The sequence below is a fragment of the Shewanella sp. NKUCC05_KAH genome (assembly GCF_019345585.1).
Taxonomy (GTDB): Bacteria; Pseudomonadota; Gammaproteobacteria; order Enterobacterales; family Shewanellaceae; genus Shewanella; species Shewanella oncorhynchi.
The window spans coordinates 115,344-173,014 of sequence record NZ_JAHKQZ010000010.1 but is presented as its reverse complement, the minus strand read 5'-3'; the positions used below and the strand labels follow the sequence as shown (position 1 = coordinate 173,014).

The 57,671-nt window shown below is 46.3% G+C and carries 51 protein-coding genes (2 of these 51 cut by a window edge); 27 read left to right on the top strand and 24 right to left on the bottom strand.

Annotation, left to right across the window (positions count from 1 at the left end; genetic code table 11):
* Together KO533_RS11195 and KO533_RS11190 are read right to left on the bottom strand one after the other, a co-directional pair.
* Nucleotides 1-368 carry the start of a U32 family peptidase gene (locus tag KO533_RS11195; protein ID WP_219254153.1) on the bottom strand. It extends 520 nt beyond the left edge of the window, so the window shows 368 of its 888 coding nt (coding positions 1-368); the start codon lies at nt 366-368; the stop codon falls past the left edge of the window.
* Between the two features lie 37 nt (nt 369-405).
* Nucleotides 406-1,416 carry a peptidase U32 family protein gene (locus KO533_RS11190; protein ID WP_219254151.1) on the bottom strand — a complete coding sequence of 337 codons (1,011 nt, stop codon included), beginning with the start codon at nt 1,414-1,416 and terminating at the stop codon, nt 406-408.
* A gap of 138 nt (nt 1,417-1,554) precedes the next feature.
* On the opposite strand from KO533_RS11190, the gene KO533_RS11185 reads away from it, so the two are divergent.
* Nucleotides 1,555-2,088 carry an SCP2 sterol-binding domain-containing protein gene (locus KO533_RS11185; protein ID WP_105251724.1) on the top strand — a complete coding sequence of 178 codons (534 nt, stop codon included), beginning with the start codon at nt 1,555-1,557 and terminating at the stop codon, nt 2,086-2,088.
* A 109-nt stretch (nt 2,089-2,197) separates the two neighbouring features.
* On the opposite strand, the gene KO533_RS11180 is transcribed toward KO533_RS11185, so the two are convergent.
* The 3 genes from KO533_RS11180 to yegQ all read right to left on the bottom strand — a co-directional run bounded on the left by KO533_RS11180 (nt 2,198) and on the right by yegQ (nt 6,232).
* Entirely contained in the window at nt 2,198-4,087 is a 1,890-nt protein-coding gene (locus KO533_RS11180) for a S8 family peptidase (RefSeq protein WP_219254149.1), read from the bottom strand.
* A 521-nt stretch (nt 4,088-4,608) separates the two neighbouring features.
* Nucleotides 4,609-4,860, bottom strand: a complete 252-nt coding sequence (locus KO533_RS11175) for a YfhL family 4Fe-4S dicluster ferredoxin (protein WP_105251726.1) — start codon at nt 4,858-4,860, stop codon at nt 4,609-4,611.
* Between the two features lie 4 nt (nt 4,861-4,864).
* Nucleotides 4,865-6,232 (bottom strand): tRNA 5-hydroxyuridine modification protein YegQ, encoded by a 1,368-nt coding sequence (gene yegQ / locus KO533_RS11170; RefSeq protein ID WP_105251727.1) that lies wholly within the window; start codon nt 6,230-6,232, stop codon nt 4,865-4,867.
* Between the two features lie 328 nt (nt 6,233-6,560).
* On the opposite strand from yegQ, the gene KO533_RS11165 reads away from it, so the two are divergent.
* Nucleotides 6,561-7,403 (top strand): HDOD domain-containing protein, encoded by an 843-nt coding sequence (locus KO533_RS11165; RefSeq protein ID WP_028761421.1) that lies wholly within the window; start codon nt 6,561-6,563, stop codon nt 7,401-7,403.
* Between the two features lie 90 nt (nt 7,404-7,493).
* The gene (locus tag KO533_RS11160) at nt 7,494-8,987 is read left to right on the top strand and encodes a bifunctional diguanylate cyclase/phosphodiesterase (protein ID WP_168823074.1); all 1,494 of its coding nucleotides are present in this window, start codon (nt 7,494-7,496) and stop codon (nt 8,985-8,987) included.
* Nucleotides 8,988-9,192: 205 nt separating this feature from the next.
* On the opposite strand, the gene KO533_RS11155 is transcribed toward KO533_RS11160, so the two are convergent.
* The gene (locus KO533_RS11155) at nt 9,193-9,624 is read right to left on the bottom strand and encodes a thioesterase family protein (RefSeq protein ID WP_168822859.1); all 432 of its coding nucleotides are present in this window, start codon (nt 9,622-9,624) and stop codon (nt 9,193-9,195) included.
* 352 nt (nt 9,625-9,976) lie between these two features.
* Here KO533_RS11155 and KO533_RS11150 point away from each other — a divergent pair, with 352 nt between their 5' ends.
* Entirely contained in the window at nt 9,977-10,957 is a 981-nt protein-coding gene (locus KO533_RS11150; RefSeq protein ID WP_028761419.1) for a chemotaxis protein, read from the top strand.
* A 152-nt stretch (nt 10,958-11,109) separates the two neighbouring features.
* Here KO533_RS11150 and KO533_RS11145 read toward each other — a convergent pair whose 3' ends face one another.
* Nucleotides 11,110-12,366 carry an adenylosuccinate synthase gene (locus KO533_RS11145; RefSeq protein WP_173497522.1) on the bottom strand — a complete coding sequence of 419 codons (1,257 nt, stop codon included), beginning with the start codon at nt 12,364-12,366 and terminating at the stop codon, nt 11,110-11,112.
* Between the two features lie 140 nt (nt 12,367-12,506).
* Here KO533_RS11145 and KO533_RS11140 point away from each other — a divergent pair, with 140 nt between their 5' ends.
* Entirely contained in the window at nt 12,507-13,397 is an 891-nt protein-coding gene (locus KO533_RS11140) for a LysR family transcriptional regulator (RefSeq protein ID WP_219254147.1), read from the top strand.
* 28 nt (nt 13,398-13,425) lie between these two features.
* Here KO533_RS11140 and KO533_RS11135 read toward each other — a convergent pair whose 3' ends face one another.
* From KO533_RS11135 to KO533_RS11130, 3 genes are all read right to left on the bottom strand, one after another.
* Nucleotides 13,426-14,250, bottom strand: coding sequence for a transporter substrate-binding domain-containing protein (locus tag KO533_RS11135; protein ID WP_113939328.1), 825 nt, complete (start codon nt 14,248-14,250; stop codon nt 13,426-13,428).
* A gap of 74 nt (nt 14,251-14,324) precedes the next feature.
* Nucleotides 14,325-14,591 (bottom strand): hypothetical protein, encoded by a 267-nt coding sequence (locus KO533_RS22845; RefSeq protein WP_346014699.1) that lies wholly within the window; start codon nt 14,589-14,591, stop codon nt 14,325-14,327.
* A 221-nt stretch (nt 14,592-14,812) separates the two neighbouring features.
* Nucleotides 14,813-15,247, bottom strand: coding sequence for a PACE efflux transporter (locus tag KO533_RS11130; protein ID WP_168822865.1), 435 nt, complete (start codon nt 15,245-15,247; stop codon nt 14,813-14,815).
* A gap of 90 nt (nt 15,248-15,337) precedes the next feature.
* On the opposite strand from KO533_RS11130, the gene KO533_RS11125 reads away from it, so the two are divergent.
* Nucleotides 15,338-16,225 carry a LysR family transcriptional regulator gene (locus tag KO533_RS11125; RefSeq protein ID WP_219254145.1) on the top strand — a complete coding sequence of 296 codons (888 nt, stop codon included), beginning with the start codon at nt 15,338-15,340 and terminating at the stop codon, nt 16,223-16,225.
* 92 nt (nt 16,226-16,317) lie between these two features.
* Here KO533_RS11125 and KO533_RS11120 read toward each other — a convergent pair whose 3' ends face one another.
* Entirely contained in the window at nt 16,318-16,941 is a 624-nt protein-coding gene (locus KO533_RS11120) for a TetR/AcrR family transcriptional regulator (protein ID WP_028761413.1), read from the bottom strand.
* A gap of 418 nt (nt 16,942-17,359) precedes the next feature.
* Here KO533_RS11120 and KO533_RS11115 point away from each other — a divergent pair, with 418 nt between their 5' ends.
* The 6 genes from KO533_RS11115 to KO533_RS11090 all read left to right on the top strand — a co-directional run bounded on the left by KO533_RS11115 (nt 17,360) and on the right by KO533_RS11090 (nt 26,617).
* Nucleotides 17,360-18,598 (top strand): efflux RND transporter periplasmic adaptor subunit, encoded by a 1,239-nt coding sequence (locus tag KO533_RS11115; protein ID WP_219254142.1) that lies wholly within the window; start codon nt 17,360-17,362, stop codon nt 18,596-18,598.
* Between the two features lie 13 nt (nt 18,599-18,611).
* Entirely contained in the window at nt 18,612-21,770 is a 3,159-nt protein-coding gene (locus KO533_RS11110; protein ID WP_219254140.1) for a multidrug efflux RND transporter permease subunit, read from the top strand.
* Between the two features lie 442 nt (nt 21,771-22,212).
* Nucleotides 22,213-22,890, top strand: a complete 678-nt coding sequence (locus tag KO533_RS11105; protein ID WP_028761410.1) for a methylamine utilization protein — start codon at nt 22,213-22,215, stop codon at nt 22,888-22,890.
* On the top strand, nt 22,880-25,186 hold the full coding sequence (locus KO533_RS11100; protein WP_105251736.1) for a GGDEF domain-containing phosphodiesterase: 2,307 nt from the start codon (nt 22,880-22,882) through the stop codon (nt 25,184-25,186). The genes KO533_RS11105 and KO533_RS11100 overlap by 11 nt, the downstream gene beginning before the upstream one ends.
* Before the next feature lie 76 nt (nt 25,187-25,262).
* The gene (locus KO533_RS11095; protein WP_219254138.1) at nt 25,263-26,144 is read left to right on the top strand and encodes a DUF3034 family protein; all 882 of its coding nucleotides are present in this window, start codon (nt 25,263-25,265) and stop codon (nt 26,142-26,144) included.
* Nucleotides 26,141-26,617: a group 1 truncated hemoglobin gene (locus KO533_RS11090; protein WP_219254136.1), complete on the top strand. Its 477-nt coding sequence runs from the start codon at nt 26,141-26,143 to the stop codon at nt 26,615-26,617. The genes KO533_RS11095 and KO533_RS11090 overlap by 4 nt, the downstream gene beginning before the upstream one ends.
* A 93-nt stretch (nt 26,618-26,710) precedes the next feature.
* Here KO533_RS11090 and KO533_RS11085 read toward each other — a convergent pair whose 3' ends face one another.
* Nucleotides 26,711-27,184 (bottom strand): NYN domain-containing protein, encoded by a 474-nt coding sequence (locus KO533_RS11085; RefSeq protein WP_006082658.1) that lies wholly within the window; start codon nt 27,182-27,184, stop codon nt 26,711-26,713.
* 115 nt (nt 27,185-27,299) lie between these two features.
* Nucleotides 27,300-28,160, bottom strand: coding sequence for an AraC family transcriptional regulator (locus KO533_RS11080; RefSeq protein WP_219254134.1), 861 nt, complete (start codon nt 28,158-28,160; stop codon nt 27,300-27,302).
* Between the two features lie 193 nt (nt 28,161-28,353).
* On the opposite strand from KO533_RS11080, the gene KO533_RS11075 reads away from it, so the two are divergent.
* Nucleotides 28,354-29,265 (top strand): DMT family transporter, encoded by a 912-nt coding sequence (locus tag KO533_RS11075; protein ID WP_219254132.1) that lies wholly within the window; start codon nt 28,354-28,356, stop codon nt 29,263-29,265.
* Nucleotides 29,266-29,340: 75 nt separating this feature from the next.
* On the opposite strand, the gene KO533_RS11070 is transcribed toward KO533_RS11075, so the two are convergent.
* Nucleotides 29,341-30,108: a helix-turn-helix transcriptional regulator gene (locus tag KO533_RS11070; protein ID WP_219254130.1), complete on the bottom strand. Its 768-nt coding sequence runs from the start codon at nt 30,106-30,108 to the stop codon at nt 29,341-29,343.
* A gap of 145 nt (nt 30,109-30,253) precedes the next feature.
* On the opposite strand from KO533_RS11070, the gene KO533_RS11065 reads away from it, so the two are divergent.
* From KO533_RS11065 to KO533_RS11055, 3 genes are all read left to right on the top strand, one after another.
* Entirely contained in the window at nt 30,254-31,417 is a 1,164-nt protein-coding gene (locus KO533_RS11065; protein WP_028761402.1) for a multidrug effflux MFS transporter, read from the top strand.
* Between the two features lie 677 nt (nt 31,418-32,094).
* Nucleotides 32,095-32,898, top strand: a complete 804-nt coding sequence (locus KO533_RS11060) for a sensor domain-containing diguanylate cyclase (RefSeq protein ID WP_197018086.1) — start codon at nt 32,095-32,097, stop codon at nt 32,896-32,898.
* Nucleotides 32,899-33,009: 111 nt separating this feature from the next.
* Nucleotides 33,010-33,933, top strand: a complete 924-nt coding sequence (locus KO533_RS11055) for a sensor domain-containing diguanylate cyclase (RefSeq protein ID WP_219254128.1) — start codon at nt 33,010-33,012, stop codon at nt 33,931-33,933.
* Nucleotides 33,934-34,050: 117 nt separating this feature from the next.
* Here the strand turns inward: KO533_RS11055 and KO533_RS11050 are convergent, their stop codons facing one another.
* From KO533_RS11050 to KO533_RS11020, 7 genes are all read right to left on the bottom strand, one after another.
* Nucleotides 34,051-37,194 (bottom strand): multidrug efflux RND transporter permease subunit, encoded by a 3,144-nt coding sequence (locus KO533_RS11050; RefSeq protein WP_219254126.1) that lies wholly within the window; start codon nt 37,192-37,194, stop codon nt 34,051-34,053.
* Nucleotides 37,194-38,303: an efflux RND transporter periplasmic adaptor subunit gene (locus tag KO533_RS11045; protein ID WP_105251741.1), complete on the bottom strand. Its 1,110-nt coding sequence runs from the start codon at nt 38,301-38,303 to the stop codon at nt 37,194-37,196. Before KO533_RS11045 ends, KO533_RS11050 begins: the two co-directional genes overlap by 1 nt.
* A gap of 210 nt (nt 38,304-38,513) precedes the next feature.
* Nucleotides 38,514-39,308 (bottom strand): transporter substrate-binding domain-containing protein, encoded by a 795-nt coding sequence (locus KO533_RS11040; RefSeq protein WP_219254124.1) that lies wholly within the window; start codon nt 39,306-39,308, stop codon nt 38,514-38,516.
* A 247-nt stretch (nt 39,309-39,555) separates the two neighbouring features.
* Nucleotides 39,556-40,758 (bottom strand): metallophosphoesterase, encoded by a 1,203-nt coding sequence (locus KO533_RS11035; protein ID WP_219254122.1) that lies wholly within the window; start codon nt 40,756-40,758, stop codon nt 39,556-39,558.
* Nucleotides 40,759-41,055: 297 nt separating this feature from the next.
* On the bottom strand, nt 41,056-41,526 hold the full coding sequence (locus KO533_RS11030) for a nuclear transport factor 2 family protein (protein ID WP_219254120.1): 471 nt from the start codon (nt 41,524-41,526) through the stop codon (nt 41,056-41,058).
* 2 nt (nt 41,527-41,528) lie between these two features.
* Nucleotides 41,529-42,221 (bottom strand): DsbA family protein, encoded by a 693-nt coding sequence (locus tag KO533_RS11025; protein WP_219254118.1) that lies wholly within the window; start codon nt 42,219-42,221, stop codon nt 41,529-41,531.
* Between the two features lie 189 nt (nt 42,222-42,410).
* Nucleotides 42,411-43,334 carry an MBL fold metallo-hydrolase gene (locus KO533_RS11020; RefSeq protein ID WP_219254116.1) on the bottom strand — a complete coding sequence of 308 codons (924 nt, stop codon included), beginning with the start codon at nt 43,332-43,334 and terminating at the stop codon, nt 42,411-42,413.
* 277 nt (nt 43,335-43,611) lie between these two features.
* On the opposite strand from KO533_RS11020, the gene KO533_RS11015 reads away from it, so the two are divergent.
* On the top strand, nt 43,612-44,556 hold the full coding sequence (locus KO533_RS11015) for a LysR family transcriptional regulator (RefSeq protein ID WP_219254114.1): 945 nt from the start codon (nt 43,612-43,614) through the stop codon (nt 44,554-44,556).
* Between the two features lie 134 nt (nt 44,557-44,690).
* Here the strand turns inward: KO533_RS11015 and ettA are convergent, their stop codons facing one another.
* Nucleotides 44,691-46,358, bottom strand: a complete 1,668-nt coding sequence (ettA, locus tag KO533_RS11010; RefSeq protein ID WP_028761391.1) for an energy-dependent translational throttle protein EttA — start codon at nt 46,356-46,358, stop codon at nt 44,691-44,693.
* Nucleotides 46,359-46,547: 189 nt separating this feature from the next.
* Between ettA and glyA the strand changes: the two genes are divergently transcribed.
* The 9 genes from glyA (at nt 46,548) to KO533_RS10965 (ending at nt 54,314) form a co-directional block, all read left to right on the top strand.
* Nucleotides 46,548-47,801, top strand: coding sequence for a serine hydroxymethyltransferase (gene glyA, locus KO533_RS11005; RefSeq protein ID WP_011788583.1), 1,254 nt, complete (start codon nt 46,548-46,550; stop codon nt 47,799-47,801).
* 288 nt (nt 47,802-48,089) lie between these two features.
* Nucleotides 48,090-48,539 (top strand): transcriptional regulator NrdR, encoded by a 450-nt coding sequence (nrdR, locus tag KO533_RS11000; protein WP_006082643.1) that lies wholly within the window; start codon nt 48,090-48,092, stop codon nt 48,537-48,539.
* A 119-nt stretch (nt 48,540-48,658) separates the two neighbouring features.
* The gene (gene ribD / locus KO533_RS10995; protein WP_219254112.1) at nt 48,659-49,837 is read left to right on the top strand and encodes a bifunctional diaminohydroxyphosphoribosylaminopyrimidine deaminase/5-amino-6-(5-phosphoribosylamino)uracil reductase RibD; all 1,179 of its coding nucleotides are present in this window, start codon (nt 48,659-48,661) and stop codon (nt 49,835-49,837) included.
* A 50-nt stretch (nt 49,838-49,887) separates the two neighbouring features.
* Nucleotides 49,888-50,544: a riboflavin synthase gene (locus tag KO533_RS10990; protein ID WP_113939349.1), complete on the top strand. Its 657-nt coding sequence runs from the start codon at nt 49,888-49,890 to the stop codon at nt 50,542-50,544.
* A gap of 95 nt (nt 50,545-50,639) precedes the next feature.
* A complete protein-coding gene (ribBA, locus tag KO533_RS10985) occupies nt 50,640-51,743 on the top strand; it encodes a bifunctional 3,4-dihydroxy-2-butanone-4-phosphate synthase/GTP cyclohydrolase II (RefSeq protein ID WP_028761388.1) in 1,104 nt (367 codons plus the stop codon).
* 130 nt (nt 51,744-51,873) lie between these two features.
* Nucleotides 51,874-52,353, top strand: a complete 480-nt coding sequence (gene ribE, locus KO533_RS10980; protein WP_006082639.1) for a 6,7-dimethyl-8-ribityllumazine synthase — start codon at nt 51,874-51,876, stop codon at nt 52,351-52,353.
* An 11-nt stretch (nt 52,354-52,364) separates the two neighbouring features.
* Nucleotides 52,365-52,769: a transcription antitermination factor NusB gene (nusB, locus tag KO533_RS10975; protein ID WP_006082638.1), complete on the top strand. Its 405-nt coding sequence runs from the start codon at nt 52,365-52,367 to the stop codon at nt 52,767-52,769.
* Between the two features lie 78 nt (nt 52,770-52,847).
* Entirely contained in the window at nt 52,848-53,804 is a 957-nt protein-coding gene (thiL, locus tag KO533_RS10970; protein ID WP_037392620.1) for a thiamine-phosphate kinase, read from the top strand.
* Between the two features lie 15 nt (nt 53,805-53,819).
* Nucleotides 53,820-54,314, top strand: a complete 495-nt coding sequence (locus KO533_RS10965; RefSeq protein WP_028761385.1) for a phosphatidylglycerophosphatase A — start codon at nt 53,820-53,822, stop codon at nt 54,312-54,314.
* A 152-nt stretch (nt 54,315-54,466) separates the two neighbouring features.
* On the opposite strand, the gene recN is transcribed toward KO533_RS10965, so the two are convergent.
* Nucleotides 54,467-56,125: a DNA repair protein RecN gene (gene recN / locus KO533_RS10960; protein WP_131523581.1), complete on the bottom strand. Its 1,659-nt coding sequence runs from the start codon at nt 56,123-56,125 to the stop codon at nt 54,467-54,469.
* 128 nt (nt 56,126-56,253) lie between these two features.
* Nucleotides 56,254-57,216 carry an AEC family transporter gene (locus KO533_RS10955; RefSeq protein WP_219254110.1) on the bottom strand — a complete coding sequence of 321 codons (963 nt, stop codon included), beginning with the start codon at nt 57,214-57,216 and terminating at the stop codon, nt 56,254-56,256.
* A gap of 290 nt (nt 57,217-57,506) precedes the next feature.
* Here KO533_RS10955 and lldR point away from each other — a divergent pair, with 290 nt between their 5' ends.
* Nucleotides 57,507-57,671, top strand: the beginning of a protein-coding gene (gene lldR, locus KO533_RS10950) for a LysR family transcriptional regulator LldR (RefSeq protein WP_105251752.1). The gene runs 735 nt beyond the window's last position; the window shows 165 of its 900 coding nt (coding positions 1-165); it begins with the start codon at nt 57,507-57,509; the stop codon falls past the right edge of the window.

The window sequence follows — 57,671 nt, the reverse complement described above, 5'->3', positions numbered from 1 at the left end:
CTGGCGCGATTGTAGTTATTGATACTCGCGCCGCAGACAAAGGGCAACTTACGCTCTTTGGCAAGATACACTGCCGCCATATCGTTTGCTTCGACGATAAATTCACCGTTATCGACCTGGCGTTTCAGCTCAGTATATTCAGATGGCGCTTCTATTAAGGCCAGCGTCGAAAGCACGACTTCTTTACCCGCCTGCTTGAGCATTTGCGCCAGCTCTAGATAATCGCCCCACTTGAGTTCGCGTCTGCGGCTACAAACCGCCTCACCTAAATACACTAAGGGAATTTGACTGGCGGCGACTTGCTGGTAAAAGTCAGCGACTTGCTGTTTCTGCCAGCAATACAACAGTGGTCCTAGGGAAATCTTCATAAGGTGTCCTTTGTCAATCTTGCTCTCTATTTACCTTTTATTGCCAATCGCGCTCGTAGGCGCCAAGCGTAGTGATCTGACCCTCGGATACTTTCGCTAGGGCTTGTTTCCAATGGGGTTGATTTTGGCTTTGTGAGTACAGCGCTGGATTATTTAGATAGGTGTCTATGGCTTGACGCCATACTCGAGTGACTTGTTCAACATAGGCGGGGCTGCGTTGACGTCCTTCGATTTTCAGCGACACTATGCCCGCCTTGGCTAGCTCTGGAAGTAAGCTTAAGGTATTCAAACTGGTTGGTGATTCGAGTAAATATTGCGGCGAATCTTGATCTGCTGTGATGTAACGGCCTTTGCATACCACGGGATAACCCATTTGTTCGTCGAGGGCCGATTTATCAATTAACACATCGTTGAGCCGGGTTAATCGGTTCTGTCCTTCTTCTTGCCAGCGAACGTGTTTTGCCGGTGAACAAGATCCACCGGTGTTGGGCGATTGGCCCGTTACATAGGATGATAGCTGGCAACGCCCTTCGGCCATAATGCACAGACTACCAAAGGCGAATACTTCCAAATCCACTGGGCTGACTTTAGCAAGATCCCGTACTTGTTTCATGGATAACACCCGTGGCAATACTACTCGGGCGATGTTAAAGGCTTCTTTATAAAAGCTCAGCGCACCCAGATTGGTTGCACTGGCCTGCACCGATAAATGCAGTGGCAGGTTTGGATAGTGCCTATGGGCATAATCGAGTAAAGAAAGATCGGCGACAATTAATGCATCCATACCCAGTTTTGCCGCTAAATCGATAGCCTGATACCAACGATGCTCTTCACCGGGCTTTGGAAAAGTATTTAAGGTTAAAAAGATTTTTTTGCCGTGCTTTTGCGTCAGCTCAGTGGCTTCTTGCAATTTTGCGGGGGTGAAGTTTAATCCTGCAAACGAGCGTGCGTTGGTGTCGTCTTTTAACCCTAGATACACAGCGTCGGCTCCGGCATGTAATGCCGACTTTAGCGAGGCCAGATTTCCTGCTGGACACAACAGCTCCATAGTGATGCTCCCGATAAAATGATAGCCGCTGAGTGTAGGTAAGATTGAATGGCGATGAATTGATTTAAAACAGGTTTAAGATCATAAAATCCCGATAAACTGGGATATATCATGTTTTATTCTTGTAGGGTTCCCGCTATGTCCGCTGTTTTTTTCGCAAAATTTGCTCAGCAACTTTTAGAGTTCACCCCAAAAGCCATCGGCTTTCCCCTTGCTAAGATGCCCTTTAGCCTCAAAGCAAAAGCCATCAGCCAATTGCTTGAACTCTTACTTGCCGAGCAAGCTGCTGGCGATGAGCTTGGATTTTTGACGGATAAATGGGTCGCGATTCGAGTGGAAGATATAAACTTAGCCTTCGAAGTCAGTTTTAATGGCAAGTGGCAAGTCAGAGAGCTCACCAATGCGCAGGTGACCTTCAGTGCCAACTCTGCTGAGCTAGTGTTAGTGGCGGCGGCGAAGGAAGATCCCGACACGCTATTCTTCCAGCGTAAGCTGAGTATTCAAGGTGATACTGAATTAGGACTCGAAGTGAAAAACCTGCTGTTAAGTATCGAATTTGCCAGTATGCCAGCCCCAATTCGTCTTAGTGTTGAAAAGCTTGCCGCTGTGATTGAGCGTCTGCAAATTGAAGCGAAACCGACAATTATTCTCGCCAAATCCCCAAGCTTTTAACGTTATGTAGTGAGACTACACACTGCTAATTCCATAAAGAAGCCCGCTAAGTTGTTATCTTAGTGGGCTTATTTTTATTTAAACTTTATTGTATGGTTTGGTCAATGAGTTAGTAGCTTGCACTCAGTTGTAGTCCCGAGTAGCTCGAATAAGCGCGTAACATCACATGGTAAGTTCCCGCTTGAGTCACGGTAATCGAACAGCTTTCATTGTTCCCGTTTTTATAGGGACGGCAATCATAGCTGGTGGTCGTTGGGGTAGTGCCTGCTTTAACATACAGGTCTACATCTCCAGTTCCGCCACTGGTGGCAATGTTGAGTTGGCTATTGGCTGGAACCACTATCTTATACAGTTTCTCTGTTGCCGTTGCCCCGCTTAAATTCGTGACAGGTACGCCATTGGTTAAGCAGTTTGCATCGGTGCAGCTTCCGCCACCATTCAGGTTATAGCTGGCTGTCAGTTGGGCATTGGCGTAATTATTATAGCCTTGCACCATCACATACCACCGACCCGCCGTAGGTGTGGTGAAGTTACAGCTCTCGTTGTTGCCATTTTGATAGGGGCGGCATTGGTAGCTTGTTGTCGTCGGTTTTTGCCCTTGGCTGACATAAATATCCGCATCACCAGAACCACCCGCTAGATTGATCCCTAAACTTGCCGCATTGACTGGGACATCGATGTAGTAATACGTCGCAGAACCTGTGGCACCACTGATTGCGACACCCACATTATTTTGTAGCGGTGTTTCATCGACGGGACAATTATTGCCACAGCCACCATCATCGCCTGCGAGTGAAAAGAGTAATTTATTGGGTGAACCTGTTTTCGCGTCTGTAACTTTATTTGACGTGGCGCGCGTCGTAAGTAAGTTTGTCACCTGTGCGGGAGAGAGATTTGGATTTTCATCTAAGTATAATGCGGCAACGCCTGCCACATGTGGGGCTGCCATTGAGGTACCACTTATGGTATTAGTCGCTGAATTCGAGTTATACCAAGCGGACGTAATGCTCGAACCAGGCGCATAGATATCAAGGCAAGTCCCGAAGTTAGAAAAACTCGAGCGGGAATCGTTACTGGTGGTTGAACCAACTGTGATGGCGTTTACCGCACGGGCGGGTGAGTAGTTACAAGCGCTGCTGTTGTCGTTACCCGCCGCCACTACGAAAGTGACCCCTGCGGCAACTGCGGCATTGACTGCATCATCAGTTGCTTGGGAGGCGCCGCCTCCTAAACTCATGTTTGCGACGGCCGGGCCGGAAGCATTGTTTTTCACCCAGTTTATCCCTGCAATCACGCCTGAGTTACTGCCTGAACCTGAACAGTTGAGTACTCTGACGCCCACAAGATTGACGTTTTTAGCCACACCGTAGGTAGCGCCGCCAACAGTTCCTGCCACATGGGTACCATGGCCGTTACAGTCAGTTGCATCGTAATCATTATCCACAAAATCATAGCCACTGCTGGCGCGACCACCAAACTCATTGTGAGTATTAAGCACGCCAGTATCGATCACAAAGGCGGTTACACCAGAGCCGTCGAAATCCGTGTGATAGTTACTATCCAATGGCAAGTTTCGTTGATCGATTCTGTCTATGCCCCAGGTCGGACTCGGTTGATTGGCATTGGCTTCAACCATAGGCGTTACTGACATGATTTGATCTTGTTCTATGTATTTCACATTTGGATCTTTATGCAGTGCTTTAATCTGTTGGGCGCTGGCCTTGATGAGTACACCATTGAGCACATTGCCAAAGTTTTTCATCACAGTGACATCATATTGGTTGACTAAACTCTCGGCTTGTTTCGTCGCGAATTCAGCTATGGTGTTGTTATTACTTAGATTAAGAACGCTTGGGGTATTGAATACAACAATGTAAGTATCTTTGATGGCTTTAGATTGCGGGACACTTACCATACTCGCTTGGTATTCATTAGCGTTAACAGGGAAGTAAGCAAGTCCAGTTGCGACCGCGACTGCAATTAAATGTTTCTTATGCATGTTGAACTCCATTTTCTTTTTATGTCTCCACGGACTTCGAGACATAATTCAATGTAGAAGGTATTTTCAACCTGCCCAGTTCGATGCTTAAGGTATATCTAATTTACAAGGTTAAAATGTAACACTTGATTTACAATTTGACCGCAAGTGACTTTTTACTTAGCTAAAGAGTGAGGTGTACAAATAAGCGTCAAAATAATAACTATTAGTCTATTAAAACAACCTAGTCTGTAAAAGTGGTGATTTATCAAGCGACATTTTGTCCGAATCACAAACTGTGAAGCAGTGATAAATTCCGTCTGCTACTTTTTTGACATTCACCGCTGAAAAGAAGTCAGTCTAAAGTAGTGTTTTGACTAATGCTGAAATAAAGGCTTGGATTTAAGCGATTTAAAGGTTTTTCATACCGTTAAATGCATCTTTATTGTGATTTTTTATGCGGGTTGTTTTGCGCAGGTTATTGCAGGTATTAGAGCAGATGTGACCGAGAGGCATTATAGCCACTCGGTCAGGTGACGTGATTAAGTTTTTTGCGTTAACACGGCAAATTTCACTAACAATTCGTCGTTAGATTCGACACGGTTTGGATCTGGGTCGATGCAATCAATGGGGCAGACAGATACGCAAGTCGGTTTGTCGTAGTGACCCACACATTCGGTGCAACGGTCTGGATCGATTTCATAGATCTCTTCGCCCATAGTGATAGCCTGATTAGGACATTCAGGTTCACACATGTCGCAATTGATGCAGCTATCGTCGATCAGTAGTGCCATGATCTTAACCTAGTTCATGTGGGTTGCGAGTATCCTGACCTTGGGGCAAGTTACGCAGCAAAATACCGTGGCTCAAATCGACTTCTTTCGGCACGGGTAGATACACAGTGTGCCCCGAACCTAAGCCTGCTTCAACTGCTTCAGCTTTGCGATTTTCGAGTTGTTCAATCGTCAAACTGATATTGCCTTGCGGTGTCATCAGTTCAACACTGTCGCCAACGGAGAACTTGTTTTTTACTTCAATTTCGGCCAATCCTGCAAGATTACGTTTGCCCGTCAGTTCACCTACAAATTGTTGGGTGTCACTAACTGAGTAGCCATAGTCATAATTTTGATATTCATCATGGACATGGCGACGTAAGAAGCCTTCGGTATAACCACGGTGGGCTAGGCCTTCTAATTGATTCATTAGGCTGCGGTCGAAATCTTTACCCGATGAAGCATCTTCAATCGCGCGGCGATACAGTTGTGCGGTACGGGCAACGTAATAGAAGGACTTAGTGCGGCCTTCAATTTTGAGCGAGTCTATGCCCATTTTAGTCAGGCGCTCAACGTGCTGAATGGCCCGTAAGTCTTTAGAGTTCATGATATAAGTGCCGTGTTCATCTTCGAAGGCGGGCATGTATTCGCCGGGGCGATTGGCTTCCTGTAGTAGGTAAATTTGATCTGTGGGGGCGCCTGCGCCTAAGGTCGTTGGCGTTTCAATTTGCACCGCATTTGGCATGGCAATGATGTCACCGCTGTCATTTTGTTGCGCTTCGTGTACATCGTATTTCCAGCGACAAGCATTAGTGCAGGTGCCTTGGTTAGGATCGCGTTTATTGATATAACCTGAGAGTAAACAACGGCCTGAATACGCCATACACAGGGCGCCATGCACAAACACTTCAAGCTCGATATCGGGGCAACGCTGACGAATTTCTTCGATTTCATCTAAGGACAATTCGCGTGACAGGATCACGCGTTTGATGCCTTGGGTTTGCCAAAACTTTACCGAGGCCCAGTTGATGGCATTCGCTTGCACGGATAAATGCACCACTTGATCAGGAAACGCTTCACGCACCATCATAATTAAACCGGGATCGGACATGATCAGTGCGTCAGGCTTCATCGCCACTACGGGTTCCATGTCCTTGATATAGGTTTTTAGCTTGGCATTGTGGGGCGCGATATTGCTCACCACATACAGCTTTTTACCGAGTGCATGGGCTTCTTCAATCCCAGTGGCTAGGTTTTCCATTTTAAAGTCATTGTTACGTACCCTTAGACTATATCTTGGCTGACCGGCATACACTGCATCTGCGCCATAGGCAAAGGCGTAGCGCATGTTCTTTAAGGTTCCAGCTGGAGACAGTAGCTCAGGTTTAAACATAATCACTCTCAAATGGGTTAATAAATGACGCGGTGCGCGGGGGCGGCATTTTACACAATGAAAGTAGGGGTATGCAAATTGCCTTAGTTAACTTTAGCAGTACTTCACATTTTACGAATATAGTGAGTTTTACTTAGATCGACTGGAGCGGAATATTTCAACTTGAGTGATGATTGAGGTCGATGATCAAGACAGATAAGTAAGGCAAAATTGATAACGCAATCATACAAATTATTAACGTCTGCTGTTTTTTCTACGCATCTAATGACAGCCAACTGATATACTCCAACAATCCAATGTTGATGTTTACAGATTGATGGGAGTTAAGATGTCTACCGAACATCTACTGTTAGTCAGTTTATTAAAAAAACTAAAAGACGATGCCTTAGTACTACCGACCTTGCCTGAAGTGGCGATGCGGGTGCAAGAAGTGGTTGGACGCTCCGATGCGAGCCTTAAACAAGTGGCAGAAGTGATCGGCCAAGATGCCGCGATTTCTGCGCGTATTATTAAGGTCGCCAACAGCGCGCTATATAGCCGAGGCGTGCCGGCTGAAAGTATCAACAGTGCGGTTTCTCGTATTGGTTTAATTCAGATTAAAAGCATTGCCACTTCGGTGGCGATGGAGCAATTATTTATTTCCACCAATGAAATGGTGTGGGAAGTCATGGACGAAGTGTGGCGTACCTCAATCGATGTAACCGCTGCGTCTTGTGCCATGCTGCAGATGTACAATAAGCGTCATTCAACCAGTCGGTTAAATTTTGATACCTTAACCTTAGCTGGACTCGTGCATAACATTGGCGCTTTACCTGTATTAACAGAAGCGGAGGCGCATCCTCATTTATTCACTAGCATTGATCAATTACGCGCACTCGTACGTAAAATGCAAGGGCCTTTGGGTCGTGCTGTTTTGAAAAGTTGGGATTTCTCTACCGAAGTGATGGAAGTGGTTGAGCGTTGGGCTGATTTACCTTATCTACCCGATCATGTCACCTATCTCGACTTTATCCGTGCAGCGGCCTTTTATACCGGTGAATTGCGAGCGGGCACTGAACTAGAGCAACGTCTCGGTGTGTTTGTCGCCCGTGGATTACCTGTGACGACCGATGATTTAGCCAGTGATGAGTTTATGGAAAAATTCCATTCAATTAGAGAAAGTTACCAATAATCGTTAGGCCTAAATGGAATTCAAATGGCGCTGATATCTTTTATCGTGTCATTTGAGAACAAGCTTACGTGGTATGGCAGAGGCCAAGGTATGTTCGTAATCGGGTTAGTTGTCGCTTCTCTCGCTTTATTGATATTTTCATTGTATATCCTGCAGTCAAAATACAGATCTTTACGGTCGCAGCAAAATTTTTTAGCACAGCTTTGTACCCAGCTAGAGCTGCAAAAGGTTGAACGCCAAGCTTTAGACATTGGTATCGTCCCCCAAGCGTTTGTTCCTCTCTACCATACTTTAAATGAATTATTAAAGGCGTTACCGGCAAGTGTGGGTAAGGATAAGCTAACAGGACTTGTTAATCGTGTCGGCTTGAAACGTACTCTTACTGGCATGATGCCGCTGACTCAAGGGACATTAGTACTAATTGATATTTATCGATTTCGCTATGTGAATGATCTCTTTGGTTTTGTATTTGGCGATATCCTGCTGAAGCAATTTGCCGAACGCTTAAACAGCTTAAGTTTATCCCCGAGATTAATCGCACGCCTCAATGGTGATGAATTTTGTTTGTATTACGAGCAAGCGTTGACTGAGGAGCAATTAGTCCACTTAAGAGGGCGGTTGCAAGTGCCTTTTAACATTAAGAACACGCCAGTCAGCGTTAAGCTTCAAATCGGTTGTCTGCATTTACAAGAACACCACGCCGACACGAGTCAGATGCTACGTCGAGTCGATTTGGCGCTGAAGAAAGCCCGCCATTCTCGTAGTGCGATTGCTTACTATGCCCAAAATGATGATATTCGTCAGTTAAGGGAACTGAAAATTATCGATAGTTTGCCTAAAGGTTTGCAACGTAATCAAGTATATATGGTGTATCAAGCTAAACAGGATATTGCCACGGGTCGATGTTTTCAGGTTGAAGCCTTGATGCGTTGGGAGCATGACGAACTCGGGATTATTTCTCCTGGAGAATTTATTCCCTTAGCCGAATATGCTGGCATGATTGATTTAGTCAGCCAATGGGCACTCGATCAGGTTTTAGCACAGCAGGCAAAATGGCGCGCGGCGGGGATACAATTGTGTGTTGCAGTTAACCTGTCGACACGGGACCTTGACAGTGAAACCTTACCCCAAGAAATTGCTGCAAGATTAGCCTATTACCAGCTCCCACCCGAATCCTTGATGATCGAAATTACTGAAAGCACTTTAATGGCGGATTTAACTAAGGCGGTCGAGACGTTAGGAAAGATACGTGCCTTAGGGGTTAGACTTGCAATTGATGATTTTGGTACGGGTCATTCTTCCTTAGCTTATTTAAAGCATTTACCCGTTAATGAAGTCAAAATTGATAAAGCCTTTTTAAAGGATCTGGAGCAGGATAAACCATCGGAATACATCCTCGAAGCCAGTATTAATATTGCCAAAAAACTCGGTTATGAGGTAACTGTTGAAGGAATTGAAACGCTTGAGATTAGAGATAGGTTAGTGGCTATGGGGGTTGATACTATACAAGGTATGTATTACGCGAAGCCCATGAGTGCCGCCGAACTCGAAATGAACTGGGCCCAACTACATAATACAATCTAAACCTTGTGCTCATTAAAGTAAGCGCTCGTTAAATCAAATGCTCGTTAAATCAAATGCTCGTTAAATCAAGAGTATTAAGGCTTGCAGTCGAGCCTTAATACTGTCCAGTTATCGCTATTTGAGTTGTACTCCTTGAGTGATTTTTGTTGCCTTTGCTGATGTCAAAATAAGCTCAGGAAATCGCGCGTACTTGTATGTAAGAGTATTAGCTTTGTTCGCTTGATGTGAAACCAAGACTTAATATGGCGATTAACTCTGCCGGCATAGGCGCTAATTGGCGGGCTTGATTCATACACACCATTTCAATGGTTGCAGTGACAGCAGGCTTTTTACCCTGCGGGCGCCAAATTTCCTGTAGCCACACAGTGCGATACTTGCTCTCAAAGTAAAATTTAGTCCGTACATCGATAATATCGGCAAATTCCACCCCCTCATGGCACAGCATATCGCTACGATACACAGCAAAACCCAGTTGGTTTTGTTGCCATAATGCACTTAAACGCTCAGCACCAATCACATGCTCACGGGCTCGCTCGAAGTATTTCAAAAAGTTGGGGTGATACACCACGCCAGAAAAATCAGTATCTTCATAGTAGATTTGCACTGGGAAAGAAAAGGTCGGGCTAAATTGCGGCATGGGGTACGGCTATTCTAGATAGTTTTATTGCGCAATAGTTTAGCGGCTTATCTCTTAAAACAAAACCTCTAATGCGGAGAGACAAAAGCGCTGTTAAGGGAAATGTGCAGGCTACTTTAGGTCGGCAACGGCGATGCTTAATCTGGACATGATTGACAATGTGACGACTGAAATCGTCATTAGATTCGATTATGTGACGTTTTTCTGCTTATAGATAAAATGCTTGTTACCCAAAAAATATCACGCTAATCAGGCAGTAAAATCACACTATCGTGCCTAATTCATTAATCCCTTCCTATACTGATAACTGCAATCCCTTTCTTACGTTGATTTGCTAGGTTGAGAGCTTTATATGAGCGAAATTAAAAAATCAGAAATATTGACAGAGAGTGGCACAAATGAACTCGAAATTATTGAGTTTCATCTACATAAGACACTTCCCAATGGTGGCCATAAAGTGTGCCATTACGGTATTAATGTCGCCAAAGTGAGAGAAGTCATTAGGGTGCCAGAAACGTCAGATTATCCCAATGCCCAGCGGCACATGGTTGGGGTGTTCTCGCTGCGAGAAAAGTTGATCCCTTTGGTCGATCTTGCCGGTTGGCTTGGAATATCGACACCTGAGGATTTAACCCACAAAGTGGTCATAGTGACTGATTTTAATAAGATGATTAATGGGTTCTTAATCGATAGTGTTCGTAGCATCCATAGAGTGTCGTGGGAGCAAGTTGAATCGCCGAGTCAATTTTTAGAAGCGGGTGAAAATGATTGTGTCGTTGCCGTAGTACGCCGTGATGGCATGCTCATTATGATATTGGATTTTGAGAAAATTATTGCTGACATTAATCCTGAACTGAGTATGGATAAGTACGATGTCACGCTCGATAGAAGTGTACTGATCAATGATAAAATGCTGGCGAAACGTGAAGCGAAAACGATTTTAATTGTCGATGATTCCGCTTTTATTCGTAAGATGATCGAAAATACCCTTCGCAGCGCAGGTTACAACATTATCACAGCCAAAGATGGTGGTGATGCCCTTGAAATGCTGATGGAATTTGAGAATCTTGCTGACCAAGATAATGCTTCTATCTCTGATTTTGTCAGCGCCATTATTACGGATGTTGAGATGCCTCGCATGGATGGCATGCATTTGGTGAAACGCTTAAGAGAATCCAAGGCGTATCGACAAATGCCAATTGTGATGTTTTCCTCTTTAATGAGTGAAGATAACCGCGCAAAGGCGATGGCATTAGGTGCTAACGATACCATTACTAAACCAGAAATTGGTCGTATGGTCGGTATGATAGATAAATACGTATTCGAAGAGTAATGCTATTTCACTTAGCGACGATATTTGAATATGGGGTATTCGAGTCATTGCTATCAACGTCTTGAGTGATTCTTCAATGACAAACCATATCAAAGTAAAAAGCCATATTCACCGAGGCGAATATGGCTTTTTTGTAGGGTAAACGTTGTTTACTAGCGAATGATCATTTGATCGCGCTCTGGTCCAACAGAAACCATGCTAACGCGTACACCCATTAGGGCTTCAATACGTTCAACATATTGTTGTGCGGCGACAGGCAGGCTTTCGAAGGTGCGACAACCAGTAATATCTTCGCTCCAGCTTGGCATTTGCTCATACACTGGGCTTAACGCAGCAGTTTGTGGCCAAATTGGGTTCTCAGTGTGTTCACCAGCATAGGCAACACAGATTTTCAGATCTTTCATGCCAGAAAGACAATCAATCTTAGTCAGGGCAATTTCGGTTGCTGCTTGTAGCTCAACACCATTACGGGTGGCAACAGCATCAAAATATCCCATGTCACGTGGACGGCCTGTCGTTGCACCAAACTCGTTGGCATTTTCGCGGAAGGCGTCTTGCTCTTCCATTGCGGTCACTAACGTGCCTGTGCCGACTGATGAGCTAAAGGCTTTCGCGACAGCAATTACGCGCTCTGGACGCAGGGCAGGTAAACCGCTGCCGATACCCGCGTAAGCCGCAGTCACGTTTGAAGATGTGGTATAAGGATATTCGCCGTAGACTAAGTCGCGGCCAGCACCTAATTGCGCTTCAAACAGTAAGCTCGCATCTTGTTTTTGTAATGCTTTTAATGGCTCTGTCACGTTACAAATAAACGGACGCCAAGGTGCCGTCACTTCTAATAACCATGCGGTCATTTCGGCGGCGGTTTGATTAAAATCGCAACTTGGATAAAGTGCTTTTAACTGCGGTAATTTCCAGTCGAGCATAAATTGAATGCGCTCTTGCAGCACTTCAGGTTGGTTTAACCAACCGACTAAAATGCCTTTTTTCATCACGCGATCGCCATAGGCTGGCGCAATCCCTTGACGGGTTGAACCATAGGCGAGGTCGCCAAGACGTTGTTCTTCTAAGGTATCTTCTAATGCATGTAGAGGTAAGCACAGGGTAGCACGGTCAGAAATGCATAATTTGACTTCAATGCCAGCCGCTTGCACTTCAGCAATTTCTACACTGAGTTTTTCAGGGCTGATCACCATGCCAGGGCCTAAAACTGCAACGCAGTTAGGGTTGAAAATGCCACTCGGTAATTGGTGTAATTTAAAGGTGCCATAGTCGTTGACGACGGTATGGCCAGCGTTGTTACCACCTTGAAAGCGAATACTGGCAGCGGCATCCGCGGCTAAATAATCTACGATGCGGCCTTTGCCTTCATCACCCCAATTTGCACCCACAACCACGATCGACGGCATAACAACATCTCCTCATTGATTAAGACGCTATGCTAGACCCGTCATTTGAATAAGAGAAATTAATTATGGTTATCATCCCAATAAGAATTTCATATATCATTGGCTATCATTAACTCTAATACTTTGCAAAAGGTGGCGTTATGCTCGATATCCATTGGTTAAAGACCTTCGTGACTTTGGCTGAATACAAGCATTTTGGGAAAGCGGCCACAGCGCTGCACATGACGCAGCCCAATGTTAGCTTGCATATTAAGCAGTTAGAGCAAAGCACTCGAGTTAAGCTGATTGACCGTAATCCCTTTCGATTAACGCAAGCGGGATTTCGCCTGTTAGAGAGCAGTCAGAAGACGTTAATGGAGCTACAAATTTGTCAGGCGGATCTCAATGCGATTAATGACCTTAGCCAAGGCACCTTGACCATTGCCGCCAGCGATATTATCTCGCGGTTATTATTGATCCAGCCGTTTCAGCTCTTTAAGGCGGAGTTTCCGGGAATAGATTTCTCACTGCTCAACACTACCTCATCACAAGCCTCTGAATTGGTGAAAAATGCCGAGGCCGATTTAGGGTTTGTGATTGCGCAGAAGGAAAGTCAGCCACTGCATTTTACTGAGCTACAACAGATTAAATGGTGTGCAATCGGAGATAATTTACAGCAATGGCAGCAGGCAAAACCCTCTGTGGATACGCCCTTAGCCGAGCAACCGACGTTGATTTTATTAGGACACGATACGCGAACCCGCGAATTGCTCGATCCCGCATTGCCGTCGCTGAACTTATCGAATTACAGAATAATGGAAGTCGGCAGTGTTGACGCGCAAATCGATTGGGCTGAGGCGGGATTTGGTGTGGCTATCGTACCGGAGTTTTCGGTTTACACTAAGGCGAATCTCACCACTAAAGTCACTCCTCTACCGCAATTCCCTACAACGAGTTTAGGTTATATTGTGCGCCAGAATCAGATCCTGTCGAAGGCTATTAAGCTGCTGTTATATTGGGTGAATCAAGAGATCATTCGCTCGCAGCGGTAATCTATCATTCGCTTGTAGCGATAGTGGATTAGTCAGCGACTAAGAGCAGTTTGTCGTATTGGCCTGTGGCTTTTAGCTGTGACAAGCCTGCGTCGAGTTGGGTCGCTAAGGTTTGTGCTTGCGGATTTCCTTTCGAGAAGGCCAAAAAAATATCGCTGCTGTGGTTAGCAAATGCAGGAATAATCTCATCATCTACCCCCATTTTTTTCAGGTTTTCCTTGGCGACTAAGTCGAACATCAAGGCAGCATCTATGCGACCAATCAATAATAAATTGATGAGCTGTTGTTGGTTGGCGACGGTGACGATATTGAGCTGTTGCTGTTTAACTAATTTGGGAAACTCATCGCCATATTCATAGCTTTTAATCACGCCGATAACGGTGCCTTTAGGTAGCGCCCATTTATTGTCTGCCAGAATAGGTTTTTGTTTCTTTTGATAAAAAGAAGCCGTGGCGATAAATAATGGGGTGTTTCCAAAGATGAAGCGTTGCTCAGTACTGTTCTCGCGGGTGACGTTAAACACTCCATCAACTGCACCTTTTTCTGCCATCATTAAGGCACGGGAGTAGGGTACAACTAAGCTATTCACTTCAATATGCGACTGTCTAAATGCGGCTTGGATTAAACGATGGGAAATACCTTGACCAAACTGATTGGCGAAAGGTGGCCAACTGTCTTCTGCGGCTAAGGTTATGGCTTGAGGTTGCGATTCTGCTGGTATTGCATTACTTTCTTTAGCGAGTGCCATGTTGCAAATAATGGATACGAGCAATAAAACGATGCTAAGTATCAATGCTGACGGCAAATTTAATGCCTGCTGCATCCTGAGCCTCATTCTGTTCCCTGCACGCATTTTGCTTCCATCTCCCCGCTTAGTATATGGCTTTTATAGCATAAAGAATTATATCTAGACTAATGATTTGAATATTAATTACTGATAGTTAGTCCTTTTGTGATGTTTATAGGATATTTCAACAACCTCAGTTTACTGTGTGCGGGTCTATTATTTTTATGTACTGTGTTTAAGGGGAATTTTATGCTGGGCAACACATGAACTGGCTTAGCTTTCTTGCTAATACCAATCGTACTAAATATCTGTTCATTCAGCGGGAGTTCAACGCGCTTTAGACAAGGCGAAGGCTTGAAGGCATAGTGGTACTCTGTTCCGCCGCCCTTCGGGAGCCTCACAGGCATCCCACTCCCGTGTTGCATTGACTTAAAAGGGAATAACCATTTCTGCGTCAATGCGCCTTGGATTGAGATGCCTGTGAGGCTCTGAACTGATTAGATATTTAATGTGATTGGTAATAAGTAGAAGAAATTGAAATGGATAAGTTTCAATGCTGCCATCAAACGAATCGCTAAATTGTTTAGTGAGGTTCGTTTGATGGTGACGTGTGTTGATCTTAGCTGCGCTATTTGACCTTAGTGGCTTGCATAGTAATCCAAGTCTTATAGGGCTGATACTTGTCATAACACCAATGGAATAGGGTGCTGTAGAAGAAGAAAAAGATCAAAAAAACCGCTTCTAAGCCCATGGCTGCCAACCAACCTATCTGTAGAAACCAGGCGATGGTCGGTATGCTAATGAAAATAAGTCCCCCTTCAAATCCAAAGGTATGCAGTATTCTGGTTTTCAAAGTACGTTGCTCTCGATTTGCCCCAAATACCCTGTCGAATCCTAGGTTGTAGAAGTAGTTCCATACCACGGTATAAAGACTCAAAGCGATACCTACTATGACAAGTTCACTGGTTCCCTTGCCTGATATTAGGGCAGAAACGGGGATAATAATAGCGAGTGCAATCGCTTCAAAGAGTAAGGCGTTAAAGATACGTTCTGTCGTTTTCATGGCTATTTCCCATTCATTTAATGTGACTATGGCCATAATTTTATCTAGTATAGGGATAAGTTATAGTTAGATAGTATCGGTAAAAGCGATATGTTTAGTCTCGAACAACTCGAAGCCTTTATAGAAACCGTAGAATCTGGTTCATTTTCGAATGCTGCAAGGCAACTTAAGAAAGCACAATCCGTGATTAGCCAGCATGTGATGAATCTTGAAATTGACTGTGGGGTTGAGTTATTTGGCCGTTCGGGTCGTTATCCAGTATTAACGGCCGAAGGTAGTAAATTACTGCCCTACGCAAGAGCGACGATTCTTCAACATCGTAGGCTCAAACATACCGCCTTATCGCTCTTCAGTAGTCAATCTTCAGAAGTGTGCCTTGCGATGGATGAAGGCATTCCGATACAGAGAATATCTGAAATTATTCGGTTGTTAGAGGGTGATTTTCCTAATATCGAACTCGAGTTTCTCAGTGCCTCAAGTATAGACATTATCGACATGGTGCATTCGGGAAGAGCATCTACAGGATTGATTTTTAGTGAATTATCTATGCCAAGTAGTATAGATTTTGAGAGTATTGGGGTGATTCAATTCGATCTTTATGTGGCGAGTTCGCATCCCTTAGCAAAATCAGTTGCACCGAACATGGACTCATTGCGACTGTATCGACAATTACTCATCCGCTCACGGAATACTAAAACCAGTAGTTTTCAGCAGGCGTTCAGTCCTGATGTTTGGTATGCCGATAACTATTACGTGTTATTGGAGCTCGCATTACAGGGCCATGGTTGGTGTCTATTGCCCGAGCATATGGCGTCCAATTTAGTTTCATCGGGTAACTTAACTCGCGTCCCCATAGAATTTGAGCAGATAGGCTGGCATGCAAACGTCGATGTGATCCAGCATCAAGATAAAAGCAGCCTGCCATTATTGAAACGACTCAGACAACTGTTTAGAGAACTCTTGGTTGGACAGAAATAAATGGTTGGACAGAAATAAAGCAAAGCATAAATAAAACCCTGTTAAGTGAGTACTCTACTGGGGTTTAGTTTTTGTGGATCAGGATTGGTGAATCAGGATTCATCATTACGCGGAAAGTTAGCCAGCACTAGCTCGGCCACTTTGCGCAGTTCATTCGGGCAAATTCCACTGGTCGCTTGTACGGCCATACCTTGCAATACAGTGCCTATATAACGGGCAAGCAGCAAGGGATCGGCGTCAGCGGGCAAATCACCTTCATCTTTGGCGCGTTGCAGTCGTTCGCACAGGGCTATTTCACCGTCGCGGCGACGATTAATCAAAGTGTCTTTAATCGCTTGCCCTGCTTCACTACAGGTGAGTGCCCCTTGAACAATCAAACATCCCTGTGGATGGCTTTTATCCACCAAAGAGCTTGCCGCACCGAGTAGCATTGACTCGATAACCTGATAGGCGGTTTTTTGTTCCAGTGCCGGGTAGAAAAACGCACAGGGGCGCTGTTCATACAATTCTATCGCTTTGAGAAATAACTGTTCTTTATTACCGAAAGCGGCATAAAGGCTAGGTTTATTAATGCCCATAGCTTGGGTGAGATCGGTTAACGATGTACCTTCAAAACCTTTGAGCCAGAAGACTTCTAAGGCTTTTGCTAATGCATCGTCAGTGTCAAAAGCTCGTGGGCGACCAACACAGGGCGTCTGGGTGACGGTTGACATCATTAGGCTCCTCAATTCTCAATTGCCCCTAGGATAGACATGGGTTTAGTCCCTGTCCAGCCACACTTGCCACTGATGACGGACTTAGGGGGGATATGTCTACTTAGTCATTCAAGGTGTCACCTAAGTTCAGCATGTTATCTGCGTTAGTCAGTGTTTGCTTCAATATTCATCAAAATGCTTTGCAGTTCAAACTCGTAGCCTTTTGCCTCTGGACGCATTCCTGCCTAGGGTAAGTGCACACTTTTAATTAAATACCGTTCGGTACATAAATTTGTTGACAGCATCATTTTACGCTATATATTACCGTCCAGTACAGAATATTTTTTACCAGTCGGTATTTAATTGGTTTGGTTTGTAACACAGCTGCATGTGTGTGGTTCGAACAGCGTGAAATGCCCGCCACTTTGAGGATAGTAATATGATGAGTAACAAACCTTTACGAATAATGATGTTAACGGCTGTGGCTACTTTCGTCCTTTCAGCTTGTGGTGAGCAAACAGCGCAGCAGGGACCTGCACCGAGTGCGCCTAAGGTGGATGTCGCTCAGGTATTACATGAGCGAGTCACCGAATGGGATGAGTTTACCGGTCGTTTACAGGCGCCAGAAAGTGTCACCCTTATCCCGCGGGTGTCGGGCTATATCGACTCAGTAAATTTTAAAGAAGGCGCCTTAGTGAAAAAAGGCGAAGTGTTATTTCGCATCGATCCAAGCGTGTTTGAAGTGGAAGTGGCCCGGTTAAAAGCAGATCTTGCTAGCGCACTCTCTGCAGAGCAACTGGCCACTAATGATTTTGAACGGGCACATAAGTTATTTGACCAAAAGGCGGTCTCGGCCGAATTACTCGATACCCGTGAGTCGAATAAACGTCAGACTGCAGCCGCAGTCGCTTCGGTGAAAGCAGCACTCATGCGCGCCGAGCTTGATTTAGCTTATACCCAAGTACAAGCGCCGATTGATGGCCGAGTATCCTACGCCAATGTCACCGCGGGTAACTATGTCACCGCAGGGCAGAGTGTGCTGACCAGCTTAGTCTCTACCGCCAGCATGTATGCCTATTTCGATGTGGACGAGCAAACCTACCTTAAATACGTGAAGTTAACTGCACAGAACAAACGTAACGATCCCCGTGCTGGCGATAATCCTGTGTACATGGCTTTAGCCAATGAGCGCGATTATCACCATATTGGCATGGTCGACTTTGTGGATAATGCGATGGATAAGCAGACGGGTACTATTCGAGTGAGGGCCACTTTTGACAATGAAGACAATAACCTATTGCCAGGCTTGTTTGCGCGTCTTCGTACTGCGGGCAGTGGCGCCTATGAGGGGATCTTGATTGACGATAAAGCGGTTGGCACAGATCTCAATAATAAGTTTGTGCTGATCGTCGGTCATGATGGCACGGTCGAATATCGCGGTGTGACCTTAGGCGAAAAAGTCCAAGGACTGCGCATTGTAACCCAAGGCTTGATGGCCGAAGACAAGATCGTCGTCAACGGTATGCAACGCGTTCGTCCTAAGATGCAAATTGAGCCAAACATAGTGGACATGGTCGACAGCGACAAGCTCGAGGCGCTACGCCAAGCCCAGTTAATACTCGATAAAAACCAAGAGCATTTGACGGCGCAAGCGGTCGAAACGGCGAGCCGCGGTTAAGGAATAACACACTATGTTGTCGCAATTTTTCATTAAAAGACCGATATTTGCAGCCGTGCTGTCATTGCTGTTTCTTATCACAGGGGCGATTGCCGTTTGGCAGTTGCCTATTACCGAATATCCAGAGGTGGTACCGCCAACGGTAGTGGTCACTGCTAATTATCCTGGCGCAAATCCTAAAGTGATTGCCGAAACAGTGGCTTCACCGCTGGAGCAGGAAATCAACGGCGTCGAAGACATGTTGTACATGTCATCGCAGGCGACGTCCGATGGACGCATGACCTTGACTATCACCTTTGCGATTGGCACGGATGTGGATAAGGCACAAACCCAAGTGCAGAGCCGAGTCGATCGCGCTATGCCCCGTCTGCCGCAGGAAGTGCAACGCTTAGGTATAGTCACCGAAAAATCATCGCCAGACTTGACTATGGTGGTGCATTTGTTATCGCCGGATAACCGTTACGACATGTTGTATCTGTCTAACTATGCGGCGCTAAACGTCAAAGACGAGTTAGCGCGGATTAACGGTGTGGGTGCGGTACGTTTGTTTGGCGCCGGCGAATACAGCCTGAGAATTTGGCTCGATCCGAATAAAGTTTCGGCGCTGGGTTTATCACCTGCGGACATTATTGCTGCCGTGCGTGAGCAAAACCAACAGGCGGCAGCGGGCAGTTTAGGTGCTCAGCCCAGTGGCAATGCTGATTTCCAACTCTTGATTAACGTGAAAGGCCGTTTAACTGAACTGTCTGAATTTGAAGATATTATTGTCAAAGTTGGCCAAAACGGTGAAGTGAATCGTTTGAAGGATGTGGCTCGTATCGAGCTGGGCGCGACCAGTTATGCGCTGCGCTCACTGCTGGATAATAAAGATGCCGTGGCGATCCCAGTGTTTCAAGCATCGGGGTCGAATGCGATTCAGATTTCCGATGATGTGCGCGCCAAAATGGCGGAATTGTCACAGTCTTTCCCTGAAGGACTCGAATACGAAATCGTTTACGACCCAACAGTGTTCGTGCGTGGCTCGATTGAAGCTGTGGTAAAAACCCTGCTTGAAGCCGTGTTGCTGGTGGTGTTAGTGGTGGTGCTATTTCTGCAAACTTGGCGCGCATCGATTATTCCGCTGGTGGCCGTGCCTGTGTCTTTGGTCGGTACCTTTGCCTTTATGCATCTGCTCGGTTTCTCGTTAAACGCCTTGTCGCTATTTGGGCTGGTGCTCGCCATCGGTATCGTGGTTGACGATGCCATCGTCGTGGTCGAAAACGTCGAGCGTAATATTGCCGCAGGATTAAGCCCAGTAGAGGCAACGCAAAAGGCGATGAAGGAAGTGACTGGCCCGATTGTGGCAACCACCTTAGTGCTGGCGGCGGTGTTTATTCCAACGGCCTTTATGAGCGGTTTAACCGGGCAGTTCTATAAACAGTTTGCCTTGACTATTACTATCTCGACCTTTATCTCGGCGATTAACTCACTCACTTTGAGTCCGGCATTATCGGCGCTGTTACTCAAGAGCCATGATGCACCTAAGGACGGCTTAACGCGTCTAATGGATAAGTTGTTTGGTGCTTGGTTATTTGTGCCTTTTAATCGTTTATTTAACCGTGCATCCGATGGTTATGGCTGGTTAGTGCGTAAGGTGATCCGTTTTGGCGGCATTATCGGCCTAGTGTATTTAGGCATGGTGGCGTTAACGGGTGTGCAATTTGCCAATACACCAACGGGTTATGTGCCCGGCCAAGATAAACAGTATTTAGTGGCCTTTGCTCAGTTGCCCGATGCGGCATCCCTTGAACGTACGGATAGTGTGATCAAGAAGATGTCTGAGATTGCGCTAAATCACCCCGGAGTCGCGCACTCGATTGCCTTCCCTGGCCTTAGCATCAACGGTTTTACCAATAGTCCTAACTCAGGCGTGGTGTTTGTTGCGCTCGATGATTTTGACTCGCGTACCAGTCCTGAGCTGTCGGCGAATGCCATTGCAGGACAATTGAATCAGCAATTTGCTGCTATTCAAGACGCATTTATTGCCATCTTCCCGCCGCCACCTGTGCAAGGCCTCGGCACTATAGGAGGGTTCCGTCTGCAAATTCAAGACAGAGCCAACCTTGGTTATGAGGCCTTGTATCAGGTGACCCAACAAGTGATGTACAAGGCGTGGGCCGATCCTCAGTTAGCTGGTGTTTTCTCTAGCTATCAAGTGAATGTGCCCCAACTTGAACTGGATATTGATCGAACTAAAGCGAAACAGCAGGCAGTGTCGCTCGATCAAATCTTCCAGACATTACAAACCTATATGGGCTCGACTTATGTCAATGACTTCAATCGTTTCGGTCGAACCTATCAGGTGAATATGCAAGCCGACGAGGCGTTCCGCCAAAGTCCGCAACAGATAAGCCAGCTAAAGGTGCCGAATCTGAATGGTGACATGATCCCGCTAGGTTCGTTCATCAACGTCAGCCAAAGTTCAGGCCCAGACAGAGTGATGCACTATAACGGTTTCACGACCGCTGAAATCAACGGTGGTCCAGCGCTCGGAGTGAGTACAGGCCAAGCGCAGGCGGCGATTGAGAAAATTTTGGCTGAAACCTTACCTAATGGTATGACTTATGAGTGGACCGAGCTGACCTATCAGCAAATTCTCGCGGGCAATACGGGTCTTTTGGTTTTCCCGCTGGTGATCATCTTAGTGTTTATGGTGCTAGCCGCCCAGTACGAGAGCTTAAGCTTGCCATTGGCGATTATCTTAATCATCCCAATGACCTTACTTTCAGCCCTCAGTGGTGTGCTGATTTACGGTGGGGATAATAATATCTTCACCCAAATTGGCCTGATAGTGCTGGTGGGGCTGGCGACTAAGAACGCTATTTTGATTGTCGAGTTTGCAAAGGAGAAACAAGACCATGGTATGGCACCTATGGAGGCGATATTAGAGGCAGCAAGATTACGTTTACGTCCTATCTTGATGACATCTATCGCCTTTATCATGGGAGTGGTGCCTATGGTGTTCTCCACTGGCGCGGGCGCCGAGATGCGCCAAGCCATGGGCGTGGCAGTATTCGCCGGTATGATAGGGGTGACAGTTTTTGGTCTTATCCTAACGCCGCTGTTTTACTATGCCTTAGCAAAGAGAGGCGGTAAAAAAGCCGATGAGTATAAAGAGATAACAGTCGGTTAAGCTTGTTTTCTAGTTGAAAACACATGAAAGGTCTACATTGAGTAGGCCTTTTTTGTTTATTCACGGCGAGAGCGATTAGATTTGACTATCTTTAGCTGGGGTTAATTAACATTAGGTCAATTGATGTTTAGTGATGGTATTGCTCGCCAGATTAAAACTAAAACCAGAAATGAGGAATATCGTTGGTATTTTCTGGATCATCAATAAGAAACAATGAATAACTATTACCAGACCATTCTGTTAGCTTATAACTTATTGCCACTTGAGCGCGTCATTATCACAGTATGATTAGAATGGTTACTGTTTTACGACTTTTCTATATAATTTGATGATTATTCAATGTATTAGTAATGTACAATGCTAGATGAATCTAGATCGTTTTTTTACGCAGAACTCAGCTAAGGTACTTGTTGGCCTTGCATCACTATGCCCGAGGTAACGGATGATCCTATATCGCGTTTTATATGCGTTAGTACTTTGCGTTTTGATCTATTTCACGCCTCAAGTCATGGCTGCTGAACTCAATATTAATGTAGTAGATCTGCAACAACAGGCCATTGCCGATACTGTCGTGGAGCTGATCCCAGCAGTGATGCCCGATAATGCAATACCTATCGAGCATTATGAAATGTCGCAAAAAAATCGAACCTTTATCCCCTTTGTGCTGGCGGTGCCTAAAGGTGCAAAGGTGGATTTTCCCAACTTAGATCGTACTCGCCACCATGTGTATTCTTTTTCAGAAGCTAAACCTTTCGAACTTAAATTGTATGTGGGTCAGGCCGAAGCGCCGATTCAGTTCGATAAACCCGGTTTGGTCGCGCTTGGCTGTAATATTCACGATTATATGCAGGCATTTATCTATGTGGCAGATAGCCCTATTGTCGCGGTGACGGACGAAAAAGGTGAGATCCAGTTTAAGGGACTTACCGCCGGTCAATATAAAGTTAAGCGCTGGCATCCATGGCAGAAGGCGGCATCAGAGCCAACGGATTTACTGATCGCTAATGGTCCTAATCAACTCAGTCTGTCCTTAGACATTGAGCGTCAAGCTAAACCGTCGTCGCCGCCGTCGGGATTTGGTCACTACGATTCTGAAGGTAAGCCATTACATGCTAAATAGTTTTCGCGCTCGGCTGATTTTAGTTTTCTTTATTGTGCTGACGTTAGTGCAATTTGCCACGGCATTTTCCGTGTTGACAGCGACCGAAAAAGATAACTTTTTACAGCAACAGAAAAGCCTCGATATTGGCGCGAATGTGTTTCTCGAAGTGTTATCGAATCGCGGTATTCAGCTCAGTCAAAGTTTGTCCGTACTCAGTGCCGATTTTGGTTTTAAGCGCGCGATTGCTACTGGTGAGCAAGAAACCATTGAGTCAGTGTTATCTAATCACGGCTCTCGTATTGGTGCCGACGCCGCTGTATTGTTATCACCTAAAGGGGAGCTCTTGACCTCGAGTTTGCCCGGACTCACTCAGGATGATATTCAATCCTTATTTAATATGACCACCAGCAATCATAATGCGTTAGCTATCCTTAATTTTGATCATGCTAGCTATCAGTTTGTGCTGCAGCCGGTGAAGGCGCCGACCTTAATCGCTTGGGTTGGCATGGGTTTTTTATTGGATGAGAAGGTCGCCCAACAAGCTAAAGCTATTACGGGCATCGATGTGAGTTTTGTCAATCAGGCAACGGGCCGCACTGAAATCGCTTCAACCTTATCAGATAATGAAAAGTTAAGCGTAATTGAGCAGGCGAGCTTATTGCCTAGCTTGCTGAAAATGCCTAGTGAAAGTATTCCCGTAGATCATCTGTCTATGGGCATCAAACTTTATGATCACAACGGCAGCCAATTAGCGCTACTACATCAATCAAACCTTAAGTGGCAGCAAAGTTATCAGCAACTACGCAATAATATGCTGCTAATTTTTGCTTTGACCTTAGCACTGGCGATTGCGATTGCGATTTGGTTGTCGGGCAGTTTGACTGAACCCGTGCATCAACTTGTGAATTATGCCCGTAAAATCGGTCAAGGTAAGCAGCCTGCCAATATTCAAGGTGCGCCAGCAGAGCTGAGGGTGTTGGCTAAGAGTTTATCCTTAATGCGCGATGATATTGAAGCGCGGGAAAAGGATTTAGTCTACCAATCTCGCCACGATAGCTTGACAGGTTTACTCAATCGTTTTGCCGCAAAACAGCATTTGGCGGATCTTAACGATAAATTATCCGGTGCTATGGTGTTGTTAGATATTAAACATTTCCGCCATATCAACGATATTATTGGTTTTGCCAACGCCGATACTTTGTTACTGCTTTTTGCTCGTCGCCTAGAGCAATTAGCACCGACACCGGATTTATTGGCACGATTAGACGGTGACTCATTTTTACTTCTTTATAGCCAAGGTATTCGCCCTGAACATTTACTGAAATCATTGGATATGCTGGAGTCACCCTTTCCAATCCAAGGCTCAAATATTTCTCTTACCGTGCGTGCGGGATTACTCGAAATCGATGGTAATGGTGCTGATATCGATGTGTTAGTGCGCCGCGCCGAAATTGCCCTCAATCAAGCCTGTCTCGAAGAGCAACGTATTGTCAGTTATCGTCAAGGCGCCGATGAAAAGTATCAGCGTGAGCTGACGATTATCCGTGATTTGCCTATAGGTTTAGCGCAAAACCAATTGTATTTAGTGTTCCAACCTAAAGTGGATTTACGCCTAAATCAGTGCACTGGCGCCGAGGCATTGATCCGCTGGCAGCATCCTACGCTAGGGTTTATTCCGCCCGATGAATTTATTCAACTGGCTGAAAATTCTGGCAACATTGATATTGTTAGCCAGTGGGTATTGAAGCAGGCAATTCAGCAATTAGTGACATGGCAGCGGCGGGGTATAGTGCTAAAACTGGCTATTAACCTGTCGGCCCATGATTTAGTCGATACTCGCTTACCGAATCAAATCGCCATTTTACTAAAAGATAATAATCTGCCAAGCGGCGCACTCTGCATTGAAGTCACCGAAGGCGCTGTGATGAAAGATGCACAGACTGTGGTGAGTGTGTTGCAGCGATTCCGTGACATGGGCGTGTCGGTTGCCATCGATGACTTTGGCACGGGGCATTCATCCTTAGCTTATTTGAAAATTTTGCCCGTCAATGAAGTGAAGATTGATCGTAGTTTTATCAAAGACATGCTCACGGATAGCCAAGATGTGATGATAGTCGATACGAGTATTAAATTGATCCATGGCTTAGGTTTTACCGTAGTAGCCGAAGGCGTTGAAGAACAAGAAGGTGTTGATATATTGCGCAATCTTGATTGCGATATCATTCAAGGTTATGTGTTTTCGAAACCCTTAAAAGCGGCTGAATTTGATCTGTGGTTCGAGGCGTTTAACCATCCAAATACTTCTGATGCATAAGCGCGTTTACTCAAGTCAATATGCAAAGACGCTAGGCTAAAGATTCATCGTCGACAGAATTAGAGCGGAGCATCAAGTGAACATTTCCATAAATGCATTGAAGTTGAATTCATTAACTTGGACTTATGTTAAGGCTTTGTCTTGCCTATTTTTACTATTGGGCACTGTTCCTACGTTTGCTGAAGGTAGCCGTGTGGTCGCGACTGGCGGCGGGACGATGATTGAAGGCAGTGCTGGCGGTGGCATAGTGCCATGGGCTGTGATCAACGGTTATGGTAGTAGCGGTGAATGGTCCACTACGGCGATGGCGACGGGTGTCTATGTCGATGATTTTACGCTGAAAGTGATCGGCGCTTCTTTGAGTTTTGATAATCGATTCGAGCTCAGTGTTGCTCGGCAAACCTTTGATTTGGATACTATGGGCGGCGAGTTAGGCCAAGATATTTTCGGCGTAAAATACAAGCTTGCCGGAGAGCTGCTTTATACGGCTATGCCGCAAATTACCTTAGGTGCCCAGTATAAAAGAGTCGATGACTTTGCGATTCCTCAGGCAGTTGGGGCGCGGGATGATTGGGGTTTAGATGTGTATATTGCTGCCAGCAAAGTATTTTTTGATGCGGTAGCGGGACGAAATGTATTACTCAATGGGACCGTGCGCGCGACCAAGGCGAATCAAACGGGTTTATTGGGTTTTGGTACTCAAGCCAATTATGATTACCAGTTTGTGCTCGAAGCCTCTGCCGCGGTATTGCTGACGGATAATGTGGCACTGGGTATCGAATATCGTCAGAAACCCGATGAGTTAGCTTTTGCCCGTGAGGATGATTGGCAAGATGTGTTTTTAGCTTGGTTTATCAATAAGCATCTTTCCGTGGTGACGGCCTATGCGAATTTGGGCAGCATTGCGGGGTTTGAAGAGCAACGGGGTTGGTACCTGTCGGTGGAGGGGGCGTTATGAGGCGTTTACGGGTGAAGCTAATACCTTTGGTCGCAGTGTTTTTTTTCACTGGCTGTGGGGTGCAAGCGACCGAAACCTCAGCATCACTAACTCACTCTAGTCATCAAACCGCAAGCCATCAAACCTTATACCAAGATTTAGGTGGTAACGCAGGCGTATCGGCGATAGTCGATGGTTTGCTGGCACGTATTGCCACAGATCCACGCATAGTGCATCACTTTCAAGAGACAGATATTGCGTTATTTCGTGAGCGTGCCATTGAACATTTCTGTCTGGTTGCCGATGGCGGCTGCGTGTATCACGGCGAAAGTATGCAGCACAGTCATAGAGGATTGAATATTACTCAAGCGGATTTTGATGCCTTAGTCGGTCATTTGATTGAATCGATGAAAGAGCAACATATTCCGCTATCGACCCGTAATGCCTTTCTAAAACGTCTCGCCCCTATGTATACGGACATTACCTATCACTAGTGTGTTGTTTGTATTATCAAAAAGTGGCCTTTAAATATGGCGAAGGTGTTTGATGCGGTTAGTGTGATGAATCGCCTCATTTTTGTCTTGTGACTAGAGCAATAACGCCTCATCGATAGGGTGAAATTGAGAGGCTGCATCCCTTAAGGATTTAGCCGTCAGGGTAGGGACGCCATACACTTGGGTTTCAACGCCATACTTTTGATGAATTTTTTGCAGCAATAAATCGAAATCGCCATCACCAGACAATAAGATCACTGTATCCACTTCACTCGCCGCTTCCATAATATCTATGGTGATCCCCACGTCCCAATCGCCTTTGGCTGAGCCATCGCTACGCTGAATAAACGGTTTTAACTTCACCTCAAAACCTATGTGCTTTAGTGCGTCTTGAAATTTCAATTGCCCATCGTCGCCCTTATGGATGGCATAAGCCACGGCCAACGCTATATCACCTTCATAACCTAAGTGTTGCCACAGTTTACGATAATTAAATTGGCGACCATAGGCTTCACGGCAGGTGTAATAGATGTTTTGTACATCGACAAATAAAGCGATTTTTTTCAAGGCGTTTTCCAGCGGTTAGGGGAGTAAGGGCACTATAGCATATCGAGGCAATGGGGTTTTCAAGGATGTTAGAGTGTTGGGTTCAGCCGTCGAGATTGTGAACCCAAAGCGTATGTTAGCTTCTATGGTATTTTTGATATTCGCCCGGTGACATGCCGCAGAGTTTTTTAAAGTAACGCCCCATATGACTTTGATTGGCAAAGCCATTATTGAGGGCGATATCGGTCAAGGATTGCGTTGAATGGCTCAAGCTTTGTTTGACCTTTTCAATGCGCACTTGCAGCAAATACTCCTGCGGCGTCATCGCAAATTGGCATTTAAACATGCGACAAAAATGGTACTCGCTCAGTTGGGCAAGCTCGGCCAACTCAGACAAGTAAATCTGCCTATGGGAATGGCAATGAATAAACTCTTTGATCGCTTTAGCCACTTTAGGTGCGAGCCCACCCTTAATTGGCCCCACCGACAAATTAAAGCCTGAGCTTTGCAGCAAAGTCACCAGCACAGTGTCGGTTACCTGTTCCATCATCAGATGGTGATCACTCGTCTGCCAATCGAGCCCGGCAACTTGATGTCGAAACAGCGCCTCTAATCTCGGATTATCGACAAAGGTCAACTCAGGTAAACGCACTTGGCGTGGATCTTTATCAAAGACTCGCACCGCCAATTTTTTAAGATGTTCATCGCTAAAATACAAATGCATAAACTGCTGCGGTTGCCCCAGTTGCCAATGGCTTTGGCAGCCTTGGGGCATAAGACAAAACTTACTGGGCGCGCCATAGTCGGCCTTGATATCGGTTCTGTGGGTTTCGTAGCCGCCATCCAGATACATGCTCAGCGTATGTTGTGCATCGTTTTGGTAATACAGACGCTCGCTCGCATTTTGATAATGAGCCCAAGATAAATCCTCCGTAATCGCTTGTTTACGAATACAGGTTTTGGCGGATTTATCAAAACTGATGTATTTGGGCTCCATGGGTTCCTAGTGATCTCACTGGCTAAGCATTTTGTCTTTCCAAATTATCGCACTTATGGGCGTGGCTCAACGTCCGCTCGCGATTAAAACCGCAATATCGTGTTATGGCCAACAAGATGGTGACATAAGGACGAAAGCCATCGCTGTATAGTTTGCCTCATTAAGCATTTTATGAAGGTGTAGGGGACTCATTATGGCTGCTGTGATGTATTTGCTGATGATTTTTGTGTGGGGTTTTTCGTGGATTGCCATTAAGTGGCAGCACGGTGAGGTGGCGACGGAAGTCTCGATTTTCTATCGGTTTGCGATTGCGAGTCTCTTGATGTTCGCCATTGGCTTTGCCTTTAACAAGCTGCAAGCGGTAAAGCTTAGGCAGCATCCTTGGTTTGCACTACAAGGCGTGTGTCTATTTTGTTTGAACTTTATCGCGTTTTATACCGCAACCCATTATATCGCCAGCGGTTTAACGGCGGTGATTATGGCCACGGCCCCCATTTTTAATGCGATACATGGCCGTATTTTTTACGGTACGCCAACTAGTCGTAATTTTTGGTTAGGCGTCGGTGTCGGTCTGGGGGGCATTAGCTTACTCTTTGGTGCCGATTTGCTCGCGACTCAGTGGTCACAAAATTTAGTGTGGGGCTTATTGTTTTCGCTGTTAGGTACGTGGTTTTTCTCGATTGGTAACATGATCAGTATGCGCAACTCGCGCGATAATGTGTCGCCCTTTACCTCAACAGCCTATGCCATGTGCTATGGCAGTGCGGCGTTACTGCTCATCATCTGGTTTAAAGATTTAAGCTTTAGTTTACCGCTGACAACCAGCTATCTTGGCAGCTTGTTTTACTTAGCCGTTATCGCCTCTGTGATTGGCTTTACCGCTTATTTGATCTTGGTTGAGCGAATTGGCGCTAATGCCGCTGCGTATCTGTTGGTGATAACCCCTGTGGTGGCGTTAAGTGTATCGAGTGTGTTTGAGGATTATCAGTGGACTTGGTATTCAAGCGTGGGACTCTTGCTGGTCGCGCTCGGAAACATGTTAACGCGCCGTCAAAAACCGCTTGTTTGGTTTAAGTCTTCTGCCACGCCAGCGGTGAAAGCTTAACGTCGCAGCTAGCGTCATGAAAGTGCATATGAGACAAGGCTCGATTCGACGATTGTAAGTCAGTCGAGCCAGTACTTATTTGAAATATTGTGCCGGTGTGGTGCCAGTATATTGCTTAAAAAAGCTGATAAAGGCACTGTCGCTGGAAAATTGTAAATTAAAGCCCACCTGCGCCACCGAGATTCCCGTTGCTAATTGTTCTATGGCCGCAAGTAAGCGCCATTGCTGGCGCCAGGCTTGATAAGCCATGCCCGTCTGCGCGCTAAAAATGCGGCTAATTGTGCGTTCACTGGCACCGATTTCTACTGCCATATCCTTAAGATTGGCTGGCGGTTTTTGATCTTGCTGTAGTTGCGCTAGCCAGGTTGTTAAACGTTTATCCTGTGGGAGGGGTAAAGCCAGATTTTCTTCCGTGGCATTGCCCAATTCTTCGCAGAGCAGCAAAAAGGCATTGTATTGAGTGCTTCTTGGTTTGTCCCAAGGCCAAAACGACATAGTGTCGATTAAGGCTTTGAGTAGCGGATTTACATGGAAAATAGTGACTTTATCGGGCAATAAAGTGACGGTTTCTGGTTCAAAGTAGAGTGAGCGATAGGCAACCACATTACGCATGGTGACGCTGTGCTTAACGCCAGCTGGCAACCAAGCCGCACGCGTTGGCGGTAACACCATTTGAGTATCGGCTAGGGTGAATCTCATCACGCCTGTGGGGGCGTACAGCAGTTGCGCCTTCCTGTGGTGATGCATTCCCGAGTCGTGTTCGCCCATATCGGCGGCAATGCCAATAACCAGATTATCCAGCAGATCTGGATTAAATAGTTGTTCGGGTTGAATAAAGGCCATCTTGTCCTATTTTTGATGTTTTTTGTCTAAGTGTTGTTAGTTGTCACATTTGGATTTTATCTATACTGCGCCATCTTTTACAAGTATGGAGTGACATTTCGGTAAACCAACTCATTTGTTGGAGTGCTGAAATGGACTAAAAATCATGAATATAAAACTCCCTTTAGGGCTCGCTGTGCTGCTAATGATGTTTCCGCAAATTATGGAAACAATCTATAGCCCAGCGTTGCCTAATATTGCAGAACACTTTGCAGTGTCGATTGCTGGCGCATCGCAAACCTTATCTGTGTACTTTATTGCTTTTGCTATCGGCGTATTTTGCTGGGGCCGCTTAGCCGACATTATTGGTCGCCGTAAAGCTATGCTCGCGGGATTAGTATGTTATGCCATTGGCTCTGCGTTAGCCTTGATGGTGAGCGATTTTAGCCTGTTGTTGCTGGCCCGCATATTGTCGGCTTTTGGCGCGGCAGTGGGTTCTGTGATTACCCAAACTATGATGCGTGACAGTTATAGCGGCGAAGAATTAGCCAAAGTCTTTTCTGTGATGGGAATGTCACTTGGGATAAGCCCTGTCATCGGATTGCTATTGGGCAGTATCCTCAGTGCGTATTGGGGATATCAAGGTGTGTTTGCCGCACTCATGGTCTCTGCAATTGTGCTGCTGTTTTTGTCGGTAAAATCTTTACCCGAAACCAAACCCACACATACCCAGAAAATCGCGATAGGCGAGTTAGCGATTAAGATGCTTACCGACAGCGAGATTATTAAGAGCAGCTTGTTGGTGGCGGCGTTTAACCTAATGTGGTTTAGCTACTTTTCACTGGCGCCATTTATGTTTGAGGCGCAAGGCTTATCGACACTCGCGTTTGGTACTAGTGGCTTACTGTTAGGCTTTGGTGCTTTCCTTGGTAGTTATGTTAATAAAATAATGCTGGGTCGAGGCCACACCAGCGCACAACTCGTTCGCTTAGCCAGTGCTATTGCACTTGTCGGTGGACTGGGCATTTGGCTCCTTCAATCGACCTTTATTGGGCTGAATAATGTTTACTTTCTAGCCCCTATGCTATTGATTGTGATGGCTTACGGTATCGCAATTCCGAACATACTAAGCTCTGCTCTGGCAAACTACCGCACCTATGCGGGCTCTGCTGGCGCACTCTTTGGACTATTTTATTATATTCTGTTGGGATTAGGTTTAGGCGGCGCGGGAATCATCCACCATTTAGGTATTGTGATTACGTTAAGTGCACTGCTTTGCGTTGGCTTAGGTTTACTTTTAGGCTTCGCCAATAAAGCAAAAAACGCTTAAGACGCAAATGAAAAGCCAAGATACTAAGTACCTTGGCTTTTCTATGTAATTTCTACATTTTGTATAGACGTGAAAAGCTAGGTTTTAGGTGCGAGTTCCTGCTGCTTTGCTGCCTCTTGGGTGCTGTCGAAATCAATCGAGGCATGGCAGGAAGTAAAATTAACTTCATCATTGAGTAGACCACAGTCTATTCATAAGCAGAGAGTTATGAATGGTGACGTTTACGCATCTATTCTTCCGCTAAATCCCATCATCTCAAAGTTTCTATTGAATATTGTTACTACTGAGTAGTACGAAAAACGAGCATCCGAACAAAGGGAATCAATGTCTTTTCAAACAAACACTTTTCATTAGGCTTTCTTTAAGTAATTGTGATTCCATCATTTTAGATGTACTCAAAGTAACTTTCTGATTTTACGATGTGCGATTGTAGCGTTTTTATATCGACGACAGCCTAAGTGAGTTCTTGTCCTCACAAATCATATGTGGTTCTATCACACTAAATGTTATCTCTATGTTATTCGTTGTATGGGGAGATACGGATGCGTCGACTTTTTTCAGAAGATAGTGAAGTCTTATTATTCAAAAGTTTAAATTATATACCTATCCCAGTTCTATTATCTGAGGCCTTGGACGTTGAAGGACGTCGCCCAAGCACTCATAGGGTGCATAGATTTATGAATCATGCATTTATTGAGCAATTGGGTTATACCATGTCGGACATACCCGATATTGAATCTTGGTTTAATACTGTTTATCCCGAGCCAATCCTTCGAGATAAAGCGATGTTTGATTGGGATAGGGCTGTGTATGTAAGTGAAAAACAGGGGCTGAGTACCGCAGGTTTTCAAACTTACCTTCGCTGTGGCAATGGTGAATATCGTTGGTTTTTAATCACAGCTCAAATTACCACAGAAAATCAATCAAACTTAAACATAGTCACTATGAGAGATGTTCATCAGTTGCAGTTACTGATTGAGGATAACAAGCGACAGTCTAATACCGATTTACTGACGGGACTTGCCAATCGTCGTCAAGTGGAACAGCTCCTCGCTTTAGCCATAGAACACAGTGCTGATGCACAAGGTTCACTCTGTTTAGTGATGTGTGATATCGATTTTTTTAAGAGTATCAATGATAACTTTGGTCATTTGTGTGGGGATGATGTGCTTAAATTAGTAGCGGATCAGCTTAAGCGCTATGTCCCCTCTGCCTCCTGTGTCGCACGTTGGGGAGGGGAAGAGTTTCTGATCGTGCTGGAAAACACTGAACTTGAAGTCGCTATAGAGCTTGCCGAGAAGTTGCGTTGTGATATTGAATCCACGGATTACCAATCCTATGGCCAGCATATGCATTTGACCATGAGTTTTGGGTGTGTCGGGCATCAAGTTGCTGAAAGCTTGCATAGTCTATTATTTCGGGTTGATAGCGTTTTATATAAAGCTAAAAATGATGGCCGTAACCGTGTTGTATTTGATTGAATTCTGAATAAATTCAAACGTTAAATTATATTTTATCTATCATCTTTTAGCCCCAATTAGGTTTGGGATGTGATAACAGATCTTTGTCTGGAATTTGAGCGGAGAAGGTTAATGACAGCACGCAATACCAGTGAGGTAATTCTCTTTAAAAGCTTAGATTTCATTCCTATTCCAATCCTGCTTTCAGAATCACGCATGAATGAGATGTCTGGCCGTATACAGCGGATCCATCGTTTTGTTAATCATGCCTTTATCGAACAGATTGGCTACACATTAGTCGATATTCCCGATATGGATGCTTGGTTTAATACTGTGTATCCAGATCCTTTAGTGCGCCAAGCTATGGTTGAAGGATGGGCAAAAATTGTTGAAAGCAGTATCAATGCAGGAATCGATACGGCTGAAATGCAGGCTCGCATTCTTTGTCGTAACGGTGAGTACCGTTGGTTTTTGATCACGGCACAAATTACCACAGAGAATCAATCGGACTTGCATATAGTAACGATGAGAGATATCCATGATTTACAATTGCTTATTGATGAAAATCAAACTTTGTCTAATACCGATGTGTTGACTGGACTCGCTAATCGCCGTAAAGCGGAAGCAGTGTTGGAGAATGCCTTAAGTACCACAAATGGCTCTGACCTTTGCTTATTAATGTGCGATGTCGATTATTTCAAAGCCATTAATGACACGTTTGGTCATTTATGTGGGGATGATGTCTTAGTACAAGTTGCAAGGTTACTTGAAGGGCTACAGCAATCCGCTGCTTGTATTGCACGTTGGGGAGGTGAAGAATTCTTGATTGTTTTACAAGGTTACTCCTTAGATGAAACATATCAAATTGCAGAGCAATTACGTTTAGATTTAGCGTCGACGGATTTTTTCTATCAAGATAAACAACTGAATTTGACTATGAGTTTTGGCTGTATCTGTGTTCAAGATAATGAGAGTCTGCGCAGCGCACTTTTCCGGGTAGACAGTGCGTTGTATAGCGCTAAATCCGCTGGCCGAAATTGTGTTGTGATTGGATAGATAAATTCCCAATATCCTATGTAGGGCAAGGAAACTTGATTAAGACGCCAATAAAAAAGCCAAGACACTGAGTGTCTTGGCTTTTTGTTCTGTGATCTTCTGCAGTTATTATTAGCGCTAGGCTTTAGGTGCGAGTTCCTGCTGCTTTGCGGCCGCCTCTTGTGCCGCTAACTCTTGTGCTTTAATCGCCGCTTCGAGCTTAGCTTCAACATAACCAGGAGAGTGCGTTGTGGCCGAGATTAATCGATACATGGCGGGGATCACCAGTAAGGTCACAAAGGTAGCAAACGCCATTCCGAAGAACACTACAGTACCTACAGCGATACGGCTTTCTGAGCCCGCGCCCGTCGAGAAAATTAACGGTACAGCACCCACTAAGGTGGTGAAGGCTGTCATTAGGATTGGCCGTAAACGACGGGATGACGCATCGATAATGGCTTTATTGAGTTCAAAGCCGCGGTCGCGCAATTGGTTGGCAAATTCCACGATGAGGATACCGTTTTTAGTCACCATACCAATTAACATGATCATGCCTATCTGGCTGTAGATGTTGATCCCTTGGCTCGTGATCAGTAGTCCTAAGAAACCACCGAATACACCCATAGGCACAGTAAACATCACCACTAACGGGTTGATAAAGCTCTCAAACTGTGCGGCTAATACTAAGTAGGCAACCAGTAAAGCTAAACCAAATACGATAAAGATACTGCTTTGGTTTTCTTTAAAATCTTTGGATTCGCCCGTGTAACCAATCGAAATATCCTTAGGTAATAATTCAATGGCTTTAGCGTCAAGGAACTTTAAGCCTTCACCTAAGGTGTAACCTTCACTGACGTTAGCCTTGAGGGTGATCGATTTTTGTTTATTGGTGTGGCTTAATCTTTGTGCAGAGGCAATTTCTTCTATATGAGTGACAGTATCGAGAGTGACTAATTCGCCCTTAGCTGACCGCATGTAGATTTGGCTCAGGTCACCGACATTATTGAAACTGTTTTCATCACCGCGTAAATACACATCGTATTCTTCGCCTCGATCAACAAAGGTCGTTTCGGTACGGCCACCCAGCATGACTTCTAAGGTTTCCGATACTTGGTCGACACTGATCCCCAGTTCTGCGGCGCGCTCTTTATCGACAGTAACAATGAGTTCTGGCGTTGTTTCTGCGTAGTCTAAGTCAGCCCCTTCCATCATAGGGCTAGCGTTAGCCTCTTCTTTCAATATCTGCGCCCACTTAAACAGTTCGGCATAGTCCGAACCACCAAGTACAAATTGCACGGGTTCGCTCGATTGCCCTCTAAAGCCTGGCATCATAGGGCGAACCATTACATCTGGAATATCCTTTAAGGCATTGCTAATAATTCCAAGGGCTTGTTGCGCAGTCACATCGCGGTGTTCCCAATCTTCTAGCTGCATGATGACAAAGCCAGTTTGATCGCCAGCACGGCCACCAAAGGCGGGAGCTTGTACGCTGAAGGATCGCAGCACACCTTTACCGAGCAAGGGCATGAGTCTGTCTTCGACTATGTCCATGTTGGCTGTCATACGGTTATAACTGGTGCCTTCGGCGCCTTTAATAAAGGCGAACAACACGCCGCGGTCTTCCTGCGGCGCGAGTTGTGACGGTACTTGTTGCATTAACCAAGCGCTGCCGCCGATACAAGCGAGGATAACTAAGGGCGCGAGTAAACGGAGTTTAATCGCTCGAGTCACGGCGACGCGATAAACGCTTTCCATGCGAGCAAAGCCGCTGTCGACCCAACGATTAAAGCGATTCGGTTTGACGTTGGCTTTGAGTAATTTACTGCTCAGTACAGGCGTAAGTGTGAGTGCCACTAAGGAGGAGAACAGCACTGACACCGCCAGCATCACGGAGAACTCGGTAAATAGTAGCCCGACCATGCCCTCCATAAAGGAAATAGGGAGGAATACCATCACCAGTACCGCCGTAGTGGCGATAACGGCAAAGCCCACTTCGCGAGTACCTTTATAGGCGGCGAGTAAGGGCTCTTCACCTTTTTCGATATGGTGGAAAATGTTCTCGACCACCACAATCGCATCATCCACCACCAGACCGATGGAGAGGATTAATGCCATCAATGTCAGTAGATTAATCGAATAACCTAGCATGTTGGCGGCGATAAATGCCGAGATCAAAGATACTGGAACCGTCACCGCTGGGATTAACGTTGCTCGCGCTTGTCCAATGAAGATATACAGCACGAGTACGACCAAGGCGCCCGTGACATAAAGTGTGCTATACACTTCGTTAATTGAGCGGTCGATAAATACGGTCGAGTCGAAGTCGACCACTAGGCTAGTGCCTTCGGGCAGGAAGTCTTGTACGCGATCAACTTCTTTATGCACTTCTTTGGCAACGAGCAGGGGGTTGGCATCGGACTGGGCAATAATGCCTAAACTGATGTTAACTATGCCGTCACTTTTGAAGGTCGAGTTTTCGTTTTGTGCGCCAACAGCCACATCTGCCACATCTTTTAAGTAGATAGCCGTGCCATCGCTGGCGGTACGCACCACAAGATAGTCGAAATCCTTCGGCGTGTAGTACAAGCGTTTGGTACGCACCGACATCACAGTGGTGTCGTTGCGCACTTGGCCGCCGGGCGTTTCTATATTCTCTTTACGCAGGGCGTTGATAATATCCGTTGCGGTAACATTACGCCCTGCCATTTGTTCGGGTCTTAGCTTGACGTACATGACCTTATACAAGCCGCCGGAAATGCTGATAGAACTCACGCCGCTGATTAAGCTGAATTTGTCCTCGAGTACTCGCTGGGCGTAGTCCGTTAATTGAGTGCGGTCCATCACACTCGAGCTTAAATTCACATAGACAGAGGGTTCGCCGGAGCCGTTGTCTTTTGAGACGACGGGGTCTTTTGCATCTTCTGGGAGTCTGCGTTGGGCGCGGGCCACAGCATCACGCACATCGCTGACCCCTTCGGTTAAGTTCCAACCGAGGAGGAATTTAACTGTGATACGCGAGCTACCGTTACGTGTGGTCGAGGTGATTTCGTCAATACCACTGATCCCTGTTAGCTCATCTTCTAAAGTCTTAGTGATCTGGCTTTCCATAATCGCCGCCGATGCACCCGAGTAACTGGTGCTGATGGTGACCACAGGGCTTTCGACGTCGGGCATTTCCCGTATCGACAGTTTAGTGAACGACACTATGCCAAATACACACAGCAGTAAGCTTAAAACGATGGCAACGACAGGGCGTTTAACCGAAACATCGGATAACCACATTATTTCGTCTCCGTTGCTTTAGGACCTGAAAGCTCTGTCGCACGGGCTGAGGCTTTACCATCGAGCGTGACTTCATTGATTTGCAGGCCATCGCGCATATTGACTAAGCCCTGTACCACGACTTTGTCACCTATGTTTAAACCGCTTTCGATTAAGACTTGGTTATCGATACGTGCCCCTAGTGTCACTTCTGTGCGGTGGGCAATGTGGTCGGCGCTAACTACGTATACGTAACGTTTAGTTCCTGAATACTCAAGAGCTTGTACTGGCACCATAGGTGCTGAAATCGCTGGGAAGGTGATGGTTGACGACATCATCATGCCCGGTTTCAAGCGTTTCTTCGGATTATCGAATAGCACCCGTACTTTGAGGTTTAAGGTTTCCTCATTGACGCGGGGATCGATAGCCACCATTTTGCCAGTAAAGATTTCATTCGGCCAAGCGCGACTGGTGGCTGACACTTGCATGCCAATACTCAGTTGCGATAGGAAATGCTCAGGCACTTGTAAGTCGAGGCGCATGCTGGACAAATCATCTAGCGACATCAACTCAGTGCCCATGCTGACCATCTTGCCTTCGCTGAAATTAATCAGGCCAGTATTACCCGCAAACGGCGCTATCAGCGAGTGGTAATGTAAATCTGCTTGGGCGGAGGATAAGCGTGCTTGGGCGATATCAACACTGGCTTTTTGTGCGTCAATCTCGGTTTGGGTAATGGCGTTACGGCTGATCAGTTTTTCAAACTCTTTGAGTTTACGTTTTTCATCATTGAGGAAAGCATTGGCCTCGGCGACGGCGGCTTGGGCTTTCATATCATCGAGTTCGATCAGTAACTGGCCTTTTTTTACCGCTTGGTTTGAGGTCACTGCGACTTGTTTAATCTTACCTGTGACTTGCGGTGCAATGATCACTGCACGTTCAGCCGCGAGTTTGCCGATAAGAGAGATAGATTGCGCTAATGGATATTCAATCACTTCACCCGTGACCACAGGAACGGTACGCATAAGATGTGGTGCGTTCTCGGGTTTAGCCGCTTGAAGGACATCACTAAAACTCACCGCTGTGGCGATAATCGCAAGCAGGGCAATGGCAATAATGGTTTTTTTCATTGTAATTATTATCTCGCGCAAAGGCAGTTTAAAAAGGTAATCGCTCTAATGGCGCTATTCTAGTGAATAACGTACGCCAGTTGGGTAAAAGTTTGTAAAGGTAAGCGAACGAAAATGAAAGAAATTGTGTTTTTTGAGCATTGAGCACAATTCAACGAGAATTGTGCTGTTTTTTTGTACTGCTATTGCTTTTTAAAAGCTGGACGGACTTTAGGGATGGACTTCAGTTCGCGTTTTTTCAATCGGCGCTTGAGTCGTTTCAACCTGAGGATATTGGCTTAAAATTGCCGCTAATCGTCCCTCGCGGCGCATACTCTCTAAACCTTGATTAAAATCCGTCACTAACTGCGGATGATCCGCCACAGCCAAAGAGATCCCTAAATGAAATACCTCAGTCGCTATGGGTTGGCCGACTTGCTCAAAGGCACCCTCATATTCACTTGGTCCTTTTTTAATTAAATACCTCGCTAAGTTATGGCCAATCAAGACTAAGTCAATACGCTTTAAAAATAGCTTTTTGAGATTCATCTCATCCGAATTTCCTTCCTCTGTGGTGAGCCCCGCGGCGAAGATTTCTGGCGGATTAGCGTAACCGCGACCTATACCGATAGTGAAAGGTTTAAGATCTGAAAGTTGACTGAAACTCAGCGGTGAATCTTTACGTTTATAAAACACAATTTGTACGGGTTGGATAGGCGCAGAATATTGGGCCCATTGCTCGCGCTCTTTACGATACCAGAGCCCAATGATGCCATCAGCTTGGCCAGTTTTAACGAGTAAAGCCGCGCGGGCGAAGGGATAAAACTTGAGGCTGGCAGTGTAACCTTTGCGTTTAAAAGCTTCTTTGACGACTTGCGCAACGCCGCCCTGTTCAGGTAAAGCATCGGCATAAAAAGGAGGATAGTTAGTGGCGACTAATTGGAGTTCCCTGCCCGCAAATGCAGGGGGATAGAAGCTGAATAGAAACAAGCAAAAGCTAGATAATGTGAGTAATTTCTTCCCCATTTCTACTCCAGCACTTAGGTGAGTCGCACTTGGCTTGAGTATAGTCAGAGTTAATTAGAACAGGCGAACTTATGGATATAAAGATGAGTGCATATTGAGCGCCATACGATTGAGCGTTATGCCGATTTAGATCCATGGCGGGCGCCCGTTTTACCCTTGCTTATTCATGCCTTATTGCCCCAGCGCATTCGTGGATTAAGGCGCTAGCTCATGCACGTATTGGGGCAAAAGATATTAGTGAGGCAGGTTATAGCGAAACCTGCTCACCCTGATACAAACCTCGGCGGAGTTTTCCAGCGTCGATAAGTAACAGCTCACCGGATTTACCATTCTTAATGCTGCTATCTATCGCAATGATTTTATTATGATAAAGCCCAATAACTTGTTCCTGCGATGTGTGCCCTACGACGATATGATCGACCTTGAAATAGCTCAGTATGCTATCGATATCTGACTCTTTCAGTTCATCTTTAAAGTAGCCGCGATACCAAGTTGGACCATTGGTAAAAAACAAAAAGTTGAGTAAATCATTTTGCTTTAAATCGGATTTTTTATCATCTAAATGCTGCCGAAATAATTGGTTAGCATCGTTGATATTTAATTTACGCTCGACCCATTCAGGGCTGATGCCGCCGTGCATAAACAAGATATTATTGATTTTGACTAAAGTATGTTTGCTGCGAAGCCATTGGCCTATTTCGGTGTCTTTGTTGTAGAGCGCATCGTAGCTGCGTTTGAGTAAATCTGCCGAGACTTGGTAGCGTTCGTTGACGTAGCGTAAGTCGCCGCGAAACACCATTTGCTCGTGATTGCCCATGAGTAGATGTAAGCGTCCGCCCGCAGCTTGGGCTTCTTGGTCTAAGGAATATAAAAACCACAATACTTCATTGACTTGATGACCACGGTCAAACATGTCGCCCGTCATCACCATATGACCGTCACCAAAGGCCCAGTGGTTATCTTTGTCGATAATCTGATGGGCTTTTAGCAAGTTAATCATTACATCAAACTGGCCGTGTACATCGCTAAGGGCGACAATTTTGCTGACATGGGTGAAGGTATCTGGCTCAACCGTGACAGCTTGTGTGTGAAGGTGTGGTTGGGGTAATTCACCGCAACTGGCAGGGCGAGTTAACTGCGCCTTCGCAATCGGTGTTTGTTTTAGTTCACTATGGCAAATCCAATAGGCTGTGTCTTTTTGAGCATCATCTAAAAACACATAAGGGCCATCGGTGATGCTGCTTTCTTGAATTTTTAACTCTGTATCAGTTTCACTTGCATTGGCCGCCAGTGAGATAAACGCAAGTGAGGTAAAGGGGAGTGCGGTGACAAGCCATAACAGGGGCGTGAATTTTCTCTGTTGCTTGAGTATCCATTGGCTGGCTCGGCTAAGTCGCGTCATAGATAGCATGATTGGGTGAGCCCCGACTGGCATCGAATTGATTTGCATTAGACCGCATCCTTGTTCTTGTTTTAGTTATTTATTTTGTCATTTTAGACACTTGAGTTGATGAGTCTTCGAACGTGCAGCTTGACGAATTCAATTTCAAGCGCTTAATCGCAAGTGCTTAATCTTAAGTACTTAATGTCAAGTGCTCAACCTATTGAAAACACTAAATCATACGGATAAGGCTTAACATCGGCAAGTCGTGAGGCGGGCTAAATTAAACTTGTTCGCCTCGTGATTCAGTTATTCCATCATTGCATGTCTAATAAGTGCATGACTGTCGTTACATGGTATTGGCAGTTACATGGCATTGACGACGGTATAACTATCAACAAACTGCTCGAAACTGACGATTTTGCCGCTGTGTATCTTCCATAAATGGGCGACTCGAGCGGTAAAATGTTTGCCCGTTTTGACATAAGTACCTGAATAAGTACCGAAGGCAAAAACCTTATCGTCTTGGGCGACATAGTCTTCGATATCGACGCGATAGTTATCCCATTCAGTTTCGAGGCGGGCGAACACCTTGGCGGCTATCGCGCTAAAGCCTACGTAAGTGCCCGCATAGGGAAATCCCGCGGCCTCTGTCCAGCGTGTGTCACTCGCTAAGGCATGCTGAAGATTTTTGGCGTTCTCGGCTGAGCTACTTCCCTCATAGGTGCTTTTAACCAGTGCAAGATTCGCATCAGTCTGCCTTGCTGTTTCTATAAGACTTAACTGAGCAGGCTCACTCACTAATGAACCTGTTGAAACATCATTAAGCATTGGCATGATTATGACTCAAATTGCGCTTCAAGATGGCTTAACCACTGGGCGGGTTGGCCGTAGAAGCGATTGATATTAATGGCGGTGATGTTGCCGTCATCACCCTCTATAGCCATCGAAGGGAAACCTTGGGCACCTATCAGATTCAATAATGCTCTGGACTCAACGATATGCTCATACAGCTTGTCTTCACCTTGGGCATAATGCTGCGCAAAGCCTATAGGGTCGAGCCCAAGTTCAGCGGCTAACCTTGCGAGATTACCTTCATCACTGGCGCTGTGACCATCGCGGTAATGGGCCAGTTGTACTGAGTGTATATAGGCCAAACTGTCGCCGCCCATAGCATCGACTGCGAGCATGGCTTTAATGGGGGGCGCCGAGTCGAGTACGACTGTGGTATCGCGCAGTAGACCATCGAAATAGTTCTCACCAAAAGGCTGTCCGGTTAGCTCGGCAATGCGCAGATCGTGGGGCATAACATAGTCGCGCCAGTTGGCATCGATTTGTTTGCGTCTTGGGCCTGTGAGCATACCGCCGCCGTGGAGCTTAATGGTAAAGCCTGCTTTTGCGGCGGCATCGAGTAAAGGCGCTGCGGCATAACACCAACCACATAAAGGGTCGATAATGGCGTGCAGAGTGCGCTCTTTGGCCGTTGCTGTGCTGCTGGTTGTGCTAGTTGGATGAGCTGTTGGCTGAGTCATAGTGTTAAACCTTTTGGCTTAAGTTCGTCGCGACATTAGCGACTTAAGCCCTTTGAGAACATCGATTAAAATAGTTAGGTTGGTACCGTTATTTAGCTAAAAAAGTGGCACGCAATCGAATACGTGCCTGTCTTTAACTGTTTGCACTTAACTAGCTGTACCTAATCGCCTAGATAGATATGGCTGGGCTTACATAGGCCAGGTCATTTCGCCCATGTAAACTTTGGCGCTGATCTCAAGCCCTGCATCAGCTGGCATTTGTGGGTATAGTGCCAGCATCTTTTGGATTAATTCGGCTGAATCTTTCGAGGCTTTTGCAGCGATTTCAAAGGCTTTTACATATTCGCGGGTAAAACCGATGGCGTGGGTATTAAATCGCGCTTCGCCTAAATAGTGCCCTGGGATCACTGTGGTCGGCAGCAGTTTTTCCATTGCATCTAAATGGGTTAACCATTCCTGACGCTCAGAGGCAGTTTGAGTGTCAGCCATCCAAACATACGTGTTATCAAATACTTCCACGCCACCTGTAATGGTTTTTGCCGATGGCACCCACAGGAAAGTGTGTTTAGGGTGTTTATCATTAAAACCTTTGATAATCACTTGCTCACCGTCGATGGTGAAAGTGTCGCTGTGTATCGCCTTAGGTAACACTAATTCGCTTGGCGCATTATCTTTTAAAATCGGCCCCCAGTAGGCGAGTTTGCCTTCCATTGAGGCTTTAATCGCATCGACAGTGGTTTGAGTCGCGACGATTTGTGCATCGGGGAAATTCTTTTTAATCACGGCTAAGCCGAAATAGAAATCAGGATCGCTATGGCTGATATACACCTGAGTCAGCTTTTTACCGCTGGCTTTGATGGTGTCGACCAATGTTTGGGCATCGTTATTTTGAAATTGTGCATCGACTAGCATCATTTCGTGTTCGCCGCTGATAAAGCTCGATGACACGGCAAAGATGCTGTTTTCGCCTGGATTAAAATGGCTCACTTGCAATGGTGCCGCATTGACCGCGCTAAGCCCTGCCAGCAACAAGGTGGCGGCTAGGCCGATTTTAGATGAGGCCTTCAATGTGGCGTTAACTGTGTTACGTATTGCATAGGTTGATGTGTTCATTTGGGGCTCACTTATAGTCACAGGGTGAAAGAGTAAAAGGTTCGATTTAGCATTCATTGATTTGCAGCTGCTGCAAAAAGTGAGTTAAGTATAGGTTGCAAAAATCAATAGATAAATGCGAGTATCTGCCCATATTTGTTGCATTAATCGGACGAATAGCTGTATGCACTCTGGCACTCTTAATTATTAGCTATGTGGATACGCGAGTATGTGAGTGGGCCTTCGAGTGATTGAAAGTGATTGAAAGTGAGTGATTAAATGTGAGTGGAGATAAATCATGGATAGACTCGAAGCGGCAAAGGTGTTTGTGACTATTGTTGAGCGCGGCAGCATGATCAGCGCCGCCAATGCCTTAGATATGTCGCGTTCTATGGTGACCCGTTACTTGAGCGAAATGGAGGAATGGTCTGGTGCTAGGTTATTGCATCGCTCGACGCGCAGCCTCAGCTTAACGCCAGCGGGCGAGCAAGTGCTGGACTATTGCCATCGGCTGCTCGAACTGGCTAACGAAGTGCCGGCGGTCAGTCATGCCGCTGTGGCGATTCCGCGAGGCTTATTGCGTATTAGCTGCTCCCAGTTTTTGGCGCATCAGATTTTAGCGCCCGTGGTACAGCAATATTTAGCCAGTTATCCGCAGGCGAGCGTGAATTTCCACGTGAGCAGCCAAACCGTCGATTTAGTCGCCGAGCGGATTGATCTGGCTATTCGCATTACCAATGAACTCGATCCCAATCTTATCGCTAGGCGCTTAGGGGAGTGTGAGTCTGTGGTATGTGCCGCACCGAGTTATCTTGCCGCGCGCGCCGCCGTGCTGCATCCCGAGGATTTAACTCAGCACAACTGCTTAACCTATTCCTATTTTGGCGATGTGATGTGGCGCTTTTATAAAACCGATGTAGGGGCGAAACAGGCTCAAGCGCTGAACTCCGATCCTAAGGTAAACCAAGGTCAGGCGTTTAATGTGCCTGTGAATGGCAATTTTAGCGCCAATGATTCCATGGTGGTGCTCAATGCTACACTGGCAGGCGAGGGGATTGCTATGCAGCCTGTTTGGGCGGTGAAACCCTATTTAGACTCGGGTCAGTTAGTGCCTTTGTTAACTGAGTTCATGCCTCAGTCCCTCGGTGTGTATGGCGTGTATCAATCCCGCAAACATATGCAGCCTGCACTTAGGGTGATGATGGACATGCTGGTGGCCTATTTTGCCAGCTTGAAAAGCTGAGTCGTTCATAGAAATCATTCAAGAGCCCGCCATAAAACTAGCTCATAAAAAGCATCCAATGAAAAGGAGCGCAGATCCTTCGATCTGAGCTCCTTTTTTTACTTAATCACTTATGTGTTTAAGTGCTAAAGCGACTACTTAATCATGCGCTTGTATTTCAAGCGGTGTGGCTCAACCACATCGGCGCCATAGGTGTTTTTCAACCATGCCGAGTATTCTGTGTAGTTACCTTCGTAGAAGTTCACTTGACCTTCGTCGCGATAATCCAGAATGTGGGTCGCGATACGGTCGAGGAACCAACGGTCATGCGAAATCACCATAGCGCAACCTGGGAATTCCAGAATCGCTTCTTCCAGTGCGCGCAGGGTTTCAACGTCTAAATCGTTAGTGGGTTCGTCGAGGAGTAATACGTTACCGCCCGCTTGCAGCAGTTTGGCTAAATGCACGCGGTTACGTTCACCACCAGATAAAGTACCGATGACTTTTTGCTGATCGCCACCACGGAAATTGAAGCGGCCTACATAGGCACGGCTCGGGATTTCCATGTTGTTGATACGCATGATGTCTTGACCACCGGAGATTTCTTCCCAAATGGTGTTCTTATCATTCATCGAATCGCGGAACTGCTCAACCGAGGCCAGTTGCACTGTATCACCCAGCTCAATGCTGCCGCTGTCTGGCTTTTCAGCGCCGGATAACATGCGGAACAGGGTCGATTTACCCGCGCCGTTGGCACCGATAATGCCGACGATCGCGCCCTTAGGCACAGAGAACGACAGGTTGTCGATCAATACGCGGTCACCGTAAGACTTGGTCAGGTTATTCACTTCAATAACCTTGTCGCCTAAACGTGGTCCGGGCGGAATAAACAGCTCGTTGGTTTCGTTACGTTTTTGGTAATCGTTAGTGTTCAGCTCTTCAAAGCGCGCCATACGGGCTTTGCCCTTAGACTGACGGCCTTTCGCACCTTGGCGTACCCATTCCAATTCTTTGGCAATGGTTTTTTGACGTGCGCTTTCGGTGGCTGATTCTTGCTTCAGACGGGCATCTTTCTGCTCAAGCCATGAAGAATAGTTACCTTCCCACGGAATACCTTCACCGCGGTCGAGTTCTAAAATCCAGCCAGCGGCATTGTCGAGGAAGTATCTGTCGTGGGTAATCGCGACCACAGTACCAGCATATTCCTGCAGGAAGTGCTCAAGCCACGCCACAGATTCAGCATCCAAGTGGTTGGTGGGTTCGTCCAGTAACAGCATTTCTGGTTTTTCAAGCAGCAAGCGACAAATCGCCACGCGGCGACGTTCACCACCGGATAATACTTCGATTTTCTCATCCCAATCTGGCAGACGCAGGGCGTTGGCGGCGCGCTCAAGGACGTACTCTAAGTTATGGGCATCTTGGGCTTGGATAATGGCTTCGAGTTCGCCTTGCTCTTTTGCAAGGGCGTCGAAATCGGCATCCGGCTCGGCGTAGGCGGCATAAACGGCATCGAGGCGAGTCAGGGCATTTTTTGCCTCTGCTACCGCTTCTTCAATCGCTTCACGCACGGTTTGATTCGGATCGAGTTTAGGTTCCTGCGGCAGGTAACCGATTTTCAATCCCGGCATTGGGCGCGCTTCACCTTCAATTTCGGTGTCAATACCCGCCATAATGCGCAGTAGTGTCGACTTACCTGAACCGTTGAGGCCGAGTACGCCAATTTTGGCGCCGGGGAAAAAGCTTAAAGAAATATCTTTAAGGATCTGCTTCTTAGGCGGAACAATTTTACCCACCCGCAGCATGCTGTAAACAAACTGAGCCATTTTTCTCTATCTTAAGTGACTAATGATGCGGCTAATTCTACTCGATTGCGCGCCGAACTCAACTCGACAATGAGCCAAGTTCAAGCACTATCTGCAGGAATTTCATGTTTCAAATACTGGGATTGTGACCGCGTTCCGAGTAGAATACCGCGCAACCCTACCTATAAGAATTGGCAGCTGGAGTAAGCAATGCTGAAAAAAGATATGAATATCGCAGATTATGATCCGGAACTGTTTAACGCAATTCAGAATGAAACTCTGCGTCAAGAAGAGCATATTGAGCTGATTGCTTCTGAAAACTACACCAGTCCACGCGTGATGGAAGCGCAAGGTTCACAGTTAACCAATAAGTACGCTGAAGGCTATCCAGGCAAGCGTTACTACGGTGGTTGTGAGTATGTGGACGTAGTTGAAACCTTAGCGATTGAACGTGCTAAACAACTGTTTGGCGCAACTTACGCTAACGTACAACCTCATTCAGGTTCACAGGCAAACAGCGCGGTTTACATGGCATTGTTAAAACCTGGCGATACCGTACTGGGCATGAACTTAGCTCATGGTGGTCACTTGACCCACGGTTCACCCGTTAACTTCTCTGGCAAACTGTACAACATCATTCCTTACGGTATCGACGAGTCTGGCAAAATTGACTACGAAGAGATGGAACGTATTGCCATAGAACACAAGCCTAAGATGATGATCGGCGGTTTCTCTGCCTATTCAGGTATCGTTGACTGGGCAAAAATGCGTGAAATCGCAGATAAAATAGGTGCTTACCTATTTGTTGATATGGCGCACGTTGCCGGTCTTATTGCTGCGGGCGTTTATCCAAACCCAGTACCACACGCGCACGTTGTGACATCTACGACCCACAAAACCTTAGCGGGTCCTCGTGGTGGCGTGATCTTATCTGCTGCTGACGATGAAGACTTGTACAAAAAGTTGAACTCTGCGGTATTCCCAGGCGGTCAAGGTGGCCCATTGATGCACGTTATCGCAGGTAAAGCGGTGGCGTTCAAAGAAGCCCTAGAGCCAGAATTTAAAGTTTACCAACAGCAAGTGGTTAACAACGCTAAAGCTATGGTTGAAGTGTTCCTTGAGCGCGGTTACAAAATCGTCTCTGGCGGAACCAGCAACCACTTAATGCTAGTTGACCTGATTGGTCGTGACTTAACGGGTAAAGAAGCCGATGCCGCCTTAGGTAGCGCTAACATTACCGTGAACAAAAATTCAGTGCCAAATGATCCACGTTCACCCTTTGTGACCTCAGGTGTGCGTATCGGTACGCCAGCCATTACGCGCCGCGGCTTTAAAGAAGCGGAATCGAAAGAGCTGACTGGCTGGATTTGTGACATCCTTGATGATGCGAACAATCCTGCTGTGATTGAGCGTGTTAAGGGCCAAGTATTGGCACTGTGTGCACGTTTCCCTGTTTACGGTTAATTTGCCTATGCATCTACGTTTAGTAGATGAAGGGCCGAGATTGATCGCCGACTGACTTGATACTTGTCACATCAGGTACTTAGCATCAGGCACTTAACATCAAGTAGTTAACATTAGGTTGTTAAGCTCAGGTAGTTAACCTCAGCCCATAAATAGGATAAAATCCCATGGCCGCATCTCGCGGCCATTTTTATTGGTAAAATCTTAAGTTTAAATCCATTGCGTTTGACTGAGATTTAACAGGTAAACCCATTAACGCTTTACGACCATTCACTGGCAGGAGGCTCAATGCATTGTCCATTTTGTAGCGCGACAGATACTAAAGTCATCGATTCCCGATTAGTGGCAGAAGGCCACCAAGTGCGCCGTCGCCGAGAATGCACCGAATGTCATGAAAGATTTACCACCTTCGAAGGCGCCGAATTAGTCATGCCTAGGGTGATTAAGCGCGATGGTTCACGCCAACCCTTCGATGAAGAAAAACTCCAAGGTGGCATGTTGCGCGCCGTTGAAAAACGCCCCGTATCTATGGATGAAATAGAGCAAGCGCTGAGCAAAATCAAGTCTACTCTGCGCGCCACTGGCGAGCGGGAAGTGCCGTCAGAAATGGTGGGTAACTTAATGATGGAGCAATTGATGAGCCTAGATAAAGTCGCCTACATTCGTTTCGCTTCTGTGTACCGCGCCTTTGAAGACGTGTCTGAATTTGGCGAAGCCATCGCCAAGCTGCAAAAGTAGTCATTGAGTTTTGTCGCCGACAAGGCAGACGTGTACGAGCGATTGGCGTGAAAGCACAAATTTAAAAGACAGGTTTGTAAGACTGGTGAAAGCCGAAACCTTTAACAACAGGGTTGAACATGAGCTTGAACATAAGTTGGTCCGTACTCGATACCCAAATGATGAGCCGCGCGATTCAATTGGCGCGCAAAGGCTTTTACACCACGAGGCCCAATCCCAGTGTGGGCTGCGTTATCGTTAAAGATAATCAAATCATCGGTGAAGGTTATCATCAAAAAGCGGGTGAACCCCACGCCGAAGTGCATGCGCTACGTATGGCTGGCGAACGCGCCCGTGGCGCAACGGCCTATGTCACTTTAGAGCCCTGCAGCCATTATGGGCGCACGCCGCCCTGCGCCTTGGCACTGATCAATATTGGCGTTAAACGTGTAGTAGTGGCGGTGGAAGATCCTAATCCGCAAGTGGGTGGTCGTGGCATTCAAATGTTGCGTGACGCCGGCATTGAAGTGGATGTGGGATTACACCGCGATGAAGCCTATGCCTTGAATTTAGGCTTTATGAAGCGCATGGAATCGGGTTTACCCAGAGTTACGGTAAAATTAGCCGCGAGTCTCGATGGTAAAACCGCGCTGTCTAACGGTGTGTCTAAATGGATAACTGGTCCAGAATCTCGCCGCGACGTGCAGCGATTACGTTTACGTTCTTGTGCACTGGTCACGGGAATTGAAACCATACTGGCGGACGATCCCTCACTCAATGTGCGTTATCAGGAACTTGGCAGCTTAAAAGACCGTCTAACCGAAGCGCAATTACTGCAGCCATTAAGAGTGATACTCGACAGCCGCGCCCGTTTGCCGTTATCGGCCGCCTGCTTGGCTATCGTATCGCCCATACTCTTGGTCTCTACCGTGGCTTATCCCGCAGAGTTTCAAGCACATTTGCCCTCCCATGTGAGTTGCCTCGTGTTACCTGCAATTGCAGGTCGCGTCTCATTGCCTGAACTATTAAGCTATTTAGGCCAAAGCTGTAATCACGTGTTGGTGGAAGCGGGTGCAACCTTAGCAGGCGCTTTTTTAGCGCAGGGGCATGCCGATGAGTTAGTGCTATATCAAGCGATGAAAATCCTCGGTGGGCATGGGCGTAATCTGCTGCAATTGCCCGATTATCAAACCATGGCACACATTCCTGCACTCACGTTGGTCGATGAGCGCAAAATAGGGCCAGATACCCGTTTAATCTTGAGCGTTATGCTTGATACCTCTTTATCTAAATCGAATTGGAGCAAGATAACCGTTTAACCTTGAGTCTTATGCCTTATTACTTCTTTATTTAATTAAGTGAGTTAACCATGTTTACTGGGATTATTGAAGCCGTTGGCACCCTGCGCAAACTGGAGCGTAAAGGCGATGATATTCGTCTTACCGTGGCGAGCGGCAAACTGGATTTAAACGATGTACGTCTAGGCGACAGTATTGCTACCAACGGTGTGTGCTTAACGGTTGTGCAGCAATTAGCCGACGGTTATGTGGCTGATGTCTCTGCCGAAACCGTGAGTCTAACCGGCTTTGCTAATTATAAAGTGGGCACTAAGGTGAATCTTGAAAAGGCCGTTACCCCAACCACACGCTTAGGCGGCCATATGGTCAGCGGTCATGTTGACGGTATTGCAACGGTTGAGCAACGCCTAGTGCGTGGTCAAGCTATCGAGTTTTGGTTAGCCGCCCCCGCAGAGCTTGGGCGTTATATTGCCCATAAAGGTTCCATCACCATTGATGGCGTGAGTCTGACGGTTAACGAAGTGGACGGCAGTCGATTCCGCTTGACCATAGTGCCGCATACCGCAGGTGAAACCACGTTAATCGACCTGCAAGCGGGCGATAAGGTGAATATCGAAGTGGATTTAATCGCCCGTTATCTTGAACGCTTGATGAATTATGATGGCAAAGACAGCAAGAGCGGTGGTGTCACCATGGAAATGTTAGCCCGTGCCGGCTTTGTGCGTTAGTGCACAGGAGCAGATTATTTAACTTAAGCTTATCGGCAGCTTAGGTTATTTAGGTATAGAATTTCATAATAACAGCAAAATCATAAGGTCCTACAATGGCGCTGCACAGTATAGAAGAGATCATCGAAGATATTCGTCAAGGCAAAATGGTTATTTTGATGGATGACGAAGACAGAGAAAACGAAGGTGATTTGATCATGGCGGCCGAAATGGTCACGCCAGAAGCGATTAACTTTATGGCGAAATATGGCCGTGGGCTCATTTGCCAGACCATGACTAAAGCCCGTTGCCAGCAGTTAAATCTACCCTTAATGGTGACGAATAATAACGCCCAGTTCTCGACTAACTTTACGGTTTCTATTGAAGCGGCGGAGGGTGTGACTACTGGTATTTCGGCCCACGATCGCGCTGTAACGGTGAAAGCGGCTGTGGCTAAAGAGGCTAAAGCGTCTGATTTAGTGCAACCAGGGCACATCTTCCCGTTAATGGCACAGGACGGCGGCGTATTAACCCGCGCAGGCCACACTGAAGCTGGTTGTGATTTAGCCCGTCTTGCGGGACTTGAGCCATCGGGCGTTATCGTTGAGATTTTGAACGAAGACGGCACTATGGCACGTCGCCCAGATTTGGAGATTTTCTCCGAGTTGCATGGCATCAAAATCGGCACTATCGCGGCTTTAATCGAGTATCGCAATACCAAAGAAACCACGGTTGTGCGTGAAGCTAAATGCAAATTACCGACCCGTTTTGGTGAGTTCGACATGGTGACCTTCAGAGACACTATCGACAATCAACTGCACTTTGCCTTAGTCAAAGGTGAGGTGAAAGAAGATTGTTTGGTGCGCGTGCATTTGCAAAATACCTTCAACGATTTACTCCACTCAGAGCGCGATCAGCAACGCAGCTGGCCACTCGAAAAGGCGATGGAGCGTATTTCTGCAGAAGGTGGTGTATTGGTTTTACTCGGGAATCAAGAACATCCCTGTGAAATCCTCTCTAAGGTGAAAGCCTTTGAAGCTGAAGATCAAGGCCAAGCGCCTGCATCTGCAAAATGGCAGGGGACGTCGCGTCGTGTGGGTGTGGGTTCGCAAATTCTCGCCAGCCTTGGTGTGACTAAGATGCGCCTGCTCAGCTCGCCTAAACGCTACCACTCACTTTCAGGCTTTGGCCTTGAAGTGACTGAGTATGTGGCGGACTGAAACCCAAAGTTACACTGAAGTAAAATTAACAATTTCTGATAATTTGCATAGGGCTCTGGGCAATTGGCTGTGATATCATGTCGCCACTTTTCGCCCCGAGCTGGGTGCTTTAGCTAAATTAGGTAAGATAATGAACGTAGTTCAAGGTAATATCGAAGCGAAAAATGCCAAAGTTGCGATTGTAATTTCGCGTTTCAACAGCTTTTTAGTTGAGAGCTTGCTTGAAGGTGCACTTGACACGCTGAAACGTTTTGGCCAAGTCAGCGACGACAATATCACTGTTGTCCGTGTACCAGGTGCGGTTGAGTTGCCGCTAGCTGCGCGTCGCGTAGCTGCCAGTGGTAAATTCGACGGTATTATCGCATTAGGTGCGGTGATCCGTGGTGGTACTCCTCATTTTGATTTTGTTGCAGGCGAATGTAATAAAGGTCTAGCTCAAGTTGCTTTAGAATTTGATCTGCCTGTTGCTTTCGGTGTTTTGACCACTGATACCATTGAACAAGCGATTGAACGTTCAGGTACCAAAGCGGGTAACAAAGGCGGCGAAGCTGCTCTAAGCCTGCTTGAAATGGTCAATGTTCTGCAAGAACTTGAACAACAGTTGTTATAGTAGGAAAAATAATGAAGCCTTCTGAGCGCCGCAAGGCCCGCCGTTTAGCCGTTCAAGCCATCTATTCATGGCAACTAAGCGGGAATAATATTGCCGATGTCGAGCATGAGTTTTTAACTGAACAAAGTCTCGACGGTGTTGATGTAGCTTATTTTCGTGAGCTATTTTCAGGCGTTGCAACGAAGAAAACCCAATTGGATGAGCTGATCATCCCGCATCTGGAACGCCCGATTGATGAAGTGTCTCCAGTAGAGAAAGCCATAGTTCGTTTAGCGACCTATGAGCTGACTTTCCGTAAAGATGTGCCATACAAGGTCGCGATTAACGAAGCGATTGAGTTGGCAAAAGCTTTCGGTGCGGACGAGAGTCATAAGTTTGTGAACGGACTGCTCGACAAACTGGTTGCACGCAAGTAATAAAGACAAACGGTATCTTAGGATACCGTTTTTCATTGCTAACAAAGGTGGCCGATGTAAGTCGTGCCAAACTGTACAGTGAAAGAATTCCAATTAATTGAATGTTATTTTAGCAACCGCGGCCCCACTCGCCGTGATGTGAAGCTTGGCATCGGTGACGATTGCGCTTTAGTGCAACCCGCAGAAAACAAGTCGATCGCTATCTCCTGTGACACCTTAGTTGAAAATGTCCATTTCTTCCCCGACATGCCTCCCGCTGCCTTAGGTTACAAAGCTTTAGCGGTAAATTTATCTGATCTGGCAGCCATGGGCGCTGAACCCGCGTGGATGACGCTTGCCTTAACGCTACCCGAAGTCGATGAGACTTGGCTAAGTGGCTTTAGTGAAGGTTTATTTGAAGCGGCCGATTACTATGGCATCGCCTTAATTGGCGGCGATACGACTCGTGGTCCACGGGCTATTAACATCACAGTGCACGGCCAAGTCCCACAGGGTAAAGCACTCACGCGTCATGGTGCTAAAGCGGGTGATTGGATTTATGTCACGGGCACGCTCGGAGATTCGGCCTTAGGTCTGGATATTATTCGAGGCGCGCAACAGGCCAGAGCCGAGCATAAAGAATTCCTGATTAATCGCCATTATCGTCCAACACCAAGAGTTTTAGCGGGCCAAGCTTTGCGTTCGCTTGCCTCTAGTGCAATCGATCTTTCCGACGGGTTTATCTCGGATATCGGTCATGTGCTTAAGGCTTCGGCAGTTGGTGCTGTGGTGGACGTTAATTGCATCCCGCTTTCACGCGCGATGCAAGATACCGTCAGCGAGGAGCATGCCTTAGGTTATGCGCTTACAGGGGGCGAAGATTATGAACTGCTGTTCACCGTTCCTGAAGCGCAAAAAGGCGCGCTTGAGACGGCATTAAGCCATGCAGGAGCAAAGTTTGTTCGCGTTGGACAAATTTGTGCAGGCAGTAAGCTCAAGTTGCAACTCAATGGTGAGCCGTTTACACCGCCGTATCACGGTTTCGAGCACTTTTAAGCGAAGAGCATGTTAATGAAATGGTTGTCAAAGGATCAGGTGCTAACGCGCCTGTCATTAAAAAATCCTGTCCACTTTTTGGCACTCGGTTTTGGTAGCGGACTCGCCGCTAAAGCACCCGGTACTTTCGGTACCTTAGCAGCCATTCCCCTCTACTTATTGATGGCGCCATTACCGCTCACTTGGTATATCGGCTTAACCTTATTGAGCGCATTTGCGGGATTTTATATCTGCGGTAAAGCCGCTCAAGATATGGGGGTACACGATCACGGTGCGATTGTGTGGGATGAAGTGGTTGGGCTACTGATCACTATGATAGCGGCACCAGCAGGTTGGGGTTGGTTGTTAGTCGGCTTTGGTCTATTTCGCTTTTTCGACATCATCAAACCTTGGCCTATTCGATGGCTCGATGCCAAAGTTCATGGTGGTTTTGGCATTATGATTGACGATGTGTTAGCGGGCGTGTTTTCGTTTATTTGTCTGCAAGGGCTAGTCTGGTGTTTTAGCTAACATTATCGCTAACCTAACATGATAGTTAACCCGGCATGTTAGTTAGCATGGTCAACACTAACCCTTAGTTTTTGATATAGCCCCTTAGCTTGTGATATAGAGTGTGTAGATTCAAGCATTTAGCGACCTCATTCGTTATCTGATCCATACTACTATTGCAGCAGTTCCCTTGCGTTCGCGAGGGTATTGCTGGTGATAGTATCGCCACCTAACAGTCTTGCAAGCTCTTGGATACGCTGCTCACGATCGAGCGATTTCATTGTGGTCTCAGTACTGCCTGCCTTATTAAATTTATCGACAAACATGTGTTGATGACCATTGCCCGCAACTTGCGGCAAGTGAGTCACGCACAGTACTTGGGTCGATTCCCCTAAGCTGCGTAACATGCGGCCCACCACTGCGGCGGTGGGGCCGGAAATCCCGACATCCACCTCATCGAAAATTAATGTCGGTGTGGCAACTTTCTTCGCGGTAATCACTTGGATCCCTAATCCTATGCGTGAAAGCTCACCGCCAGACGCGACTTTCGAAATCGGTTGCAAAGGTTGGCCAGGGTTAGTTGTTACCATAAATTCGATATTGTCACTGCCATTGGCTGACATTTGCTCGGGGTGGAAATTGACTTCGATCGTAAATTTACCCTTAGGCATATTCAGTTCGTGGATTGACTGAGTCACCAGTTTGTCGAGTTCTTTAGCATAGCGGGCACGGCTTTGGCTGAGCTTTTGCGCATTGCTAAGATAAGCGGCTCTACTTGCCTCGACTTGAAGCTGAATTTCTTCAAGTTTACTTTCATCACTGTCTAAGGTGCTCAGCTCAGCCTTTAATGCTAAATGATGCTCGGCCAGTTTATTCGGGCTGACATGGTGCTTACGCGCCAGTTGCATGGCTTTTGATAGCCGTTCTTCTAAATAGGCAAAGTGGGTTGGATCGAGTTCAAGCTTACTCAAATAGTGCTGTAATTCGCCTGCGCTTTCTTGTACTTGGATTAAGGCATCATTGAGCATAGTGTTGATATTGCTTAATGCAGGATCGTAGCTTTGCAGATCTTCGGCGAGGGAAACGACTCGATTAAGCAACGACTCTATGTTGTTTTCTTCGCCTTCAGTGAGTATATCTAAGCTCGCTTGACAGGTGTCAATCAACTCAGTGCCATTGGCTAAGCGTTTGTGCTCTTGCTCAATTTCATCGAACTCATCAACTTTAAGATCAAACTCATCGAGTTCTTCTACTTGATATTGTACTAATTGCTTACGGGCAATACGTTCATGCTGGGAGGCTTCGAGTTGCTTTAGATCGGCCTCAATTTGCTTGCAGCGTTGAAAGCTAGCGGCAACCGTATCGATAAGCAATCTGTGGTTGGCATAACTGTCGAGCAGGGTGAGTTGATGTTCACTTTTTAACATTGCATGGTGGGCATGTTGGCCGTGAATACCAATAAGCAACTGACCCAGTAATTTTAGCTGCGTCAGCGGCACTGGATTACCATTGATGTAGGCGCGTGAACGGCCATCGCTACCAATAGTCCGACGTAGAATGCACTCATCATCGAGTTCAAGATCGTTATCTTCTAACCAACGTTTTGCCAGTGGAATATCATCCAAGGAAAAGCGGGCGCTGACCTCGGTTTTATTGGCTCCGGGACGAACACTGCTGGCATCGGCGCGATTGCCTAGGCATAGGCCTAGCGCATCGATGGCAATCGATTTACCCGCACCGGTTTCACCTGTGATGCTGGTCATACCGGGGCGAAAATCCAGTTCTAAAAAACGGACGATAGCGAAGTTATTAATGCTGAGTTGGCAAAGCATAGTGAATTCCTGTCGAAAAACATACCAAACCACTGTGTTGATAAACAGTATATACTGATTTTATATACAGTAAAGTGGCTTGGGTAAATAATCGGCATTAGTGGCAGTAAATATTTTTAATTAACTGATTATGCATAGGTTCTTACTAAGCTTTCTAAGATAGGTAAACTGAAGAAAGTGACTAAGGTGCCAAATAGAATGCCTTGAGCACTGGTTGAAGCCTGAGTGTTATAACGCTGGGCGAGTAAGTACACGCTAGCCGCGGTGGGCAGTGCGCTCAAGATCACGCCCATGATCAGGTAGTCACCACTTACGCCAAAACGGTTAAGCATAAAGTAGACGAGTGCCGGTTGGATAGCCAGCTTGAAGAGGTTGATAAGGCTCAGTTCGATAAAATTCTTGGGGCTAAATACGCTGCTATCTTTCTGGTAGCGCATCGCTTTGGCGAGTACCATGCCGATAGCAAATAGGGCGCAGGGGCTTGAGGTATTGCCTATTTGCTGGATCATTAGCGCTAGCCCTGACGGCAGTTTTATCTCTAGCGCCGAAATGCCGACGCCAATTAAGCTACCAATAACGATAGGGTTTTTACCGACCGCCATTGCCATTATGATTAAGGCGTGGTGTTGTCTTTGGGTGTTAGTGGCCAGTTCCATCGAGACTAAGGCGACGGCAAACATCAGCACGGATAATAAGCTGGCAATCGCGGCGGCGACTAAGGCACTTTGTTGCTGCGGAAAGAGGATGATGAGCAGTGGAATACCAATAAATGCCGTATTACCAAAGGTGGCATTGAGGGCTCGAATGGCGGCAACTGCATGCTGTTTAGGGTTAGCAATCAGCGAGAATCCAAGGCAGACAAGATAAGTGATCACCATAGCTGTGCTGTAGCCCGCAATAAATCCCCATTGCAAAATCTCGCCAATCGGTTGCTGCGCGAGGGCGATAAGCATGATCGCGGGGAACGCAATGTAGTAGACATATTGGTTCAGCACTTGATCCGTATCGACGGGCAAGAGTTTTAGTTTTTGCACTAGTGTGCCGAGCAACATGATCCCGAAGACGGCAAACAGAGGGGTTAAAATGGTCATTTCCCTCACTCATCCTTACGATTAAATTTGAATAAACTCGCCCACCGTCGTCATTTTACTGTCGCTATGATTTTTGGTGGGCAGAGTTACAGCACTTGATTCTTTTTATGTCACTTTAGAGCCAGATTTAGCGCCAGCGCAGTAAAACTCGCCACAAAATAACATACCATTTCAATCTAAGGCTATTGCGCTATGGTCGTATAAGTGAATAATTCAATGTTTAAAACACAATCACTTAGTGAATTTAGCGTTTTAACGTCAATACCCAATATGTGAAATTAGGATATGCAATGAGTGATGATTTAGGCGCTGAACTACAACTTGTCTATCTTTTTGTGCATTTAGTCAATGCGGGCAGTTTTTCGCAGGCGGCGAAGGAGCTTGATATGCCCATTGCCACAGTGAGCCGCAAGTTAGCGAAGTTGGAAGAGAAGCTCGATAAACAGCTTTTTATG

Bases quoted from the DNA above. Each gene is read 5' to 3' on its own strand.
- yegQ (WP_105251727.1), bottom strand. From the start codon at position 6,232: ATGTTTAAACCTGAGCTACTGTCTCCAGCTGGAACCTTAAAGAACATG.
- ettA (WP_028761391.1), bottom strand. From the start codon at position 46,358: ATGGCTCAGTTTGTTTACAGCATGCTGCGGGTGGGTAAAATTGTTCCG.
- KO533_RS11135 (WP_113939328.1), bottom strand. From the start codon at position 14,250: ATGCGTGCAGGGAACAGAATGAGGCTCAGGATGCAGCAGGCATTAAAT.
- KO533_RS11175 (WP_105251726.1), bottom strand. From the start codon at position 4,860: ATGGCACTACTGATCGACGATAGCTGCATCAATTGCGACATGTGTGAA.
- KO533_RS22845 (WP_346014699.1), bottom strand. From the start codon at position 14,591: ATGCCTGTGAGGCTCCCGAAGGGCGGCGGAACAGAGTACCACTATGCC.
- KO533_RS11075 (WP_219254132.1), top strand. From the start codon at position 28,354: ATGGCTGCTGTGATGTATTTGCTGATGATTTTTGTGTGGGGTTTTTCG.
- KO533_RS11070 (WP_219254130.1), bottom strand. From the start codon at position 30,108: ATGGCCTTTATTCAACCCGAACAACTATTTAATCCAGATCTGCTGGAT.
- KO533_RS11140 (WP_219254147.1), top strand. From the start codon at position 12,507: ATGCTCGATATCCATTGGTTAAAGACCTTCGTGACTTTGGCTGAATAC.
- KO533_RS11130 (WP_168822865.1), bottom strand. From the start codon at position 15,247: ATGAAAACGACAGAACGTATCTTTAACGCCTTACTCTTTGAAGCGATT.
- KO533_RS11015 (WP_219254114.1), top strand. From the start codon at position 43,612: ATGGATAGACTCGAAGCGGCAAAGGTGTTTGTGACTATTGTTGAGCGC.
- KO533_RS11125 (WP_219254145.1), top strand. From the start codon at position 15,338: ATGTTTAGTCTCGAACAACTCGAAGCCTTTATAGAAACCGTAGAATCT.
- ribD (WP_219254112.1), top strand. From the start codon at position 48,659: ATGAGCTTGAACATAAGTTGGTCCGTACTCGATACCCAAATGATGAGC.
- KO533_RS11105 (WP_028761410.1), top strand. From the start codon at position 22,213: ATGATCCTATATCGCGTTTTATATGCGTTAGTACTTTGCGTTTTGATC.
- KO533_RS11045 (WP_105251741.1), bottom strand. From the start codon at position 38,303: ATGAAAAAAACCATTATTGCCATTGCCCTGCTTGCGATTATCGCCACA.
- KO533_RS11160 (WP_168823074.1), top strand. From the start codon at position 7,494: ATGTTCGTAATCGGGTTAGTTGTCGCTTCTCTCGCTTTATTGATATTT.
- KO533_RS11055 (WP_219254128.1), top strand. From the start codon at position 33,010: ATGACAGCACGCAATACCAGTGAGGTAATTCTCTTTAAAAGCTTAGAT.
- KO533_RS11065 (WP_028761402.1), top strand. From the start codon at position 30,254: ATGAATATAAAACTCCCTTTAGGGCTCGCTGTGCTGCTAATGATGTTT.
- KO533_RS11020 (WP_219254116.1), bottom strand. From the start codon at position 43,334: ATGAACACATCAACCTATGCAATACGTAACACAGTTAACGCCACATTG.
- ribE (WP_006082639.1), top strand. From the start codon at position 51,874: ATGAACGTAGTTCAAGGTAATATCGAAGCGAAAAATGCCAAAGTTGCG.
- KO533_RS10965 (WP_028761385.1), top strand. From the start codon at position 53,820: ATGAAATGGTTGTCAAAGGATCAGGTGCTAACGCGCCTGTCATTAAAA.
- KO533_RS11030 (WP_219254120.1), bottom strand. From the start codon at position 41,526: ATGCCAATGCTTAATGATGTTTCAACAGGTTCATTAGTGAGTGAGCCT.
- glyA (WP_011788583.1), top strand. From the start codon at position 46,548: ATGCTGAAAAAAGATATGAATATCGCAGATTATGATCCGGAACTGTTT.
- KO533_RS11080 (WP_219254134.1), bottom strand. From the start codon at position 28,160: ATGGAGCCCAAATACATCAGTTTTGATAAATCCGCCAAAACCTGTATT.
- KO533_RS11090 (WP_219254136.1), top strand. From the start codon at position 26,141: ATGAGGCGTTTACGGGTGAAGCTAATACCTTTGGTCGCAGTGTTTTTT.
- KO533_RS11050 (WP_219254126.1), bottom strand. From the start codon at position 37,194: ATGTGGTTATCCGATGTTTCGGTTAAACGCCCTGTCGTTGCCATCGTT.
- ribBA (WP_028761388.1), top strand. From the start codon at position 50,640: ATGGCGCTGCACAGTATAGAAGAGATCATCGAAGATATTCGTCAAGGC.
- KO533_RS11060 (WP_197018086.1), top strand. From the start codon at position 32,095: ATGAATCATGCATTTATTGAGCAATTGGGTTATACCATGTCGGACATA.
- KO533_RS11185 (WP_105251724.1), top strand. From the start codon at position 1,555: ATGTCCGCTGTTTTTTTCGCAAAATTTGCTCAGCAACTTTTAGAGTTC.
- KO533_RS10990 (WP_113939349.1), top strand. From the start codon at position 49,888: ATGTTTACTGGGATTATTGAAGCCGTTGGCACCCTGCGCAAACTGGAG.
- recN (WP_131523581.1), bottom strand. From the start codon at position 56,125: ATGCTTTGCCAACTCAGCATTAATAACTTCGCTATCGTCCGTTTTTTA.
- KO533_RS11100 (WP_105251736.1), top strand. From the start codon at position 22,880: ATGCTAAATAGTTTTCGCGCTCGGCTGATTTTAGTTTTCTTTATTGTG.
- KO533_RS11115 (WP_219254142.1), top strand. From the start codon at position 17,360: ATGATGAGTAACAAACCTTTACGAATAATGATGTTAACGGCTGTGGCT.
- KO533_RS11155 (WP_168822859.1), bottom strand. From the start codon at position 9,624: ATGCCGCAATTTAGCCCGACCTTTTCTTTCCCAGTGCAAATCTACTAT.
- KO533_RS11110 (WP_219254140.1), top strand. From the start codon at position 18,612: ATGTTGTCGCAATTTTTCATTAAAAGACCGATATTTGCAGCCGTGCTG.
- nrdR (WP_006082643.1), top strand. From the start codon at position 48,090: ATGCATTGTCCATTTTGTAGCGCGACAGATACTAAAGTCATCGATTCC.
- KO533_RS11190 (WP_219254151.1), bottom strand. From the start codon at position 1,416: ATGGAGCTGTTGTGTCCAGCAGGAAATCTGGCCTCGCTAAAGTCGGCA.
- KO533_RS11035 (WP_219254122.1), bottom strand. From the start codon at position 40,758: ATGCAAATCAATTCGATGCCAGTCGGGGCTCACCCAATCATGCTATCT.
- KO533_RS11180 (WP_219254149.1), bottom strand. From the start codon at position 4,087: ATGCATAAGAAACATTTAATTGCAGTCGCGGTCGCAACTGGACTTGCT.
- KO533_RS11150 (WP_028761419.1), top strand. From the start codon at position 9,977: ATGAGCGAAATTAAAAAATCAGAAATATTGACAGAGAGTGGCACAAAT.
- KO533_RS11165 (WP_028761421.1), top strand. From the start codon at position 6,561: ATGTCTACCGAACATCTACTGTTAGTCAGTTTATTAAAAAAACTAAAA.
- KO533_RS11145 (WP_173497522.1), bottom strand. From the start codon at position 12,366: ATGCCGTCGATCGTGGTTGTGGGTGCAAATTGGGGTGATGAAGGCAAA.
- KO533_RS11040 (WP_219254124.1), bottom strand. From the start codon at position 39,308: ATGGGGAAGAAATTACTCACATTATCTAGCTTTTGCTTGTTTCTATTC.
- KO533_RS11025 (WP_219254118.1), bottom strand. From the start codon at position 42,221: ATGACTCAGCCAACAGCTCATCCAACTAGCACAACCAGCAGCACAGCA.
- KO533_RS10955 (WP_219254110.1), bottom strand. From the start codon at position 57,216: ATGACCATTTTAACCCCTCTGTTTGCCGTCTTCGGGATCATGTTGCTC.
- KO533_RS11120 (WP_028761413.1), bottom strand. From the start codon at position 16,941: ATGATGTCAACCGTCACCCAGACGCCCTGTGTTGGTCGCCCACGAGCT.
- nusB (WP_006082638.1), top strand. From the start codon at position 52,365: ATGAAGCCTTCTGAGCGCCGCAAGGCCCGCCGTTTAGCCGTTCAAGCC.